The organism is Halobacterium sp. NMX12-1 (genome assembly GCF_040435975.1).
Taxonomy (GTDB): Archaea; Halobacteriota; Halobacteria; order Halobacteriales; family Halobacteriaceae; genus Halobacterium; species Halobacterium hubeiense.
The window spans coordinates 871,608-928,954 of record NZ_CP159204.1; the positions used below are offsets into that span (position 1 = coordinate 871,608).

Consider the following 57,347-nt stretch of genomic DNA (forward strand, 5'->3'; position numbering starts at 1 on the left):
GAAGAGACGACCCAGGAGCCGACCACTACCGAGGAGCCGACCACGCAGGAGCCGACGACCACCGAGGAGTCGACGACTGCAGCGCCGACGACCACCGAGGAGTCGGCCGGCACCACGGAAGACACTAGTGGCGAATCCGGTAGCGGCATTCCCGGCTTCGGCATGGGCATCGCGCTCGTTGCCGTGCTCGGCGCCGCGCTGCTGGCGCTCCGCCAGAACTAACGAATCACGACCTGACCGCCCGTAAGGCGGTCTCCCGACTCAACGCGGATTCTTTCTTTTGCGCGCTACGCCCCGTAGCGACGGCGCTATCGCCACGACTGTCGGAGAGGTATTTGCCACGCATACTGACCGACTGCTCCACAGCCCCGCTGTATCGCCACCAACACGCCCAGTGTCGATCAAGCTGTCTCACCTCTGGCGTCCACTGCTCCCCACGCCAGAACTCACGGCTATCCACGGCGAGTGAGCCGCTCGTGGATACATCAACCGAACTGGCGGCAGTCAACCGCCGGTAGCGGCCGCCACGTAGATCTCGGACTGCTCGACGACACCCTCCTTTCGGGTGGCAAAAAGCTAACCCGTTGCCACGCATATAGCCTGACACGACCGCCCAACCCTAACACATGGCCCACCACACCGCAACGCCGACGACCTGCAGCATCCACCCGGTCGCACGCCACCTAACCGGAGACAAATGAGCGCAGTCACTCGCTCTGCAGCGACGATTGTGGCCGCGCTCGTCGTGCTCTCGCTGGTGGCCGCAGCACCCGTCGCCGCTCAAACGGCGGATGAGACTGCCTCCGTCACCATCGGCGAAATCGACGTCGAGCCAGCCAACCCCACGACCGACTCGCGAACTATCCTCACGCCCACGATTACGAACTCCGAGACGGCGACCGGGAACGCGAAACTCACCGAGGTGAGCATTCGCAGCGGCTCGGTCCTCAACACCGCGGACAACCTCGGCCGGCTCGGCGCCGGGGATTCGACCGAAGTGCCGCTCGCTCACACCTTCGACACGCCCGGCGAGCGTCGCATCACCGTCTCCGCGCGTGGCACCAACCCCGACGGCAGCGTCTTCGTCGTCCAGAAAGCCGTCTATCTCACTGTCGACGACCGCTCGACGGACGTCGACATCTCCGCGCGCGCCCAATCCGTGAACGGCTCGACGGGCGTCGCCGCGACGCTCACGCAGTACGGCACCGTCCCCGTCGAATCCGGCGAGATCCAGCTCCGATCGCAGGGAGAGACCGTCGACCGCGCCCCTCTCTCGAACGTCTCCGGCAGCCAATCACAGACCGTCACGTTCGACGGCGACACCATCCCCGCGGGCGAACTCACCGTCCGCGCCCAGTACACGCTCATCGACGAATACCAGAGCCGAAGCACGGCGACGACGCTCCAATACAACCCACAGCGTGCCGCCGACATGGCGCTGACCGCCATCGAAACCACCGCCCGAGGAACGACGTACACGATCAGCGGTGATGCGTCGAACCTCGGCGGCGCCGACGCCAACGCCGTGCTCATCGACGTCGCCGCGGCTGAGGGGCTCTCCGCGAACGGCGGTTACTTCGTCGGCACCGTCGAAACCAGCGAGTTCGCTACCTTCGACCTCACCGTCACCGCCGACTCCCCAGTTGAGACGGTGCCCGTCCGCGTCAACTACTCGGCCGACGGCGAGCAGTTCTCCGAAACCGTCACCGTCGACGTGAGCGACACGAATGCGGGCCTAACTGTCGACAGCGATCCCCGCCCACAGTCCGGCAGCTCGCCACTCGGCGGCCTCCCGGTGACCGCACTCGCGGTCGGCGTCCTCGTCCTCGTCGGCATTGGAATCGTTGCCTACCGCTGGCGTCGCTCATGAGCATCATCGAACTCGACGACGTGGTGAAACGCTACGAGAGCGGTGCCGAGACCGTCGAAGCGCTAAAAGGCGTGGATTTCCACGCCGACCGTGGCGAGATGGTCACGATCGTCGGCCCCTCCGGCTCCGGCAAGAGCACCATGCTCAACATGATCGGGCTGCTCGACTCCCCAACCGAAGGGACCGTCTCCCTCGACGGCCGGAACGTAACCGACCTCACGGAAGACGAGCGCACCGAAGAGCGCCGCTCCAAGCTCGGCTTCGTCTTCCAGTCATTCCACCTGCTGCCGATGCTGACCGCCGTCGAGAACGTCGAACTTCCCTCGATGTGGGACACCACCGTCGACCGCCACGACCGCGCCATCGACCTCCTTGAGCGGGTCGGCCTTGGCGACCGCCTCCAACACACCCCCAAACAGCTCTCGGGCGGCCAGCAACAGCGCGTCGCCATCGCCCGCGCGCTCATCAACAAACCCGATATTTTGCTGGCAGACGAACCAACCGGGAATCTCGACCAGGCGACTGGCGGCACGATTCTCGAGGAGATGCAGCGACTCAAAGACGAGGAGAACATCGCTGTCGTCTCGATCACTCACGACGAACAGCTCGAACAGTTCTCCGACCGCGTCGTCCGCCTCGTCGACGGGGTGGTCCGCTCGTGAGCATCCTCGCCCGATTCCCCAGCGTGTTGATGGCGTGGCGGAATCTCGGCCGCAACCGCGTCCGCACTGCACTCGCGGCACTCGGCATCGTCATCGGCGTGATGTCGATCGCGTCGCTGGGCATGGCCGGCGTCGCCATCAACCAGCAGGCAACCGCCCAGCTCGGCACTATCGCCAACGAGGTGACAATCACGCCCGGCGAAGACAACCCCGACGACGGCGTCACACAGGAACAACTCGAGGAGATCGAGGCGCTCGTCACGGACGCAGCCGTTGTCGAGCAGAAAACCAACAATACGGACGTTTCCGCCCGTGGCCAAGACGCCCGCGTCAGCGTTACGGGCGTCACCGAAGCCAACGAGCTCTACACCGTCTCGGCTGGTGAGGCGCCACCGCGACTGCAGTCCGGAGCGTTACTCTCGAATACGACGGCCCAGGAACTCGGGCTTGAACTCGGTGACCCGGTCGAATACGACGGCCAACTCTACCGTATTCGGGGATTACTCGAGTCCGAGAACAGCTTCGGGGCGGGCGGCGGTGGCGAGCTGGTGTTGCCGCTGTCAGCGCTCTCGGAGCAAGACCACTATGATTCGGTGACCATTATCACCGCGGGGAGCGACGACACGGCGGCGATCGCTGACCGGATCGACGCCGCGTTCAACAGCTACGGCCGCACCGAGGACGTGCAGTTGAGCATCTTCACCAGCGCCGACATCCAGAGCGGCATCAGCGGGTTCATGAACACCCTCGAGTTGGCGCTGCTCGGAATTGGGTCGATCTCGCTCATTGTCGCTAGCGTCGCCATCCTGAACGTCATGCTGATGAGTACGGTCGAACGCCGCGGCGAAATCGGCGTGCTGCGCGCCGTCGGCATCCGGCGCGGTGAGGTACTGCGCATGATTCTCACGGAGGCGGCGTTCCTCGGGACGCTTGGCGGCCTGGTCGGCGCGCTCGCGTCGCTGGCGATCGGCTTTCTCATGTTCGGCGCGCTCACGGGCGACCCGATGGGCGTTCTGGCATGGGCCAGCGCTCGCTATCTCGTCTACGGGTTCGCGTTTGCGGTCGGCGCGAGCGTCCTGAGCGGGCTGTATCCCGCGTGGAAGGCCGCAAACGAATCACCCGTTGAGGCCCTCCGTGGTTGATTTGGGTCCGTCAGCCACGGCGTTTCCACGATGGGCTTGCACTTCGAGGGTGACCCATCGCCGGTAGTTCTTCCGCATCGGACTCGGGCCGTTTCGGTGACGAGAGCGGTTCTGCCTGCTACTCTTGGGCTGGCGTCTGCCTGGATGGCCGCTCGAATCCAAACACTTAGAACGCGAGCGCCGCTACACTCTGTTGCCCCGCCTGCCCGACGACCGGCCGTGTGTCCTGTGATTGACCTGTCGCGCCCACGCGGCCTCCGGGTGGGCGGTGGCTCCCATCACCAGGCTGATGGGTGTTCGCCTTCCATCCCCAGCAGGCGCCGCCTGGTGTGCCCCTACGCTGCGGGCGAACACCTATCGCTACGCTCCGGGACAGCCGTGCCGCTTCGATCCGGTGTCTGCCGACCGAGGCCACGGCTGTCGCTGGCCAGACTGACGGTGCGTCCGTGTGCGTCGTCGCAGACAACTCAACGTATCCTTTGCCGTCCGGCCGGCAACCACCGGCTTCGCTCACGCGGCAGCGATACGCTTCGCTACAGCTTCGACGAAGTCGATATTGTCGCTGGCCGCATCGATGCACACATAGCGAGCGGGAGGGGTGGGAGGATGTCAAATGTTGCGAGCAACACTCCACTGGCTAGCTCTGTAGTGGTTTCTGCGTGCCTGGTGTCTTCGCCAACAAAAACATAGTTTCAATGTGCAGTAGCCTCAACTAGGCCGCTAATGAACCGCTCCCGTCGCTTCGGCGCGCTCTTCGTCAGTCTTCTCTGCGTCGCTGCCATCGCAGTCCCAGCCGTCAGCGCGTCCATTTCGGAGCCGGAGACTGTCGCTGACCCGGCCGCCGACGACACACACAGCTACAGCCAGCAGGCAGCCGCTCCGAACATCTCAGTCACGGTCGGGGACACACTCCTCCCTGCCGGCGAGACGATCACTACGACGAACGACCCGGCGCTAACCCTGGCTATCGCCGCTGACGCAACGATCGAGATCATCTCCGTCCGTGTCGACGACGAAACCCGCCGTTCGTACGTCCCCAATTCGAGCACGTTCTCCGAGACGACGACGCTCGACCTTGACGCTGGAACCCACCACCTCTCGGTCGTTGTTCGGACAACCGAGGGAACGACCACGTATGACGCGACCGTCATCGAGGACTCGGGGGCCCCACTGATGACATTCGAATCACCGATCTCAGCTGGATTCGTCGGGCCGAATGGAACATACGAGCAACTTAACGACACGTACACACTGAACAAATCAAGCGTCGAGCTTCGGGGGCGCATCCACGACCAGTCGAACGTCGAGCAGGTCATCATCGAACACGAGTACCGCTATCAGTACGGCAACGAACCCCGGGACACGGACACCCAAATTGAGATCACGGAGCCCAATCAGACGATCTCACGCACCCTTCGCCTTGGGCCGACACAACCCAATGTCGGTAGCGGCGTGAACACTCTCAACATCGAGCTCCGCGACGAGTTCGGTCACATTCGCGACTACGAGACCACGCTTCGCGTCGAGGACTCGGACCCCCCGAACATCAGCGTCCTCGAACAGTATCCTGTCGCGACGCGTTCGGCCGTCCGCATTGACGCAGAGGCAACTGACCGCGTCGGGCTGGCATCCGTCGGCCTCCGCATCGGCCCGGCCAACGGATCGGGCCAGGAGTATCTCTACACCGAGCGCCAGCCGACCAACCAGGCAATCAGCAAAGTCATCTCCCCGACTGTCGACGTCTTCGATGGGACACGCAACATCACACTCCTTGCGACCGACCAGGCTGGCCAGACGACAACCCGCCAACTCTCGGTCAACTACACGGAGCTCGTCACGCCCAAAATCCAGTTCAACCGCTCGCTGTCCGGCTCAGTCGACGAGCGCACAGTCCAGGCCGCCGGCACGGTTTCTGACGGCCAGATTACTCGCGTCCGGGTTGAAACACTCACCCCGGACGGGGAGACGATCGATATTAACTCCGTCTACAGCGGCGGTGTCACTGAAAACCTCACCTTCAGAGAGCGCCTCGACGCCGAGAGCTACCCCGCTGCGGTCCGCGTCCGTGTTCTCGACGTGACGGGCACCGAACACACCCGGCGGCTCGAGCTGTCCCAGTCTGAACCCGCTGACCCTCTGACTCGCCCCACCGAACAGTCCACCGACCGTAGCACGGATTCGCCGAGCGGTACCACGCTGGGGGCAGTCGAATCTGGTGACCCGATCCAGCCGAGCAGCTCAAACCAGTCTTCGTTGCTTGGCGGCCTGCTCTCGTTCCTCGGTCAGCATGCGCTCGCTATCGGGGGGCTCACCGCAGTCGGCATCGGCGGCGCAGTCTATCAACAACGCCGCGGCTAACGAGGTCGTTGGTAGCGCGCTCGCTCTCATCCACGTGGAGCCACACCCGCCAGTTCCCGACGTGACATCGGCCACCACAGCAACAGCCACGGCACGTGGCCGCACGCTTCTCGGGCGAGACACTCTACTAGGTAGTCACGAGGCAACGCTCCGGATCGCCGCCTAGCCGCAAGTACAAGCCCTTTTCTCCCCGGCGCCTCGACTGCACGTATGCGTCGTCGTCCACTCCTTACTGTCGCAGTACTTGGTATGTTACTGCTCGCCGGTTGCGCCGGCCTGGGTAACTCACCCGCAACGACATCCGAGTATCCTGAAACCGTGTCTATCACGGATGACCGGATTGACCGCCACGCGGCTGCGTTGAACAACACGAGCTTCACTACTGTCGTTGCGACCACACAGGCTGGCGAGACTTCCTCTCGCATCGAATATCGGGTCGACCCCGGCGCCCAGCGGTATCTCCAGCATTCGATGAACTCGTTCGCCAACACGACCGTGTACACGGACGAAACCCGGACCCAACAGCGCTTCCAGTACGGCAATCAAACGCGTGTTTCACAGTCCGATCAGGCTGTCAACGTCACGTCCGCACGGCGCGGCGTGCAACCGATCGCCACGTACGTGTCGCCAAATGCTACGTTCGAACGCAACGGAACCCACACGTTTGACAGCGATGAGGTGATGGCGTATGAGACCGCGGGCACCGACGCACTTCGGCACTCGTTCCGTAACTCGACGGGTGCAAACACCACGGTTACGGCCTTTTCGGGTACCGTTGCCGTTGACGACCGTGGCCGGATTCGTCAGTTCACTGGCGAATTCGAGTACACGCAGGGCGAACAGACGATGCAAACGACGCTCACTGCGACCGTTCGCCAGCTCAACGACACCGATATCGAAGAACCCGACTGGATAGCAGACTAACCCCGTTGACATCCGCCCCGTCCGAAAGGGCGGGAGTTTCGCCTCGTATCTCCGTCATCGTGGGGAGTTGGCCTCGCCGTCGCCGGTGGGTTGTTTCACTGACCGGTGGTTCGCAGGGCTTCGATCCGTGGTGCGTCCCGGACCCCTGCGAACACCACGAGGACGCCCAGGCTATCGCTGTCCGGCAGCGGATTGTCGCCTGTGCGGAGCTGCACCGACCCGATCTCCTCGGCTAGCCAGCTTTGTCCGTCCGAGATCGCTGACTGGTGCAACCATGCCGGTGGGCCGGCGACGATTAGCAACGCGCTTGCTGCTCCATCCAGCGGACAGTCGAAGGTTAAGCGTCCCCGCGTCGCCCGTCGGAGCGTGGTTTCGACGCCCTTGATCGCTGTAATCTCGTCGACGGTCCCGTCAGCCGCCCCGACGAGTCCACGAATGCGGTCGAGCATCGACTCTAGGCCGGACTGTTGCTCGCTCTGCAGGCGCTGCTCGGCGTACCCGATCGTCGCTAATCCGCCTTCGTTCAGCGTGGCGATGATCTCGCTGGCATCGACGACGCGCTGACCCACAGTATCGGCGGCTGTAACTTCACCCGCGCTGAAGAGCGCGCCGAGTCGCTCCACAAGCACCTGATTTAGCTCTCCAGCGACAGCTGTGATGTCGTCGTCCGGATCGAGCCACACGTCGTTGTCAAAGACGATCTGTGCGTCGACCGCGCTGTCGACTGCTTGGAGCGCCCGCGCCGGGTTCTTATCGGGAATCGCCTCATGGGACGCAGGGAGGATGGTGACCGCATAGATGGGGTGGTCGTACAGCTCCTGAAGTGCACCTGCGAGTTTGGCGGTGACGCCAGCGCCGGTGCCACCGCCAAGCGATGCAATGAGCACGGTCGCGGCGGCCTCGGAACTGACGGCGTCTTCGGCGGCGCGTCGGCTTTCGAGACGGTCGGCTTCGAATGCCACTGTAGCGCGCTCTGGATCGCCGTCCGCCCCGCTCCCGCCGGTTTTGACTTGCCCGAACAGATGCCGTGCGCTCTCGGGGACGGTATTGAGGTTGGCGAGAGCCGCTTGATCGGTGTCTAAGGCACATACACCGTCGAGATACGACACGTCTCGCGAGTCGTCATCTTCGAGGAGGGCGTCGACGATGCGTCCGCCTGCACCGCCGACACCAATGGCTGCGACGCGCATAGATGGTGTTTCGCGCGAGCGCGTAAACAGTTGACTCCTGGTGTGGCTGCTCGCCGTCGCCGCGTGCTGTCAGCCACCACATGATTAGGCTGGCCTAAAACAAAGCGCTTATACCGTTTTAGGTTGGCCTAAATAGTGATGTTGGACATCAGCATTCCATCGTCACGAACGGGATCCGCGGTGATCGTGGTCGCACTTCTCTGCCTCTCGTTGGCCGTCGGTACGGGAGCTGCTACCGGGGGCTCGGACCTCTTCGTCACGATCTCGGATACGACCGTTTCCGATGACGACCCCGAGACCGGCGACACGATTACGATCACGCCGACGATCCGTCACTCGAGCGCGAGCGAGGGCGGCTTTCGAATCACGGAAGTAGTGGTAACCGCGTCGACTGGTGAGACGTTCTCGAGCGTCGACAACCTCGGCACGATCGGGGCTGGCGAGTCGATCGACGTACCGCTTCGGGCGACGTTCGATACGGCTGGCGAAAAACACCTGACGATCACCGTTCGTGGTGTGCAAACGAACTCCAGCGGTGCCGTCGAAGTGATCGACACCATCGACTACCCGGTTTACGTCAGCGTTTCCGAGCCGACGAGCGACGACCCAGAGCCGGCACCCCAACTCGACATCGACGCCGATACTGCCGTCGCTAACACAGCCGTCCCGGTCAACGTCACTGTTTCGAACGGTGGCGACTCTGACCTCTCGGATCTGTCTGTCCGGCTGAACGCTGTTAACGAATCTCTTGACACGGAGACGCGCTTGAAGCCGACCCTTGCAGCTGGGAACCTGACAACGTTCTCCTTCGAAATCCAGCCAGCTGCGGCCGGTAACCTCACACTCCGTGCAGTCCTCGACGCCGAGGCAGAGACTGTCGAGACTACGCGTTCGATCCCCGTCCGGGAACTCCGCTCCGAGCTCGCCGTGGATGCGACAGTTCTTACGGAAGTGAGAGGAGAAAGCCCCGCCCTTCAGGGCGGGGATGAATCCGACACTACCTTTCACTAACCACGTTCGAGAGCAGGGCCGGATATTCCACGCCAATCCACACTATTAACTAATCTTATCGACATAGGTTACGTATGGCGAAACAGGTCGTCACCCGAACCTACACTGCTTCCATACGGAACCAGCAACAGGTGTCCGACGACCTTGATTCGCTCGGGTTCGCAGCCTCGAAACTCTGGAACGTCGGACGGTGGGTCTGTGACAGAGTGTGGTCTGAGATAGGCCACATTCCCAGTCACACCGAACTCACCTCGTACCTCAAGTCGCACGAACGCTACGATGACCTGCATTCTCAGTCAAGTCAGCGAGTCCTTCAAGAACTCGCTGAGGCGTTCAACGGCTGGTACGGTAAACGACGCAACGGAGACACGAGAGCGAATCCGCCGAAGTACCGCAAGCACGGCGACGACCACCCACGAAGTACGGTCACGTTCAAACAGAAAGGCTTCAAGCTCGACACCCAGTACAACCGCGTCCGACTCAGTAAAGGGTCGAACCTGAAAGAATACTGGTCCGACTTCGTCCTCTGCGAGTACCAGATCCGTCCCGACGTTGACCTCTCCACCGTGGAGAACGTTCAACAAGTCAGATCCGTTTGGACTGGTGACGAGTGGGAACTGCACTTCGTCTGCAAGGTCGAAGTCGAAGTGAGCGAATCGCCCGGCGAGAAGACAGTGGGTGTTGACCTCGGCATCAACAACTTCGCCGCACTCGCCTACGAAGACGGTCACAGCGAACTGTATCCGCTGAACTGCCTGAAGCAGGATGACTACTACTTCAGCAAGCGACTCGCTCAGTGTGACGATTCGGATTCCGAGCAGGCTACGCGACTGAACGAGAAGAAGTCGGCTCGCCGTACCCACTACTTCCACACTCTTTCAAAACACATCGTCCAGCGGTGTGTTGACGAGGGTGTTGGAACGATTGCCGTGGGTGATCTCTCCGGTGTCCGTGAGGATGAGGAGAACGGCGAGTCGAAGAACTGGGGCAAGCACGGCAACCTTGACCTGCACTCGTGGGCATTCGACCGTTTCACCGACCTCCTCGAATACAAGGCCGAGATGGAAGGCATCTCGGTTGAAGAAGTATCTGAGCGGGATACGTCGAAGTCGTGTTCGTGCTGTGGTCGGAAGCGTGACGCAAACCGTGTTGAGCGTGGGCTGTACGTCTGCGATTCGTGTGATACGGTGGCGAACGCGGACGTGAACGGTGCTGAGAACATTCGACAGAACGTATCTCCGAGTCCCGTCACGGATGGCGGTGATAGGAGTAACGGCTGGTTGGCACAGCCATCGACGTTCCTGTTTGACAAAGAAACTGGTGCGTTCGCACCTCAAGAACAGGCTACGTCGTAAACCATAATATCCCAACGCGGTCGGGAATCCTCGCCCTTCAGGGCGGGGAGGATGTCAAGCAAAACGACTCCCGCTACCTGCAATACCGCGTCACTAATCTGGGGAATGCACCCGCACACGACGTCACGATCGTCGGCCAAGCAGGTGAGACACAGCTCCCAGCTGCCGGTCTCGGTACTGTCGGCGCTGCCACGTCCCAGACCGCCCTCGTTCCGGCTGACGTTCCGCCAAACACGCCGGTCACGCTTCAGAGTAGCTACACGACCGGCGGCGAAACGAACCAGCACAGCCGCACCATCGACGACGTATCGACTGTGAACGCGCCATCCGCAGCCGACGGCGGCGTTCAGGCAGCACAACAGATTCCGCTCGTCGGCGGTATCGCCGGCGGTTTCTCCGGTCCACTCGTCGGGTTCGCCCTCGTTAGTGCCTGCGCTGGCTGGATCGGCTATCGCCGCTTCCGAACCACGGACTGATTGCGAGCGTCTGTGAACCACGACTTTTAGCAGTGTGGTTCCTAGATGTCGTTATGGACGACACCGCCCTGACGGAGACGCTCAAGGAGTTGGGATTATCGACGTACGCCGCGGAGACCTTCGTCGGGTTACAGCGGGTTGGCCCTGCAACGGCCAGCGACATCGCCGCCGTTACTGACGTCCCACGTTCGCAGGTGTACGGGGCAACCGATGAGCTAGCACAGCTTGGCTTGGTGAACGTGCAATCCGCGAACCCCAAAGAGTTCCGGGCTGTTTCCCCGAGTACAGCCGGTGAACTGCTACGCTCTCGGATTGCTCGACAGACGACGGAGATGGTGAACCAACTGGAAGCGATCCGGGCGGCAGATGCTCGGCCTGAACAGGGGGAATCGGATTCAATCTGGCGGGTGCAAGGACTGCAGAACACCAATCAGAAGGCTATTGACTTCCTCGAATCCGCGGACAGCCGGGTTCAGTACTACGTCACTGCTGCTGCGTTTCTCCCGAGCGCCGCTGTTGACGCTCTTGAGGCGACCGCCACAGACGGCTGCACCGTCTCCGTATTTGCACCGGCTGATACTGCCGTTGCTGAGCGTCGACCGGGACTGGCCGCGGACACGATCGGTTTCGAGCACATCGATCCTCCGGCCGCGTTTGCGGACAACTGCACCCGGCTTCTGGTCGTCGATGACAGCGCAGTCCTGATCGGGGTTACAACGCCACAGGCCCCTCGCGAGGAGGTGTGCTTCTGGAGTGCCGGCGAACAGATCGCCCCGCCACTTGCAGCGGCTTTTCGCGCCGTGCTGCGTCAGTAGTGGGCCATCGCACACATGGGGGCGGCTGGCGCTAACCGCGGGATCGATCACACCCATCACGAGTTGAGTCTGTAGCGGGCCCTCTCCCGGTGCGTGAGCATACCGCGACCGGGGCTGGTCTCGGCCGGAGAAGTCCCCCGTCGGTGACGTCAATGTCTCATCGGCTGCCCGAACACGCGTACTGTCGGCCCCTTGGATGGGGGCGAGCAGCCGTCTAGGTGTCCGAACGGCGGCCTGAACTCCCTGTCTCCAGTCTGACCGGGCGAGCGGTTAGGTAAAGGACGCCGTGATCAGGGGAGCTGTCGCCACTTCGTTCCGCACTCCGGGCAGGCTCGGACTGTGCCAACCTCGTCGGGCTCGTTCTTCGTGACCAACTGTTCCTCGCAGTCCACACATTCCAAGCGCTCGTACATGTCTTTCGAAATTTCACCCTCGCGAAGGGCCCGTCGAACGGAATCCATACATCCGACTCCGCGCTCGCGGGGAAAAACTCTGCTGGTCATTTTTGCGGTAGCGAGGAAACCCCGCCGCTTGCGGTGGGGAGGAATCGCAGTGGTACCAGTGCGGAAGCTCCTCTCGTCATCGGTGGCGGATGTCAATCTGCCGGCGACTCAGTTCACCAGAACCGTCTCTAGATAGGCGTGGATCGCCTCGCGGACCGGTTCCACGTCTGCGTTCGTCGTAACTCGGCGTGAGAAAATACCGATCAAAAGCGTTGAGACAACCGCCGCCACGCGTTCCGCATCGACATCAGCGAACTGGCCACTGTCGATCCCCGCTTGAATGACGTCCGCAATGTGGTCCTGCTGGAGACGCGTAATCTCCGTAATCTTCTCTCGGTAGGCGTCATCGTGGGTTGCCCGTGCCCGAATCTGAATGAACACTCGGAGTGTCTCCTCCGATGGTGGCGAGAATCCTGCTAGCTCTCCCTCCATCTGTCGCCCAAATGCGACTTGATCGATGAAGCACTGTAGTTGCTGAAGAGAGTCACCATCTTCCTGTTGAACCATTCGGTATTTCATTTCCTCGATGACGTAATCAACGAGTGCGAGCAGGAGACTGTCTTTATCTGAATAGTGGTGGTAGACAGACGCTTTTTGGAGTCCCACTTCGTCGGCGATACGGCTCATTGACAGACCACTGTAGCCGTGTTCTTGGAGAACAAGAAAGGCTGCTCGGAGGATCTCCTCACGAGTGTCTTCGGGGGGTCCTTCGAAAGGGCTATCTATATCCATAGTTGAATTCTGCGCTACGTAATCTTTGAACTTGCGGGTCTTGGCAGGTAAACCGGAACAATAATTTGCGCTTCGAACTGTTCACTGTTTAGTAATGTCGGTGAGGGCTGGCTTGAGGTGTTGATTTCGATGTCTATACTATTTAATACAGTGAACAGGTCTGTGTCACCTCACTCAGGGCGTGCTTGACTAAACAGCTGAAAGATCATTTAGTTGCGGCCAAGAAAGGAAAGATTGAATACCTGCTGACCGTTCGGTAGGCACAAGTTGAGGAGCAAGAGAGGGCGTCCCGAGAAGTATGTACTGGGGATGAGCGTGCCCATACGTCATGGGTCATGCTATCGACAGATAGTGTGATATGTGACTTAAATTGAACGCTCATCAATCAAAAAATAACACACCGAAATACGCTAGTAACTAGATGATTGACAAACCGCACGCTCAGAAATACGTTTCCGGAATAACCGTTACCGCTCTCGCACTAATGGTCGTGCTTACGGCAGTCCCGATGCCAGTACAGGCCGCCGAAAGCACAGTTACTGGGAAACCAGATATTAGTGTCTCATCACCGAACGGGCCGGTTGAAGCTAGTTCTACACAAACGCTCACAGTTACGCTCTCAAATACGGGGACGATCCTTCAGGGTGGTCAAGCCAGCTATGAACAAGAAGTACAGACTGCTGAGGGGCTGCAAGTTCAGGTTTTAGAAGACCGGATTAGTGAACCAATCAATGTAAATACCGGTACACATACTGTTAGTAGTCTCCCAAGCGGGACCGCTGCCCGGTCACAGTTCCAACTTGAACTCGGCCAAGTGGAGCCTGGTACGTACCGGATTCCTATCGAAGTATCGTACGAACACACGCGCTCCGTTTCGTATGGTCCATATCAGGAGACGTTCCGAAAGACGAGCGAAGAAAACGACATCCGGTATATTGAGCTGACAGTCGAAGAGAAACCACAGTTCAAACTCGTCGCTGAAGGTGAGAACAACGTCTTCGGCGGTGATACTGGCCAGCTTGCATTCACCGTGAAAAACACGGGGACGCAAACCGCCACTGATGCGTCCGTACAGCTGCGCAGTCAATCGCCGGCACTCTATTTCGGGTCCCAATCCAGCCCGCAGTCCTCGACGAGCCTCTACATCCCGTCGATTGCACCCGGCGAAACCAGAAATCTCTCCGCTCAAGTTGGCGCCGAAGCGAACACTGAAGCTGGTCACTACCCCATTGAGACGACACTTGCGTACACCAACGAGAACGGCGTGACCGAGCAATCTGATACGTTAACAACCGGGGTCTTAGTTCAGCCTGAGCGCCGCTTTGCACTGACAAACATCCAAACGGAACGCTTCCGCGTGGATGAATCCGAGGCAACGATTCAAGCCGAGGTCGTTAACACCGGCACTGGCAACGCAAATAATGTTGCTGTTCGCCTTACCTCGCTGCCAGGTATCACTGCAACTAACGGGGAGGCCGCGGTGGGGGACCTCGCGCCGGGTGAATCAAAACCGGTGTCGTTCACCGTGTCAATTCCCGAGTCGGCAGAACCAGGCACGAACTCCTTCCCGTTCGCTGTCGAATACGAGAACCCTGATGGTGACCTCCGAACGACAACGTCTCCGATTCGGAAAGCACTCGAAATTGGTGCCGAACAGAATCCGTTCAAGGTCGTCAACGTCAGCACCGATGTGTCCCCCGGTGGGAGTGACACGGTTGCTGTTCGAGTGCAATATCAGGGAGATGAGCCGGTGACGGCGACGAATGCAAAACTGTTCGTCAGTGACCCACTATCGACCTCTGACGACGGCGCGTATCTCGGTTCCATGGAACCCGGTGAGACGAAGGTGGCAACGTTTACAGCGAGTGCTGGCTCCGATGCGCTCGTCAAAGACTACGACGCGTCAGTCGAGATTCGATACGACGAACAGGATGGGGATACGAAGTACACTGACGGTCTCCCGATCGGCGTCGCGATCTCTCCGGCTTCAGGCGGGCTACCGGTGCCGCTCCCGGTGATCGGCGCCATCGTTGTTGTGGTTCTCGGAGCCGGCTACCTCCTGTATCGGCGCCGTTAATCGCCCCACTAATCGACTAACTAATCTATGGCTAAGTTACGTGGCATATTCGCCTCGATCGGTGATCGAATCCAGGCCCGCCCAGTAGCGACACTTCTGATTGCGGCGTTGTTAATTCTCGTCGCAGTCGGTGGCGCCGCACAGATCACGAGTGTCACTGGGGATGCAGCCTTCGTTGGCAGTGACCCCACGTACGAGGCGTTCTCTGAATCGTTCGACCGTGGCACAATTGCGGTCCTAGTCCGGGGTGATATCACTGAGCCGTCGACAATCGAGGCGATCGACAGATATGACCGGCAAATGGCGAAGACCGACGATGTCTACATGGTCCAGAGTCCGGCCGATCAAATCCGTGCGGAATACGGCCGGATTCCGGAATCGCAGGCAAAAATCGAAGCCGTCATCGGTTCTCCCGACTACACGACAGTCCAGATCGTCACTGACACTGGCCTGTCACAACAAGCGGAACGCCCAATTTACTCGAAAGCAGTCAGTACCAGCGAATGGGCGCGGTTCCCCGCCAGTGCAACGGTGACAGTCACCGGGAGCGCAGCGTTCTCTGCGCAGCTCTCGACGCTCATCCAGCAGAGCACCCAGCAGTTACTCGGCCTGGCAGTCGGGCTGATGATTCTCGCCCTGTTCTTCCTCTTTCGTGGTGTACGATTACGCTTGTTGCCGATCGTCGCCGTCTTCACGGGTGTCATTTATACCTTCGGGGCGATCGGCTATGGTGGCATTCCGAACTCGACGATGACGAGTGCGGTGTTCCCGATTCTCATCGGTTTGGGAATCGACTATTCCGTGCAGTTCCACGAACGGTATGAGGAGGAACTGGAAACGTATCCGCCCAGAACCGCGCTTCCGAAGGCGCTCGGCGGGGTTGGGCCACCAGTCCTGATTGCGATGCTCGCCGCGGCACTTGGATTCGGCGCAACCTGGGTGTCCGCGACTTCCCCGGCGATTATTTGGTTTGCTCAGACTTCGATTCTAGGTGTCCTGCTAACGTTTCTCGCAGGAATTCTCGTCCTGCTGTCGGGACTTACCCTCTACGTTCGCTGGAAAGCTGACCCGGCCGAAACGCAGCCCGATGGTGGTGAGAGTGCAGAGCCGGCCCAAGATGGTGATGCAGACATCGGGTTTGTCGGACGGACGCTTGGCCGCGGCTCACGTGTACTTGCGACCCACCCCGTTGCCGTGCTACTGCTCGCGCTCGTCCTGACGGGCGTCGGCTTCCAGATCGGAGGGTCACTAGACACGATGGCTGACACTGAAGAGTTCATCCCGCAAGATCTCCCCGCATACGTTGACCTCCAGCAGTTCCGGGCTGAGACTGGTGGTGGCGGCTCCACCAGCTACGACGTGCTCGTTACGGGGTCGGAGTTGAAGCATCCGGAGACGTTGCGGTGGATGACTGACCTAGAACACGTTGCAACACAGGCGCCACTGATAGAGGGTGTCGATACTCCGGCAACGCTGGTGAAACAGTACAATGGTGGCGAGATCCCCCAGACGGAGGCTGGCGTCAGCCGCGTGCTCGAACAGATTCCCGAACAGCAGCGCCAGCAGTATTACAACGATGGCCGAGCACATATTACGATCGTGTCGCCACAGGATATGACCACCGCTGAAGTGTTGTCGTTCCTGGAGAACGCACGCGGCTCAATCTCGTACAGTTCTCCACCACCGGGAGTTACTGCAGAGCTTACCGGAACAGCCGCGATCTCTACGCCCGCGATCATGGAGCAGATCGAGTCACGAAACACCACCACAGGGTTGGGTGTGCTCTTTGTGTTCGCACTCCTCTTGCTGTACTACCGTGATCTCGTGAAAGCAGTTGCCCCACTCGTGCCAATGGTGTTCGTGATCGGGTGGCAGAACATCTATATGTTCGCGCTTGATCTACCGGTCTCTCCACTCGGAGCAAGCCTCGGAGCTATGACCGTCGGGATCGGCGCTGAGTACACGATCATCGTGATGGAGCGTTATTATGAGGAAAAACGGCGGGACGGCGTGAGCCGACTTGATGCTGTCCAAGTGGCCGCCGGCCGCGTCGGGAAAGCAATCAGTGTCTCCGGGATGACCACGGTTTTCGGCTTTTCCGCGCTCATTCTCTCTCCATTCCCGGTTCTCAGTAGCTTCGGCTTCCTCACTGTCGGCGTGATCTTCCTCACGCTGATCGCGTCGCTCGCAACGCTCCCGCCAACCCTGATCGTCTTAGATACAGTCGCTGAGCGAGTGACCACATATTGGGGGACTAGTGCAGAACACACCGGAACTTAATCTGTCTCGTTCGTCTCTTTTCCTGTTTCGAGCCGAGTTACTGTGTTGCCACTGTTGTACCCGACACCAGTAACTTGATAACCAAGCATACGGTTGTGACTAAATAGTCAGTCAGCTACGAGCGGGTTTGTGTACGCCCATAACTACCAAAACACAATCATCCACAAGTGACCACTAATGAACGCCAATCACAACAGCGGTGTTAGTCCATGAACTCGAACTATTCCACAACTATCCTTGTCGTTGCGCTCGTCCTGGCCTCGGTCGCCATTGCCGGCGTTCCTGGCGCGGTTAGCGCCCAAGAATCCGGGGAAGTGATCGGTCAACCGGATATTTCCTTCGCCACGGCAACCGGCGAAGTCTCAGCTGGGACGGCCGACGAGCTCAGCATCGCGATCACAAACCGCGGATCCATCGATAAGGGCGGCCCATCCCAATACGAAAACCGAGTAACGACTGCCCGCGGGATGACGATGAGCCTCGATGACAGCAACGTGCCGATTGACGTTCAAGCCGGTGAACTCTCCATCGGGAACGTCCCAACTGGCTCTAGCCAAACGACAGTCCCAATTGAGATCGCTGAAGATGCTGCATCGGGGACGTACAAGATTCCCGTCGAATACGAGTATCAGTTCTCGCGAGTCGTTGACTACGACGCGTACGGAACTGATTACAGTGACTTCACGCGCACGCGCACCGGATCTATCACGGTGGCGGTAACTGACGACGCCCGCTTCGAAGTAGTGGACATTACCGGCACGGCCCAGATCGGCGATGATAGTGATGTCTCGATGACGCTGCGCAATACGGGCGCGGAAATCGCTCGTGGAGCAACAGTCGGTGCGACTTCCCGCAGCAACGCATTGACCTTTGATTCCGGTGGCCCGAGCGCAACGTCGTACGTGGGTGACTGGGAGTCCGGTGAGACTCGGAACGTGTCGTATGGCATCTCCCTTGCGCCTGATGCGACACAGCGCGGATACACGCTCGATCTCACGGTCGAATACCAGGATGCGAACGGAATCAGCCAGTCATCTGAGCCAATGACAGCCGGCGTTGAGGCCATCGATGAACAAGCGTTCGCGTTCAGCGATGTGGACACCTCACTACGCGTGGGAGAGGACGGCGAAATTACGGGCACCGTCACGAATCAGGGCCCACAGTCCGCAAAGAGCGTCGTCGTTCGCTACGCCGATGAATCCGCGACAATGGTGCCGATCGAAGAATCCGTCGCCGTCGGCTCGCTCGACGCGGGCGAGTCCGCATCGTTCCGACTGCCGATTGAAGTCACGAGTAGCGCCGAGGCGAGTCCGAATCTGATCGACTTCGCGGTTAACTACCGGAACGCCGATGGTGACCGACGGGCGTACGATAAGCTCGACGTCCGCGCTGATGTCGCCCCCGAACGCGACCAGTTTACTGTTGAGCTCGCCGAACAGACGATCGAGACGGGCGGCTCACGCACGATCGCTGTCGACGTGACGAACAATCTGAATGAAACCGTCACGGACATCGAAGCGCGGCTGTTCGCTGACGACCCCCTCGATACTGGTGATGCAGACACCGGCTACGTCGAGTCTATGGAGCCAGGGGAAACCGTCACGGTGTCCTTCGAGCTGACGGCGGCGTCATCGGCAACGCCGGATAAGACCTACCCGATTTCGTTCGACTTCCGGTACGACGATCAGCGGGGGAACAGCCAGTTGACGGACACCATGCGCGTCCCGATCAACGTCGTGGAGAGTAGTGGTGGCGGCCTCCCGATGCCGCTAATCATCGGCGCAGTCGTCCTCATCGGGGGGGCTGCAGCAGTGCTCTGGTATCGGAGGCAGTAACTGATGGGAATCGGAGACCGGATTGAGGCGGCGACGAGACGACTCAACGACACGATCGTCTCTCGTCCGCGTGCGGTCGTGTTGGCGTTTCTTGTCGTCACAGCCATGTTTGTCGGTGGCTTCGGGCTGATCTCGACTGAAACCGATTCGACCGAATCATTCACCGATGGTCTTGAAGCTCAACAGGCTCTCGATTCGGTCAACGCGGAGTTCGAGGACCCATTCCGCCCGGAGATGGAGTCCACGCAGCTCATCCACACGGGGGATAACGTCCTCACGAAGGAGGCGCTCGTTCGAAACATCCGCCTCATCGAAGAGATCGAAAGCCGCGACGACCTTCGAATGGCGTCGGCTTCCGGCCCGGCGCCGGTTGTCGCGCAAGCGATCGACCCCTCAGCGACAACGGTCGCTGAACAGCGCCGCGTGCTCGAAGCTGCGTCGGCAACCGAAATCCGACAAACGATCCGCAGCCTATCGGACAACGCCCAGTTCACCGGCGTTATTTCGGAGGATTTCAACCCAACGTCCGTTTCTGCGACGGCGTCGATCACGTCCGTCTCTCACGATGTTCCTCAGGGATTCACGGATGATGACCTGACCGCGGTCCAGACGTCCATTCAGTCGCTTGCGAGTAGTGAACCCGGCGACATCCGTGCGTTCGGTGCTGGGATCACGAACGCGGAGATGAGCAACGTCATCGGCGACTCACTGATCATCGTGATGCCGGTCGTCGTCATTCTCCTGTTGATCTTCCTGGTGGTCGCATACCGGGATCCGATCGACCTGCTGTTGGGGTTGTTTGCCCTCTTGATGACGATCATCTGGACGTTTGGGTTCCTCGGCTACTCCGGGATCCCGTTCAATCAACAGATGATCTCCGTCCCCGTATTGCTGCTGGCAGTCGGGGTTGACTTCGGGATTCACATCATCAATCGCTATCGGGAGGAGACAGTCCAGGGCTTCGAACCGGTCAAGGCGATGCGGACAGCGAACAACCAGTTGATGATCGCGTTCGTGATCGTCACTGTGACGACCGTGTTCGGGTTCGGCGCGAACGTGATCTCGGACCTCACCCCGATTCGCAACATGGGGATCGCGTCGAGCGCAGGGATCATCTTCACGTTCCTCATCTTCGGCCTGTTCCTCCCCGCGGCAAAGCTCGAAGTGGATAAACTCCGGGCCCGATTTGGCGTTCCCGAGTTCAACTCGGAGCCAATTGCATCTGAAGACTCCGCCTTGGGTCGTGCACTATCGCTGCCCGCCGTTGTAAGTCGGTACGCACCGACTGTCTTTGTCCTTGTCTTACTGCTTACGGGCGGTGTCGCCGCCGCCTACGGTTCTGGAGTTGACACGTCCTTCGAGACGGAGGACTTCCTCCCACCCGAACAACAACCAGGGTACGTGACGGGACTGCCGGAGCCGTTTGCGCCCAGTGACTACACCGTCACGGAGACGACGAACTTACTCGAAGACAAATTCGCAACGAACCAAGACCAATCGGTGACAATATACTTTGAAGGATCGTTTGAGGAAGCTCATGCGCTCGAAGCGCTTGCCAGCCCGAATGATGACCCACCTGAGGAGCTCGCGGTCGGCGCTGGTGGTGGGGCGCAAGCTCAAAGCATTCTCACGGTCATACAGTCGCACGCCCAGCAGAACCCCGAATTCGCTGAACTTATCGCACGAAACGACCAGAATGACAACGGCATTCCGGACCGGAATCTCGACCGCATCTATGATGTGCTGTTCGCGTCCAGCGCAAGCGACCAAGCATCACAGTATCTGACTGAGGACCGGCAGGCCGCCCAAGTCGTCTATTCCATAGATTCAGACGCCTCACAGTCAGCAGCTGCCGACGCAACCCGGCAGTTCACTGAGGACTTCCGGTACACCGCGACGGCGACAGGCCAAGTCGTGGTGTTCGACGCCGTGACGGGGATTATCTTCACGTCCGCGATTGAGGGACTGGTGCTTGCCATTGGCTTGACCGCCATCTTCCTCGTGATTGCTTACGGGGTGTTGGAGCGGAAACCGATGCTCGGCGTTGTGAACGTGTTCCCCATCCTCATCTCGATTGCGTACCTGATCGGAACGATGCGATATCTCGGGATGGCATTAAACGCGTTGACAGCAACCATCCTCTCGATCTCGATCGGACTCGGGATCGCCTACTCCGTTCACACAACACATCGATTTATCGACGAGTTCAACGAGAGCGGCGATGCACACATGGCGATGGTGCGCACGCTTTCGGGAACTGGTGGGGCGCTGTTAGGCAGCATGCTAACCACCTCTCTCGGGACGGGTGCACTTGCACTCGCCATCACCCCCGTTCTTGGCGACTTCGGGCTTCTGATGGCGATTAGTGTGGTGTACTCGTTCATCTTCTCCATCGTCGCATTACCACCCGCAGTATTGCTGTGGTCGCGGTACCGTAACAGCGAACCACTCGCGATAGTGCGCTCCCGTTGACATCCACCTACGGCTGAAGCTGTGGGGCCCCCCACTGGGTTGAACCCACGGACACAGAGAGGTTCGCAGGTTCGTCGTCACGATGGACGACGAACCTGCGACTCGGGCCGTGCCAGTACAACTCCCGTCTCGGACAGCGGTCTCTCAAACTTGCCTAACAGTTGTTATAAATACGATTTCTTTATTCGTCGTGGACGGCATCATATGCCGTTCCACGCCTACTTACTCGGCAATCACTGAATAGAAGATCCCGTGTTTCAACTACTGCTAAGGCTCGTTTCCCAACATTCAGCGCCGCGCTCTTGTCTGCATCGTCGTCCAACCCACATTCAGGCTGTAGAACACCGCGCACCCGAGCGCACGCTCCCCTCTTAGTTCAACGCCGGTGAGACACGCGTCGGCTGCATTCCATTCGTTTATGGCTGTGCTCGAGAATCCAGGGTTTGCGGTAATGTCTCGCGGTGAAACTGTGACTAGCCCGCCCATAAGAATATCATTCCCAGCGTTCACTCTACTCATATATGCGTGTTCAGACGCTTCACGCTGCTCTCGCCGCGCTCGCTGTTATCGGAGCAGCAATCACCGGAACGGGTCTACTGACGGTACAGGCGACCGCAAGCACACCAACACCGCAGGTGATGGATGGCACGGCACAGTCAACGAACATCGCTGCTGAAGCGCCGCGTGGTCGGTGGGATCCCACCACAGGGACGGGAGAACTGATACTGGATAACCGGAGCTATCACACCGTATTTCAGGGTGAAGATGATATCGAGGCATGGCGGAATACGGATGGTGATGTGGTCTCCGGGACGCTGCTCGAGGGGGAGTCCGGAGCAAGCGAAGGCGACCTGCTTGACCTCACTAGCTCCATTCCAGCTGACCAGGCCACCGGGCGTTACTCCTCGGCGGAACTCACCGCTCGTGTTCTGGAACCCCGCATCTCGCAAGTTACACTCCGCAACCAGAATGGCGTCGAGATGGGTGCTGACGCTGCGATCCCGACGAATAATCCAGTGTTGGTGACGGCTGATTGGAATTACGTGCAGGCTGAAGATATCCAGATTGCCGTGGTCGACCAGAGTGAGGGGATTACGATCGAGAAGGAAGTGCTTGCGGCTTCGCCTTCAGACGCCCAAGCGGCGCAGTTGCCTGCGGACTTCTCGACGACGAATCTTAGTCGGGTGACCCAAGGTCTCGGAACGACGGGCCACAATACCGCCTACTGGCTCTTAGATTTCACCGAGGTTGACGAGGGAGCCTACACGCTTCGGATAGAGGGATCAGACAGTCTGACTGCTAACGATGCCGCGTGGACAACCGAACTGAGTGTTGGTGAGCCAGCGATGCCAACCGAAACTACGACCGCTCTGACGTCGACGACGCCACAGACGGAAACGACGGCTCCAGCCACTCCATCGACCGAGCGACCGTCCGAAACGCCGACCACAGAGGCGGTGTCTCCACGGACACCAACGAGGAGTCAGACATCGACGGTATCGCCCACGCAAACCACGACAGAAGTGGATGGGGCAGGGTTCGGACTAGCTACGGGACTGCTAGCTGGACTCGTAGTCGCTGCCGTCGTGACCCTACGTCGGCTGTAAGCCGACCGCGCCGACCGACACAAAATAAGATATCTCGAAGCCCCACGCGGGGTACGAGTCCCGGCTTCGTGGCGGAGCCAGTGCTGTCGGTCACAAAGCTTAGATTCCCAACGTCAGGGTTGCCATGCCCGGCTAACACCGGGTGGGAGCACGTCACTGTTCGGCCTCAACTTAACACGGTCCTGCAGTTGCCCAAAGTATTTATCCGGACAATCACTTCGTTTAGACAACCAAGTGTCTCCCGGGGAATGTTGGAGGACGTATGACGGCGAGTCGACCACTACTGCGCTCGGTCTCTCAGGGGGCCGTCTCGACACCCCGGTTGATACGCCACTAGCCGCTTAACTCATGATGTATACTCTTTCCCAAGGTAGGCTGATCCGTCAGTTGCTCGTCGTGGTGGTGGTTACAGCAGCGGTCTGCGCACCGGTTGTCGGAGCTGCCAGCCCTGGCCCGGCATCGGTCTCCCACGAGTCCACTACGACCACCCCGAACTCGGAGAATCTCACAGCCATGAACGGCACCATACTGCGGTCCACGCAGTCGACCGCTGGAGCTTCCTCTTCCGATGGCTGGAGCCAGACGAGCTACGAACAGCCAGCTGGCGACATCGTCACCGTCTCGCTGAATCTGTCCACGATGACAGCGACCGACGGTGTTACTGCTGAACGTGGCTCGGCCCGCGATCACGCCTATATTCAACTTGGGGGGGTTTCAAGCGGCTTTCTCGACGTGCTCCGTGTCGAGGACGCTGACAGCGATGGAGATGTTACGTTTTCGATCAATACGCGGACGCTTGGGACGAGCGACAGTATCAGCGCCACAGCTAGCGACCTCGTTTACCACAGTGACGGTGACGTCATTCGGAGCAGCGTTCACGGCCGGCTTTCAACCGCTGACGACAGCCCCACCTTTCTCGGGCCGGACGGCTCCGAACTGACCGGATTTGGCGAATACCTCGCTGCATTAGGGCTCATCGACTCGGCATCGGCCGATCGTGGCATTGACCAACTTCGGCGGCCGTTGCAGCCGGGGAACTACTCTCTCCTCGCCAGTACAGCCGGTGAGTTCCGCGCCAATGCCACATCCGATTCTCGTGGCTCCGCTGAGTACACATCCAAACCGACGTCGCCCACCATCGAGGCAACAACGATCGAACTGACGAAGCCAGGCCTCGGCGAAATGTCCATCCAAGCTGCGCCGGCAGGGCCGGCAAATGCCGCTCCCAACCACACGGCATTGGTAGACTCCGCGACGGAGAGCCGGACAGTCACGGCGACCGACCGGATCGTGATTACCGCCGAGGCGACCGGCATTTATGGCCATCTCGTCGCGATTGAGGGAGGGTTCGAAGCGCTCTCAACAGGGTTCGATCCCGGAACTCTCTCGCAGTTGGAAACTAGAACCGGGGAGGGAGTTGAGTTTGCGGTTGAGTCGACTGACGGGCCGGTGCTACGCGGTCCCGGTCCTTCGGACGGACTTGAATCTCCACTTGAGGTGTTGGACCTCTCCACGCTTGACGCAACCGCTGTCACTGTGTATGCGGACAATACGGCGGGGAAACTCTACATTGTCGTCGATCCGCGGGCAACAGACACCTTCGCGTTGACCGACGACGCTAGCCGAAATTTCTCCGCTGCCCTCGAGTACCGCACCGACGCAACGTCGCCATTCCTCTTTGACCGTGAGGACCAGCACATCCAGTCGTACTATCGCGGCTTGGTGGGCGGTGCTGGCGGCGATGTCGATACACCCGCCTTCCCGTACTTTGAACCTGGTGAGAACACCACCGCGACGACCCAGTTCTCGCTCGTCGAACCACGCGTCCGGTTCGAGGGCACGGATGGGTGGGTGGAGTCGGGTTCCCCGGTTGTCGTCGACCGACAGTCTCCGACCCATATCCGCGGGAAAACGAACATCGCGCCCGGGACGGACGCGGAACTTCAACTGACATCCCGAGCGGCAAACACGTCATTCACGTCGTTGCAGCGGTCACCTGTCTCGATCGCCCCAAATGGAACGTTCTCTGGCACGCTCGACCTCTCCGAGGCAGCGGTCCGTGGGACATCGACTCTCTCGCTTCTGATTGATGGTACGGAGGTTGCTCGCACGGAGTTGGTGGTCGTTTCGGAGGTTCAGCAGACGGCGAACCAGTCTGTGCAAACGACTGTCGTTTCCGCTGAATCCGAGACGGACGCAGAGGAATCAGGCGGGACTACACCTAGCCTCACCCCGCTCACCGCCCTCATTGTGGTAGCCGCCGCGTTCGCGTGGCTGTTTATATCCCGGCGGTAGCACGCACCCGTCACCCCCCGATCGGGCCCAGCTGTGCGGAAGCGCGAGAGCTCGGGTGCCCGGGAGTTCCACCCGTTATATCCCAATGTTCGGGAATCCTCGCGCTTTAGCGCGGGGAGGATGTCAAGATGGCTGTCACGCCAGCTAATTCCCCTCTTCAGCCCGAGAAGCGACTGTAATCTACCGACGCACTAACTCGGGACTGAGGTCTTACCAACACGCCTATACTCGGGACGCCCGTCGCGTCGTACAATGGTATCCGCGTTAACTGACGCGCTCGCGTGGATCGTCGTCGTGGCGTTCGCCACGAGCGCAGTTCTCCAGGTGGACTACCGCCAGTACAGCAGGTACACGGCGGTCGCCGCGTGGACGCTGTTCGCGGTGTTCTGGGGGCTACTCGCGCCGTACTACTTCTTCGAGCACTTGAGCATCATCGAGGGTGCGTTGAGCGCGGTCGCCGTCCCCGCGTGTCTCTACACCGCGTACCTCGTCGGCACCGGGAAACGCCAGCTGGAGACGCTGACGCGCTCGATCGCCATCATGGGGCTGTTGTTCCTGCCGTTCGAGACCATCGAGCCGGCGCGCCGGTTCGCCATCGAGACGGTCGCCCAGCAGGCCGAATGGCTGATGGCGCAGTTCGGCTACTACCCGCCGGTCGTGGAAGGCGAACACGGCTACATGGCGAAGTTCGTGTTCACCGGCGAGCACGTCGTCACGGGCGAGTCGTGGAAGTTCCCGACGACCGTCCTGATGGCGTGTACGGGCATCGGCAGTATGTCCATCGTCGGCGGGCTCGCGCTCGCGGTGAAAGCGCCGTGGAAGCGCCGCGCACAGGCACTCGCAATCGCGCTCCCGGTCATCTACGGGCTGAACGTGATTCGCGTGGCGTTCATCGCCGTCGCCCACGGCGAACAGTGGTTCCGCAACCCAACGATGCAGGACATCGTCTTCGCGGTGTTCCCGAGCGACGACCCGAACATGGTGTCGTACCTGTTCGCCGACCGTATGCTCGCGCAGTCCGCGTCGGTCGTCGCACTCGTCGTCCTGACGTTCGTGCTGCTGCGCATCGTCCCGGAGCTCGGCGGCGTCGTCGAAGACGTCGCGTACATCGCGACCGGCAACGAGTACGACATCACCGAGCAGTTCGCGGAGTAACGCCGCTCGAACTGATTCTCGGGGGCTGTGGCTGTCTCGTGACGAACTGCTCACGCTCGCCCCGTTACATCTATTACATCAGATTACGGAAGTTCGAGGAGAAAGCCCCGCCGTTCAGGGCGGGGATGAATCCGACAACTCCTGCGCGAACTAGCTTGACGTACGGGCGGATGTTTTAAGGAACCAGACATTGTACTAATAAGTAACCGAGGCGGTCTACCCGCCCGACTAATCGGACAGTATCGGGATTCCCTGATTCCGAGCGGAAGACACCTCTTCCGTGCCGGAACACAGGGTGTCAGCAGTAAGAAGTACCTCTGAATCCCATGTCGGGATAGGAGTAACGGCTGGTTGGCACAGCCAGTAGTCGTCATCATGGCGACTACAAACCTTGAACATCCCAAACCAGCGGCGCGGTACCGTGGGAATCTTCGCCCTTCAGGGCGGAGAGGATGTCAAATACTGTCGCGTATGCCGATCGACCTCCAGTCCTTCGAGGAGGGCGACGAAGCCGACCTCCGAGCGGGCGGCCGAACGAACGCCGAGGAGGTGCTGGCGTTCCTCGCCTCGTCGCCGGACAAGGCCTACACGCCGAGCGAAATCCACGACGGAACAACCGTCGCACGCGGCAGCGTTGGCGTCGTCCTCTCCCGACTGGAAGACCGCGGCCTCGTTCGTCACCGCGGCGACTACTGGGCTATCGGTGACGTCGAAGCCCTCGACGTGACGCTCAGTTCGATGGCGACGGCGCGAGCTGCGACCGAACGGCTCGGTGCCGAAGACCCCGACGAGTGGGGCCCGGGCGTCGACGACGGTGACGAGAACGAATAGCTGCCGGTCGAAGGCAAGGGTCACTTCGTAGCCGAGGATGACGGCAGTGTCACGGGTGTCGACGAAGAGACTGGACTCGCTCGCGCCAGCGACACGAAGTCCGACGCACGCTCTCAGTTCGCGGCGCCCCTCGCATTCCACGAGGACCGCTGCGCCCCATCGAAGCTTCCGACTCGCTTCTCCACAACGGGTTCGGCGTCGAACTCACCGAGAAAAGCGAGTCGCGTTGAGGCACGAGGCCGCGTCGCGGACGAAACAGTGAGCGGGGACGTGTGGATGCAGCGAGTGTCGCCTACGAATCAGGGCGAGACGATATCGACGGGATGGTACCGTCGAACTCGTAGTCGCTCGCCCAGTTGATTGCTGGGTGGTCGATTTCGGCCGAGAAGCGGAGCTCCATCTTCTGGTCGGTCGCTTCCGCGACGTCAACCCAGTAGAGGTCGTCCGTTTCGGGGTAGCGCACGACGAAGGCATCGACCGCATCGTGGTACGTACTCTCGTGGTACTCGCCGTCTCTGGTGGTCTGGGAATGCGTGTTGAATCGAATTGTCCCTGTCTTCGTTTCCCAGGCTGTTTTGCACTGGATGCGGAGGAGCCGTCCATCGTCGTCGACGATGAGGTCGTACTTGTCGTTGTCCCCGAAGGGGATGGAGACGCTATACCCGTTGGAGATGAGCGTGTGGAGGATCTTGGACTCGGTTGTGTCACCGATGGCCTTCGAGTTCGAACACATGGGCACGCAGCGCAAGTTTCGTCGCTTTGGCAGATGAATCTCCGGACGGCCATGAAGCGACAGCGAACACTCAGTCGTGCGGGAACGAGGAAACAGACTGGACGAACCAACTGCTGTTCGATTGGGAAACAGAGAAGCGCCCGGAGCGGGATTTGAACCCGCGTCACGGCCGTGACAGGGCCGTATGATGGGCCACTACACCATCCGGGCTGGCTGCACTCATTCGTAGCCGGCTTGTATTCTTAAGACTTTCCAAACGGTGGGCGGTGTGCGTCGTGGTGGCGCGGGCCGCGACCGGAATCGTAGTTGACAAGACCTAAGTGCGCTGCGGATGAATTGGCCTGTAGTATCTCGTGAGAGGTAGTTCTCCCCCCATCCAGGCACATCCATGGTAGACGTAAGCCAACACGAACTCGTCCCCGAGCACACCGTCCTCGACGAGGAGGAACTCGAGGACGTGCTCGTGGACTACGACATCGACCGGACGGACCTGCCGAAGATCAAACGGAAGGACCCTGCCCTGCCGGACGACGCGGAGGTCGGCGACGTCGTCAAAATCGTGCGGGACTCGCGGACTACGGACAAAGCTATCGTGTACCGACTGGTGATCGAATAAATGCAAATCGAAGACCGACGTGAACTGTCGCGGGCGTATTTCTCGAAAGAACGACTCGCAGAGCACCACTTCAGGTCGTTCAACTCGTTCCTGAAGCGCGGCATGCAGGACGTTGTCACCGAGAAGGAGCGCATCGAGACGGACATCGGTGACAAGGAAGACGAGGAGCCGGTGTGGGTCGAACTCGGCGACGTCCGCATCACCACCCCGCGCGTGCGGGAGGCGGACGGCTCCGAGGAGCTGCTGTACCCACAGGAAGCCCGGCTGCGCAACATCACGTACTCCGCGCCCGTGTTCATGGAGATGAGCATCGTGCGCGGCGGCGAAGAGGAAGAGGAGCGCGTGCTGGACACGACGGAGACGAAGGTCGGCCGGATGCCGATCATGGTCGGCTCCGACAAGTGCAACATCGCGGGCTTCTCCGAGGAGGAGCTCATCGAGATCGGCGAAGACCCCGCCGACCCCGGTGGCTACTTCATCGTGAACGGCAGCGAGCGCGTGCTGATGACCAGCGAGGACCTCGCGCCGAACAAGATTCTCGCGGAGTACGACTCCAAGTACGGCGACGAGATTCAGGTCGCGAAGACGTTCAGCCAGCGCCGGGGCTACCGCGCGCTCGTGCTCGTCGAACGCAACCGCGAGGGGCTGCTGGAAGTATCCTTCCCCTCGGTCTCGGGCTCGATCAACTTCGTGACGCTGGTGCGGGCGCTGGGCCTCGAATCCGACGAGGAGATCGTCCACCGCGTCAGCGAGGACCCCGAGATTGTGAAGTTTATGCTGGAGAACCTCGAGGAGGCCGACGTCCAGACCCAGGAGGAGGCCATCGAGGAGCTCGGGAAGCGCGTCGCCTCCGGGCAGGGGAAAAACTACCAGCTGAAGCGCGCGAACTACGTCATCGATCGCTACCTCCTCCCGCACCTCCACGAGGAGGGCATCGAGGACGAGGAGACCCGCATCAACAAGTCCTACTACCTCTGTCGGATGGCCGAGGCGTGCTTCGAGCTCGCGCTCGACCGCCGCGAATCCGACGACAAGGACCACTACGCGAACAAGCGCCTGAAGGTCTCGGGCGACCTGATGAAGGACCTGTTCCGGACGGCGCTGAACAAGCTGGCGCGGGACGTGAAGTACCAGCTCGAGCGCGCGAACATGCGGAACCGCGAACTCACCGTCAACACGGTGGTTCGCTCCGACGTCCTCACGGAACGGCTCGAACACCCGATCGCGACCGGGAACTGGGTGGGCGGCCGCTCTGGCGTCAGCCAGCTCGTGGACCGGACGGACTTCATGGGCGTGCTCAGCCACCTGCGCCGCCTGCGCAGCCCCCTGAGCCGCTCGCAGCCCCACTTCGAGGCGCGCGACCTGCACGCCACCCAGTGGGGGCGCATCTGTCCCTCCGAGACGCCGGAGGGGCCGAACTGTGGCCTCGTGAAGAACTTCGCGCAGGCGATGGAGCTCTCCCAGACCGTCGAGGACGAACGCGAACTCAAACGCGAACTCTCGTCGATGGGCGTCGAGGGCATCCCCGGAATCAGCACGGAAGCGACACCAGCGGACGACTAACATGAGCACGGAACGAGAAGCGAAAGTCTACGTCAACGGCAGTCTCGTCGGGACCCACGAGGACCCCGAGGAGCTGGCAGCACAGATCCGAGAGGCGCGCCGACGGGGAGAGGTCTCCGAGATGGTGAACGTCTCCGTGAGAGACCGCACGAACGAAGTCATCGTCAACGCGGACGCGGGCCGGGCGCGGCGCCCGCTGCTCGTCGTCGAGGACGGCGAGCCGCTGGTCACCGACGAGGAGATGGACGCCATCGAGAACGGCGACATCGACTTCGAGGACCTAGTTCACGCGGGGAAAGTCGAGTTCATCGACGCCGAGGAAGAGGAAGACATCCTCGTCGGCGTCGACCAGGACGAGCTCACCGAGAAGCACACCCACCTCGAGATCGACCCGCAGCTCATCTTCGGCATCGGCGCCGGGATGATTCCCTATCCCGAGCACAACGCCAGTCCCCGCATTACGATGGGCGCGGGGATGATGAAGCAGAGTCTGGGCCTGCCGGCGGCGAACTACCGCATCCGGCCGGACACCCGCCAGCACCTCCTGCACTACCCGCAGAAGGCGATGGTGAACACCCAGACCACCGAACAGATCGGCTACGACGACCGGCCGGCCGGGCAGAACTTCGTCGTCGCCGTCATGTCCTACGAGGGCTTCAACATCGAGGACGCCCTCGTCATGAATCAGGGCTCCGTGGACCGCGCGCTCTCGCGCTCGCACTTCTTCCGCACGTACGAGGGCGAGGAACGGCGCTACCCCGGCGGTCAGGAGGACCGCTTCGAGATTCCGAGCGACGACGTGCGTGGCGGCCGCGGTGAGGACGCGTACACGCATCTCGACGACGACGGCCTCGTCAACCCCGAGACGCAGGTCGACGACTCCTCTGTCCTGCTCGGGAAGACGAGCCCGCCGCGGTTCCTCGAAGAACCCGAGGACATGGGCGGGCTCAGCCCGCAGAAGCGCCGCGAGACGAGCGTCACGATGCGCTCCGGCGAGGACGGCGTCGTGGACACGGTCACCCTCATGGAAGGCGAGGACGGCTCGAAGCTCGCGAAAGTCTCCGTGCGTGACGAACGCATCCCCGAACTCGGGGACAAGTTCGCGTCCCGCCACGGTCAGAAGGGCGTCGTTGGCCACCTCGCGCCCCACGAGGACATGCCGTTCACGCAGGAGGGCGTCGTGCCCGACCTCGTGCTGAACCCGCACGCGCTGCCGTCCCGGATGACGGTCGGCCACGTGCTGGAGATGCTCGGCGGGAAAGCCGGCAGCCTCGACGGGCGCTCCGTCGACGGCACGGCGTTCACCGGCGAGAACGAGGAGGAACTGCGCTCGACGCTGGAGGAACGCGGCTTCAAGTCCTCCGGCAAGGAAGTGCTGTACTCCGGCGTTTCCGGGGAGAAAATCGAGGCCGAGATCTTCGTCGGCACGATTTTCTACCACAAGCTCTACCACATGGTGTCGAACAAGCTCCACGCCCGCTCGAAGGGGCCGGTCCAGGTCCTCACGCGGCAGCCGACAGAGGGGCGCGCCCGCGAGGGCGGCCTCCGCGTCGGGGAGATGGAGCGCGACACCGTCATCGGCCACGGCGCCGCGATGGTGCTCAAAGAGCGCCTGCTTGACTCCTCGGACCGCGAGGAGATTCACGTCTGCGGCAACTGTGGCATGACCGCCGTGGAGAACTACGAGCAGCGCCGCGTCTACTGTCCGAACTGCGAGGAGGAGACGGACGTGCACAGCCTCGAGATGAGTTACGCGTTCAAGCTCCTGCTCGACGAGATGAAAGCGCTCGGCATCGCGCCGCGACTCGAACTGGAGGACGCAGTATGAGCACAGGACAATCACCCATGGAAATCGGGGAAATCAGCTTCGGGCTGATGGACCCGGAGGAGTACCGGGACATGTCCGCGACGAAAGTCATCACCGCGGACACGTACGACGACGACGGCTTCCCCATCGACATGGGGCTGATGGACCCCCGGCTGGGGGTCATCGACCCCGGGCTGGAGTGCAAGACGTGCGGCCAGCGCTCCGGGAGCTGTAACGGCCACTTCGGCCACATCGAGCTCGCAGCGCCCGTCATCCACGTCGGGTTCGCGAAGCTCATCCGCCGGCTGCTGCGCGGGACGTGTCGGGACTGCGCGCGCCTCCTGCTCACCGAGGAGGAGAAAGAGGAGTACCGCGAGGACCTCGACCGCACGCGCAGCCTCCGCGAGGACGTCTCCGACGTCACGAAGGCCGCCATCCGGGAGGCCCGCAAGAAGGACCACTGCCCGCACTGCGGGGAAGTCCAGTACGACGTCAAACACGAGAAGCCGACGACGTACTACGAGGTCCAGCAGGTCCTCGCCAGCGACTACAGCGAGCGCATCGCCGCCGCGATGCAGCCCGACCCCGACGAGGACGACTCGGGCATCAGCCCGCAGGAGCTCGCCGAGCAGACGGACATCGAGATTAGCCGCATCAACGACATCCTCTCCGGGGAGTTCCGGCCGCGCCGCGAGGACCGCGAGGCCATCGAGGCCGCCATCGGCGCCGACCTCACCACCGAGGACATGAACAAGCTGATGCCCTCGGACATCCGCGACTGGTTCGAGGACATCCCCGGCGAGGACCTCGCCGTGCTCGGCATCGACCCCGAGAAGAGCCGGCCCGAGTGGATGATTCTCACGGTGCTGCCGGTGCCGCCGGTGACCGCCCGGCCGTCCATCACGCTGGACAACGGCCAGCGCAGCGAGGACGACCTCACGCACAAGCTCGTGGACATCATCCGCATCAACCAGCGGTTCATGGAGAACCGCGAGGCGGGCGCCCCCCAGCTCATCATCGAGGACCTCTGGGAGCTGCTGCAGTACCACGTCACGACGTTCATGGACAACGAGATTTCGGGGACACCGCCCGCCCGCCACCGTTCGGGCCGTCCGCTGAAGACGCTCAGCCAGCGCCTCAAAGGCAAGGAAGGGCGGTTCCGCGGCTCGCTGTCCGGGAAGCGCGTGAACTTCTCCGCGCGGACCGTCATCAGCCCGGACCCGACGCTGTCGCTGAACGAGGTCGGCGTGCCCGACCGCGTGGCGACCGAGATGACCCAGACGATGGTCGTCAACGAACAGAACGTCGAGCGCGCCCGCCGGTACGTCCGCAACGGCCCCGAAGGCCACCCGGGCGCGAACTACGTCACGCGACCCGACGGCCGACGCGTCCGCGTCACCGAGAAGGTCTGCGAGGAGCTCGCCGAGCGCGTCGAGCCCGGCTGGGAGGTCCAGCGCCACCTCATCGACGGCGACATCATCATCTTCAACCGCCAGCCGTCGCTGCACCGGATGTCCATCATGGCCCACGAGGTCGTGGTGATGCCGTACAAGACGTTCCGCCTGAACACCGTCGTCTGTCCGCCGTACAACGCCGACTTCGACGGCGACGAGATGAACATGCACGCCCTCCAGAACGAGGAGGCGCGTGCGGAGGCGCGCGTGCTGATGCGCGTCCAGGAGCAGATTCTCTCGCCGCGCTTCGGCGAGAACATCATCGGCGCGATTCAGGACCACATCAGCGGGACGTACCTGCTCACGCACGACAACCCCCGCTTCAACGAGACGCAGGCCTCCGACCTGCTGCGCCAGACCAGCATCGACGAGCTCCCCGAGCCCGCCGGCACCGAAGACGGCGAGCCGTACTGGGAGGGCCGACAGATCTTCTCGGAGCTGCTGCCCGACGACCTCAACCTCGACTTCACGGGCACGGTCGGCGAGCCGGTCGTCATCGAGAACGGCCAGCTGCTCGAAGGCACCATCGCCGAGGACGAGATCGGTGGGTTCGGCGGCGAGATCGTCGACACCATCGCGAAGGTCCACGGGAAGACCCGCGCGCGCATCTTCATCAACGAGGTCGCGTCGCTGGCGATGCGCTCGATCATGCACTTCGGGTTCTCCATCGGCATCGACGACGAGACCGTCTCCACGGAAGCCCGCGAGCGCATCGACGAGGCCATCCAGTCCGCGTACGACCGCGTGCAGGAACTCATCGAGACCTACGAGAACGGCGACCTCGAATCCCTGCCCGGCCGTACGGTCGACGAGACGCTCGAGATGAAAATCATGCAGACGCTCGGGAAGGCCCGCGACTCCGCCGGCGACGTCGCCGCGGAGAACTTCGACGCGGACAACCCCGCAGTCGTCATGGCCGACTCCGGCGCGCGTGGGTCGATGCTGAACCTCACGCAGATGGCCGGCTGCGTCGGCCAGCAGGCAGTGCGCGGCGAGCGCATCAACCGCGGTTACGAGGACCGCACGCTCAGCCACTTCGAGCCGAACGACCTCTCCAGTGAAGCCCACGGCTTCGTGGAGAACTCCTACACGAGCGGGCTCACGCCCAAGGAGTTCTTCTTCCACGCGATGGGCGGCCGCGAGGGGCTGGTGGACACGGCAGTCCGCACCTCGAAGTCCGGCTACCTCCAGCGCCGGCTCATCAACGCGCTCTCCGAGCTGGAGACCCAGTACGACGGCACGGTCCGCGACACCAGCGACACCATCGTCCAGTTCGAGTTCGGCGAGGACGGCACGTCGCCCGTCGAAGTGTCCTCCAACGAGGAGGTCGACATCGACATCGAACACATCGCCGACCGCATCGTCGAGTCCGAGTTCGACAGCACCGAGGAGAAAGAAGCGTTCCTCGGCGTCCAAGAGCCGCCGACGAACCTCTCCGAGCACGGCGCGTCCTGGGAGGTGGAATCCGATGATTGAACTCCGTTCAATCGGGCTCACAGCCGTTACCACGGAGGTGAACGATGACTAAGATCACGCCCGCGATTCGCGACCACGTCGAGGAGTCGGAACTCCCGCGCCGCCTCAAGGAACGCGTCTTCGACGCCATCGAGGCCCGCGAGGATGTCACCATCCCGGAAGCGAAAGACATCGCGACCGCCGTCGAGTCCCAGTACCTCGACACGCGCGTCGACCCCCTCGAACCCGTGGGGACCGTCTCCGCGCAGTCAATCGGGGAGCCGGGGACGCAGATGAGCGTTCCGCACGACGAACGCGTTGTCGTTCGGCGCGACGGCGAAACCGAAGTCGTCGAAATCGGGCCCCTCGTGGACGAAATCGTGGAGCGGCGAGAGAGCCGCACCATCGACGACCACGAGGTCGCGCTCGCCCCCGACAACCTCGAAGTTCCAAGCCTCCGCAGTGACGAAGGCGTTGAGTGGAAGCCAATCGAGGAAGTCAGCCGCCACGACGCACCCGATGAGCTGCTGGAGTTCACACTGGAATCCGGCCGCTCAATTCGTGCGACGAAGGCACACTCGTTCGTCACGCGACGCGACAACGAGGTCGTCCCGGTTGCTGGCGACGCCCTTGATGAGGGCGACTGGCTCCCGGTCGTCGACGATCTCAGCGTCGACGCCGGGACGACGACACTTGACCTGAAAGACGTCCTCTCCCACGAGGACTACTGGTTCACGTCCGCACTGACTGACGGTGGTGCGGCTTCGTTCCCCGCCAGCGACCAGCAAGTCCAAAACAAGCGTGACGCCCTGGAGAGCGGTGACATCGACGGTGAAACAGCATATCCTGTAGGTGGGACCGTCGGCCTACCCGAGCAGTTCCCGCTCGACGAAGAGACCGGATTCTTCGTCGGTGCGTGGCTTGCGGAAGGCTCGCTCACTGACGGATACGTTTCGGTTTCGAACGTCGATGAAGCGTTCCAGAACCGCATTCGAGAGTTCGCGGATCGGTTCGACCTCTCAGTCAACGAGTACGAGAACGAAAGCGGATTCGCCACCGGCTACGACATCCGCGTCAACGGAACCGTGCTCGCTGACGTGCTCCGTGAAACCTGCATCGAGAACGGGGCGAAGGTCGTTCCCGGGTTCGCGCTCGGCGCTGACGAGCAGTTCGTCACCGGGCTTCTCACTGGGTACTTCAGCGGCGACGGCAACGTCAGTGAGTCTGCAGTCCGCGCGAGCTCGACGTCGAGCCGACTAACTGTCGGGATCGCACTCCTGTTGTCTCGCGTCGGCGTCTACGCGACGTTCGGCGAACAGGACGACTCGAAGACACTACGCATCCCGAAGAAGCACGTCCCCCGGTTCGAGGCTCGCGTCGGGATGGTCGGCGAGCGCGGCGACAAACTGTCCTCGCTTGCGGCCAGCATCGATAGCGATGGACCCGACACTACCGACCAGATTCCGAACTTCGGAGATGCGCTCGCGGAAGCCGCAAGCGCAGCCGGGATTCCGTCCCGGCAGGTGAACTCTGCGACCGACCGTCAGCGCATCGGTCGGACGCGACTCGCGGCACTCGTCGACGAGATTGAGCAGAAGACGGACGAGCGTCCGCCCGAGCTCGACGCGCTCGAACGGGCAGTTGCAGGTGACGTCGTCTGGGAACGCATCCAGTCTATCGACGCCGTCGAGACGGAGTACGATTCCGTGTACGACTTCTCTGTCGCCGGACTGGAGACGTTCACGACAGCGGAGGGCGTCGTGACGCACAACACGATGAACACGTTCCACTACGCGGGCGTCGCGGAGATGGACGTGACACAGGGCCTGCCGCGGCTCATCGAGCTCGTGGACGCCCGGAAGACGCCGGACACGCCCATCATGACGGTGTACCTCGAAGACGAGTACGCCGAGGAGCGCGAGCGCGCCCACGAGGTTGTGTGGAACATCGAGGCGACGAAGATTCTCGCGCTCGGTGACATCTCCACGAACGTCGCCGACATGGTCGTCCAGATCGACCTCAACGACGACACCCTGCAGGAGCGGTGGCCACTGATGAACAACACCACCGAGATTGCGGGCGAGATCGCCGAAACCATCGAGGGCAGCCTCGGCGTCCAGGTCACCCAGCAGGGGACCGTCCTCGAGTTCGGCCCGAGCGAGCCGTCGTACCGCGAGCTCCTGCAGCTCGTCGAGCAGCTCCGCGACATCGTGTTCAAGGGCATCGAGGACGTCTCCCGCGTCGTCATCCGCCGCGAGGAGACCGACCGCGGCGAGGAGTTCGTCCTCTACACCGAGGGGTCGGCGTTCAAGAAGGCGCTCAGCATCGAGGGCGTCGACGCCTCCCGCACGTCGTGTAACAACATCCACGAGGTCCACAAGACCCTCGGCATCGAGGCCGCCCGCGAGGCCATCATCGAGGAGACGATGACCACGCTCGAAGAGCAGGGCCTCGACGACGTGAACATCCGCCACCTGATGCTGGTCGCGGACATCATGACCAACGACGGCACCATCCAGTCCATCGGCCGGCACGGCATCTCCGGGAACAAGGACTCCGTGCTCGCCCGCGCCGCGTTCGAGGTCACCGTCAGCCACCTGCTGGACGCCGCCATCTACGGCGAAGCCGACGACCTCGACGGCGTCATCGAGAACGTCATCGTCGGGAAGCCGGTCCAGCTCGGCACCGGCGACGTCGACCTCCGGATGGGCGCCAGCAAGTCCGACTGATGACAGTCACGCTCTCCGACGAGGCGCGCCGCCTCATCGCCGCGTTCGAGGACGAGACCGACGCCAGCGCCGTCGACTGCGTCGTCGACGACGAACAGGACCGCGTCATCTTCGTCGTCGCCGCCGGCGAGATGGGGTCGGCCATCGGCCCCGGCGGCAGCCGCGTCGAAGAGCTCGAGGAGAAACTCGGCCGCGACGTGATGCTCGTTGAGGACGCGCCCACGCCGGAGGGCTTCGTCGCGAACGCGCTCTCCCCCGCGGCCGTCTACAACGTCACCATCAGCGAGAACGACACCACGGTCGCGTACGCCGAAGTCGCCCACGAGGACAAGGGCGTCGCCATCGGCACCGGCGGGAAGAACATCGAAGCCGCCAAACAGCTCGCGAAACGGCACTTCGACGTCGACGACATTCAGCTCACGTAACGCACTTTTTGCGCTGCGGGGGTCGCCTGCGGCGACCCCCTCGGCAAAAACTTGCGGAAAAAGCACTCCTCTTTCACTTCGCGCCTACGGCGCTCCGTTCAGTCGTCGGCCCGCTCGTTCGCTACGCTCACTCGCGGTGAACCGCGTCGCTCGGGCTTTTCAAGCTGCTCGCTCGCGGATGCTCGCGAGCCGTTAGTCGATTAGTTGCCGAGCATCCGGCGACCGAGTGGTCCGTCAGGACCCGGAAGGTCGCCGGTTCACCGCGCGAGCGAACGAAGTGAGTGAGCGCGGGCGCCGAGGACCCCCGGTAGGGGGTCCGACGGCGCTTTTGGCCGAGCTTTTACCGAGCGAGGCGGCGCTGCCGCCGAGCGCAGCGCAAACGGTCGAAGCGAAAGGCCGAGTTTAAGTGCCTCCGCTGGGTAAACGACTGTATGTCGAACGGCAAGTACGCCGCTCGGAAACTGAAGAAGGACCGCCAGAAGCACCGGTGGTCCGACTCGGAGTACGCGCGGCGAGAGCGGGGGCTCGGCAAAGAGTCCGACCCCCTCGAGGGTGCCCCGCAGGGTCGCGGGATCGTCCTCGAGAAGGTAGGTATCGAAGCGAAACAGCCCAACTCCGCGATTCGGAAGTGCGTGCGGGTGCAGCTCATCAAGAACGGGAAGCAGGTCACTGCGTTCTGTCCCGGTGACGGCGCCATCTCGTTCATCGACGAGCACGACGAGGTCACCATCGCCGGCATCGGCGGTGCGAAGGGTCGTGCGATGGGCGACCTCTCGGGCGTGAACTACAAGGTCGAGAAGGTCAACGGCGTGAGCCTCATCGAACTGGTCCGCGGGAACGCTGAGAAGCCGGTGCGATAATCATGAGCGAGGAAGAAGCCCCCGAACCCGAGGCGCCCGCTGGCACCGACGAGGAGGACGTCAACGCGAAGCTCTTCGGCAAGTGGGAGGTCGCGGACATCCAGTACCGCGACCCGAGCACGCGGCGCTACCTCTCCGTGACGCCCATCGCGCACACGATGGGTCGCCACGCTCAGAAGCAGTTCAAGAAGAGCGAGATCAGCATCGTCGAGCGGCTCGCGAACCGCCTGATGAAGACCGGCGCGAACGCGGGCAAGAAGCAGCAGGCGCTCGGCATCGTCCGCGACGCCTTCGACATCGTCCACGAGCGCACCGAGGAGAACCCGATTCAGGTGCTCGTGCGCGCCGTCGAGAACTCCGCGCCCCGCGAGGAGACCGTCCGCCTGAAGTACGGCGGCATCTCCGTCCCGAAGGCCGTCGACGTCGCGCCCCAGCGCCGCGTCGACCAGGCGCTGAAGTTCATCGCCGACGGCGCTCACTCGTCGTCGTTCAAGACGCCCGTCGACGCCGCCGAGGCGCTGGCGAACCAGCTCATCGGCGCCGCCGACTACGACGTGCAGACGTACGCGGTCGGCCAGAAAGAAGAGAAGGAACGCGTCGCAGCTGCAGCCCGCTAACGCGGTCCCGTTCGGTTCTGCGAATCTTTCTCCAGTTTCCAGCGGCGGCGTTTCGCCGGCGCGGATGCGATACCTGAAGACAGTTAACCCTGGGTTCCGCAAGCGTCAGGTATGCGATGTAACCGCCGTTCGTTCCTCGCTGCCGCGGGCTTGGCCGGCGTCGCCGGTCTGGCCGGCTGCACGTCGCCCGACGAACCGAGCGACACGCCGACCTCCACCGAATCGCCGCCGGTCACGACCGTCAGCGACCCGGCCTACGACCTCGGCGTGACCCACGACGTCCAGAACTGGAGCGAGTACGACCCCGACTGGTCGCATCCCACCGAAGCGCCGACCCTCGACGTGACGACCGAAACCGTCATCGAGGGGCTGGAGATTCCGTGGGACCTCTCCTTTGCGCCGAACGGCGACCTGTTCATCACGGAGCGGCCGGGCCGGCTGCTGCGCTACGAGTCCGGCACCGTCGAGAGCGTGGCGTCCCCGGACGACATCGTGGACGCGACCGCCATCGACGTCGACGACGAGGGCGGCTGGTGGGCCGCCGGCGGCGAGGGCGGCCTGATGGGGAACGCCGTCCACCCGAACTACCCCGAGGTGCCGCTCGTGTACGTCTTCTACACGTACGTCGAGGCGGGGGAGACGCTGAACAAGCTCGTCTACTACGATGTGAGCACCGACGAGCCGGAGATGACGACGGTCATCGAGGGCATCCCCGGGGAGTCGTACCACAACGGCTCGCGCATCACGTTCGGCCCGGAGAACTACCTCTGGGTGACGATGGGGGACGCCGGCCAGCCGGCGCTCGCGCAGGACCCGTCGTCGCTTGCGGGGAAGGTGTTGCGCATGAACCCGGACGGGAGCGCGCCCGACGGCAACCCGGACCTCGGCGGCGACCCGCGCGTGTTCACGTACGGCCACCGGAACCCGCAGGGAATCACCTTCATGCCGGACGCGACGCCCGTGGAGAACGAGCACGGGCCGGCCGCCCACGACGAGGTGAACGTCCTCAGCGCGGGCGGGAACTACGGCTGGGACGTCGAGGGCGAGCGCGCGCGCACGGCGGAGACGTACCGCGGCACCGACTACGCGCGCCCGCTCGTCAACACGGGCAACGAGACGTGGGCGCCGCCGGGGTCGGTGTTCTACACGGGCGACGCCGTGCCGTCGTGGCAGAACCGCCTCGTCATCGGCGGGCTCATCTCCCAGCGCATCAACCTCGTCACCGTCTACCCGACGGACGGCGAGCCGGCGTCCGCGGCCAACGGCGGCGAACGCTTCGACGCGGACTGGATGGACGCCGACTACAGCGCGGTCCACCACACGGCGTTAGAAGACGAACTCGGGCGCATCCGCCACGTCGAACAGGGGCCCGACGGCACGCTGTACGCGGTGACGTCGAACCGGGACGGGCGCGCGCAGGGCGACCAGTTCCCCCGCGAGGGCGACGACCGCCTCGTGCGCATCACGCCCGCTTAGTCCGCTGCAGGCCCCGTCGTCGTCTCCTGGGCGTCGACGTACGTGCGGATGGCGTCGACGAGGCCGCGGCGGCAGTCGCTCTCGTCGGGGTCGGCCGCGAGGTCGGCGAACCGCTCGCGGAACGCCTCGACGTCGATTTCGGGGGCGTCCTCGGCGGCCGCGTGCGCGAGGTCGTAGATGCGGTGGTCGGCGTCGACGGCGTCGTGGCGTTCGAGGAGCGCGAGCGCGAACGCGGCGTTGACGGCGGTCATCGAGGGGTCCGCGCCCGCGGTGAGTCGCTGGCCGACCGACGGGCCGGCGGCCGGCTGGTCGGCGACGGCGGCCGCGAGCTCGGATTCGAGGAAGGCGACGAGCTTGTCCGTGGGGCCGACCGAGAGCGTGATGTCGTCGGCGTAGATGTCCTTGACGTGGTTGGCGATCTGGTAGCAGTGCGTGAGCACGCGGCGTTCGACGCTGCGGCCCGTGAGCGCGAGGAACAGCACTTCGTCCATCGAGAGGACGTGGCTGGGGTGGTCGCGTTCGTGCCGGAGCATGTGGGAGAACTCGTGGAGCGCGAGCTCGCGCGCCATCACGGACGTGGCGGCCTGCTGGGAGATGTTGAGGACGTGGTGGTCGTCGTAGTGACCGGCCCACGTTCGCTCGTCGGGGTTCTCGCGGATGCGTACCTCGACCGGTTGTTCGAGGTCGTGTTCGGTCTCGAAGACGTCGCGGGCGCCGAGAAACGGTTCGGCGGGGCCCCCGCTCGTCACGCGCAACTCCATGGTAGCTGTTCACAGGGTATTCCCGGCAAAGACTCTTTCGCCCCCAGAAGTAGTCGCGGGCGACGAGACGAACCGGACGCGCTAGCCGCTACGCGTCGTGTTCCGGCGTGCCGTGCTCCCGGCAAAACACTACCCTTTTGAACCCGCTGGCAGTATGAATGCCCAATGGGCCGACGAAAGAAGATTGTCGAGAAGTGCGAACGGCTGATGGACGAGCCGGAGCAGATCCGGAACATCGCCATCGCCGCGCACGTCGACCACGGGAAGACCACGCTGACGGACAACCTGCTGGCCGGCGCCGGCATGATCTCCGAGGACACCGCGGGCGAACAGCTCGCGATGGACACCGAGGAGGACGAACAGGAACGCGGCATCACCATCGACGCCGCGAACGTCTCCATGACCCACGAGTACGAGGGCGAAGACCACCTCATCAACCTCATCGACACGCCCGGCCACGTCGACTTCGGCGGCGACGTGACCCGTGCGATGCGCGCCGTCGACGGCGCGCTCGTCGTGGTGGACGCCGTCGAGGGCGCGATGCCCCAGACGGAGACGGTGCTCCGGCAGGCGCTGCGCGAGGGCGTCAAGCCGACGCTGTTCATCAACAAGGTCGACCGCCTCATCTCCGAGCTCCAGGAGGGGCCCGAGGAGATGCAGGAGCGGCTCCTGAGCGTCATCCGCGAGGTCAACGAGCTCATCCGCGGGATGACCGAGGAGATGGACGACATCACCGAGGACTGGACGGTCTCCGTCGAAGGCGGCACCGTCGGCTTCGGCTCTGCGCTCTACAAGTGGGGCGTCTCGATGCCGTCGATGCAGCGCACGGGCATGGACTTCGGCGACATCATGGAGCTGGAGCGCGCCGACAAGCGCCAGGAGCTCCACGAGCGCACGCCGCTGTCGGACGTCGTCCTCGACATGGTCTGTGAGCACTTCCCGGACCCCATCGAGGCCCAGCCCCACCGCATCCCGCGCATCTGGCGGGGCGACCCCGAGTCCGAGATCGCGGACACGATGCGGATGGTCAACGAGGACGGCGAAGTCGTCCTGATGGTCACCGACATCGGCATCGACCCCCACGCCGGCGAAATCGCCGCGGGCCGCGTCTTCTCCGGCACGCTGGAGAAGGGCCAGGAGCTGTACGTCTCCGGCACCGCGGGCAAGAACCGCATCCAGAGCGTCGGCATCTACATGGGCGGCGAGCGCGAGGAAGTCGACGAGGTTCCCGCTGGGAACATCGCCGCCGTCACCGGTCTCAAGGACGCCATCGCGGGTTCGACCGTCTCCAGCGTCGAGATGACGCCGTTCGAGTCCATCGAACACATCTCGGAGCCGGTCATCACGAAGTCCGTCGAGGCGCAGAACATGGACGACCTGCCGAAGCTCATCGAGACGCTCCAGCAGGTCGCCAAGGAAGACCCCACCATCCAGATCGAGATCAACGAGGACACCGGCGAACACCTCATCTCCGGGCAGGGTGAACTCCACCTCGAAGTCATCACCCAGCGCATCGAGCGCAACCAGGGCATCCCCGTGAATACGGGCGAACCCATCGTCGTCTTCCGCGAGTCCCCGACCAGCGACTCCCGCGAGGTCGAGGGCGTCTCCCCGAACCGCCACAACAAGTTCTACATCACCATCGAGCAGCTCGACGACGACGTCCTCGAGCAGCTCCGCCTCGGCAACGTCACGATGGACATGCCCGAGCAGGAGCGCCGCGAGACGCTCCAGGACGCCGGCATGGAGAAGGATACCTCCCAGAACGTCGAGAACATCATCGGGAAGAACATCTTCATCGACGACACGAAGGGTATCCAGCACCTCAACGAGACGATGGAACTCGTCGTCGAAGGCCTCGAAGAAGCCCTCGGTGACGGTCCGCTCGCCGCCGAGCCCGTCGAGGGCGCGCTCATCCGCCTCCACGACGCTCGCCTCCACGAGGACGCCATCCACCGCGGCCCCGCGCAGGTCATCCCGGCAGTCCGCGACGCCGTCCACCGCGGCCTCATGGACGCCGAGATCCGCCTGCTCGAACCGATTCAGGACGTCCGCATCGACGTCCCCTCCGAGCACATGGGCGCCGCATCCGGCGAGATTCAGGGTCGCCGCGGCCGCGTCGACGACATGTACCAGGAAGGCGGCATGATGGTCGTCGAGGGCATCGCGCCCGTCGAGGAGATGATCGGCTTCTCCAGCGACATCCGCTCGGCCACCGAGGGTCGCGCGTCCTGGAACACGGAGAACGCCGGCTTCCGCGTCATGGCCGACAACCTCCAGCCCGAAATCATCAAGCAGATTCGAGAGCGCAAGGGCATGAAGACCGAGCTGCCCGAGCAGATCGACTACTTCTAAGTACCTTTTTACGCGGTTCGCGCGGCGAATCGCGTAAAAATCTACGCTAAAAACCGCAACCGGCTGCGGAATCTCGCGGTTCTCTCTGCGCGTTCACTCGACGACCAGCGTGGCCGCTATCCATCGGTAGGATTTGTGCGGGCCGAAGGCTTATAGCGCGAACGACCCCGAGTGAGAGTGTATGCACGCAGGCAGACGCGCCCGGCGTGGTATCGGCACGGAGCGACAGCACTCGCGCTCGCAGCCGACAACAACAGCCGGGGCGTCGCCAGCGGGGGGAGACGATGAGTGAGGCCGACGACCGCGCGCACACGCTCCGCCTGGAGCTCGTCGACGAGCCCGGCGAGCTGTTGAGCGCGCTCTCCCCCATCGCGGAGAACGGCGGCAACCTCCTCTCGATCTTCCACGAGCGCGGGTCCCTGACGCCCCGCGGCCACATCCCCGTGGAGGTCGACCTGGAGTGTTCGCCCGAGCGCTTCGAGCACATCGTGGACGCGCTCCGGGACGCCGGCGTCACCATCATCCAGGCGGACTCCGAGCGGTACGGCGAGGCCGTCAGCGTCCTGCTGGTGGGGGACCTCGTGGACACCGACCTCTCCGATACGCTCGCGGAACTCGAGGAGTGTGGGAGCGCGACGGTCGCGGACTTCTCGCTGACCACCGAGAAGGGCACCGAGGGCGTCTCCAGCGCGCGCGTCCGGCTGGCCATCGAGTCCGGGAGCACGGAGCGCGCGCTCGAACAGGTCCGGGACGTCGCGGCGCAGAAAGACTTCTCCGTCGTGGAGCCGCTCGTGGGGGAACTATGAGACTGGCCGTGATGGGCGCGGGCGACGTCGGTCGGTCGGTCGCGGAGCTCGCCGGCGAGTACGGCCACACGGTGACGGCGTTCGCGGACTCCGCGAGCGCCGTCGTCGAGCCGGACGGTATCGACGTCGACGCGGCGCTCGCCCACAAGGACGACGTCGGGCGCGTCGGTGAGGGCGACCCGGCGGACGCGCTCGGTGCGGAGTACGACGCGCTCGTGGAGGCGACGCCGACGACGCTTGGCGACGCCCACCCGGGCTTCGAGCACGTGCGCGCGGCGCTGGAGGCCGACCGCCACGCCGTCCTCGCGAACAAGGGCCCGGTCGCCGAGCGCTACGACGACCTCCGCGAACTGGAGGCCGACAGCGACGGGTCGATTCGCTTCGAGGCGACCGTCGCGGGCGCCATCCCCGCGCTGTCGACCATCGACGGCGTCGGCGCCGAGCGCGTCACCGCCGCGCGGGGCGTGCTCAACGGCACGGCGAACTTCATCCTGACGCGGATGGCCACGGACGGCCTCGACTACGAGCACGTGCTCGCGGAGGCCCAGGACCTCGGCGTCGCGGAAGCCGACCCGACGTTCGACGTGGAGGGGACCGACGCCGCGCTGAAGTGCGCGATTCTCGCGAACGTCATCCACGGCGGCGGCTACTCTCTGGAGGACGTGGACGTCGAGGGCATCACGGACGTGCCGCCGTCGGCGCTGGAGCTCGCCGCCGAGGACGGCCGGACGGTCCGGCTCATCGGGGAAGTCACCGAGGACGGCGCCCGCGTGGGCCCGCGGCTCGTCCCCGAGAATCACACGCTGGCGGTGTCCGGGACGATGAACATCGTCCAGCTGGAGACCGAGCACGCCGGCCGCCTGAACCTCTCCGGGCGGGGGGCGGGCGGCCCCGAGACGGCGACCGCGGTGTTGAGCGACGTCGACCGGCTCTCGTAGCGCGAACCCGCCGGGGTCGTGTGGCGTGTTGCCACAAACCCCGAGACGGCGGGCGGGTGGTGCTGAGTGCGTACCGAAATGGTTTTAGTGCGAACTGCCGAATGATTCCCACAGAGCGCGCCTTTCGCGCGATACTAGACAATGAGCGACGAACGACACCAGAACCTGGCCGTCATTGGCCACGTCGACCACGGCAAGAGCACGATGGTCGGGCGCCTCCTCTACGAAACGGGGAGCGTTCCCGAGCACGTCATCGAACAGCACAAAGAAGAAGCCGAGGAGAAGGGCAAGGGCGGATTCGAGTTCGCCTACGTCATGGACAACCTCGCCGAAGAGCGTGAGCGCGGGGTCACCATCGACATCGCCCACCAGGAATTCAGCACCGACGAGTACGAGTTCACTATCGTCGACTGTCCTGGTCACCGCGACTTCGTGAAGAACATGATTACGGGTGCGTCCCAGGCGGACAACGCCGTCCTCGTCGTCGCCGCCGACGACGGTGTCGCGCCCCAGACCCGCGAGCACGTGTTCCTCTCGCGGACGCTCGGCATCGACGAACTCATCGTCGCTGTCAACAAGATGGACATCGTCGACTACGACGAGTCCAAATACAACCAGGTCGTCTCCGACGTCAAGGACCTGTTCGGTCAGGTCGGCTTCGCGACCGAGGACGCCTCGTTCATCGCGACGTCCGCCTTCGAGGGCGACAACGTCGCCGACCACTCCGACAACACCCCCTGGTACGACGGCCCGACGCTGCTGGAGGCCCTCAACGACCTCCCCGAGCCGTCCCCGCCGACGGACACCGACCTCCGTCTGCCCATCCAGGACGTCTACACCATCTCCGGCATCGGTACCGTCCCCGTCGGACGTATCGAGACCGGTGTGATGAACACGGGCGACAACGTCAGCTTCCAGCCGTCTGACGTCGGTGGCGAGGTCAAGACCATCGAGATGCACCACGAAGAGGTGCCCAAGGCCGAGCCCGGTGACAACGTCGGGTTCAACGTCCGCGGCATCGGCAAGGACGACATCCGTCGCGGTGACGTCTGTGGTCCCGCCGACGACCCGCCGAGCGTCGCCGAGACGTTCACGGCGCAGATCGTCGTGATGCAGCACCCCTCGGTCATCACGGCGGGCTACACGCCGGTCTTCCACGCCCACACGGCGCAGGTCGCGTGTACCATCGAGTCCATCGACAAGAAGATGGACCCCTCCTCGGGCGAGACCCAGGAGGAGAACCCGGACTTCATCCAGTCCGGCGACGCTGCGGTCGTCACCGTGCGCCCGCAGAAGCCCCTCAGCATCGAGCCGTCCTCCGAGATTCCGGAGCTGGGCTCGTTCGCCGTCCGCGACATGGGTCAGACCATCGCCGCCGGCAAGGTCCTGGACGTCAACGAAGCCTAATCCATGCAGCAGGCACGCGTTCGTCTCGCCGGCGTCAATCCCGACGACCTCGACGACATCTGCGACGACGTCCGGGAAATCGCGGACAAGACCGGCGTGAAGCTCAGTGGGCCGGTCCCGCTCCCGACGAAGACCCTCGAAGTCCCCTCGCGGAAGTCCCCCGACGGCGAAGGGACGGCCACGTGGGAGCACTGGGAGATGCGCGTCCACAAGCGTCTCATCGACATCGATGCGGACGAACGCGCGCTCCGCCAGCTGATGCGGATTCAGGTGCCCAACGAAGTCAGCATCGAGATCGTTCTCGAAGACTGACGCGGGCGACACGCGTCCTTCTCACTTATTCACGGCGCGTAGCGCCCGCTGAACGAGCCGCGCGCCGTGCGTGAGTCGTTCACTGGTGGGCCGCGAAACAGAAGTCTGAAATACGTCCGTCGACTTCAATCGGGTGCGGGCTCGTAGATCAGGGGTAGATCGCTTCCTTCGCAAGGAAGAGGCCCTGGGTTCAAATCCCAGCGAGTCCACTTCTCCGAACTTCGACCGCGAAGCGACAGCCCTGTCGCTTCCGTCGAAACCAGCGACCGTTCGTCGTCAGTCGTCGACCGTGGCCGCTTGGTACGTCGTCAGTTCGCCGGTCTGGAGAATAGACATCGCTTCTGTGACGAAGCCGGTGAGCCGGTGGGCGACGTCACGGTCCAGCGAGATGATGGTGCCCTCGTCTGGCCCTTCCGGGAAGTGGAGGATAGCGCCGTCCTCGTGGACTTCTGTCGTCGCGCCGAGCTCCCCGAGCGGCGGGTAGTCGTCTTCGCGGAGCAACGGCTGGTTGGATCGCGCGCGCTCGACGAGGTCGGGGAGTTCGTGTCGGAGGCGGTTGGTCGCCACGTCGTCGCGAACGTACAACGTCTCCCAGTCGTCGCCCTCGTAGTAGAACGCCGACCGGTACGAGTCGCTCGCGCGCTCTTCGACGAACCGGTGGAGCGCTCGGTGGCGTCGCTCGCTCATGGATGGAGACTGGCCTCCGCACGGTTCCTCTTTTTGGCTAGCTGACTAGTTTGCGTGGGGCGGGTGACGATGCCGGTCAGCCCGCTCCCGAGACGGCTGCAGGCCGAGAGTGCGCCGACGAGCTCACGACGAAGCGGTCACTCGCCCGTTTTCCGGCTGTACAGTGTGCACACGAACGGTACGTTAATGCGGGGAACGCGACAGTTTGGGGACGATGGCGCGCGTCCTGTCGGTGGTCGCGGTGCTCGCGCTCGTCGTCACAGCGGGCTGTCTGACCGGCGAGCCGACGGCCGTCGGACCGACGAGCACGGTGGAGTCGGCGCCGGACGCGCCGTTCACGGTGCCCGACCGGATCGCTGACCGGGAGTCGAGCCCGTGGGGGTCGGGGCCGATTACGGTCGTCGTGGACGACCACACGGGCGTCGTGTCGGACGTTCGCCCGGCCGTCGAGGAGGCGCTGGCGTTCTGGGAGCACGCCGTCTATCCGGGCGACCACTATCGGCCGGCGTTCGAACTCGCGGCGGGGAACGCGTCGGCGGACGTTCGCGTGGAGGTCGTTCCGGCCGTCGAGCGGTGCCGCGTTCACGAGGACGACGTCGCGCTCGGGTGCGCGCCGGTCGTGCCGGCGAACGCGACGGTGACCGGCGAGGTGACCGTGCAGGTGCGGGCGGGACACGCGCCGGCGACGACGCGCGCGGTCCTGAAACACGAGCTCGGCCACGTGCTCGGCTTCCGCCACGGCGAGGGGCCGGGGGACGTGATGGCGCCGAACCTCTCCGCGCGCGTGGACAGCGACGTCGCGGACGCGGCCGCGCGGACGTACTCGTGGGGGTCGGAGACGCTGCAGGCTGCGGTCGTCTCGGAGACGACGGCGACGGCTGCGGCTCGCGAGCGCGTCCGGGCCGCGCTCGGGTACTACGAGCGCGGGGCCGACGGCACTGTCGCGTCCCCGCCGGCGTTCGAACTGGTCGACGACCCCGGGGACGCGGACGTCGTCGTGGCGTTACGGGAATCCGTGGACTGTCAGCGACCCACCGCTGAAGCGGTGGGCTTGTCGGTGGACTCCCGTTCAAACTCCAAGCTGGAGTGGACGTTGGACACGTCGCTCACGTTCAACGTCCCCGACTTCAGGGCAAGCTGACCGTTGCCCAACCCATCGGGACGTTTGCCCGGTGGTAAAGCTAACAGACGGAGGCCGACGTTTTTCGCCGCGTTGTAGTCGCCGTCCACCTCGTACCCACACTCGTTGCACGCGAACCAGCCCGTCTCGCTGTCGCGGTTCGTGCTGGACTGGTGGCCGCACTTCGAGCACGTCTGCGAGGAAAACGCCGGGTTGACCGACTCGACGCGAATCCCGTACTCTGCGGCCTTGTACGCGATTTGTTCTTGCAGTTCGCGGAACGCCCAGTTGTGCATCTGCCGTTTCAGCTGGTCGTCGCGGGCATCCATTCGCTCGCGGATGTGGGTTAGGTCTTCGACGGCGATGTACGAACAGCCGTGTCGCAGGGCTTCCTCCACGATTCCACGCGAAATGTTGTGCAGGCGGTTCAGGACGAAGCGGTTTTCCCGTCCCGACAGTCGCCGTAACGCCTGCCGAGCGGAACGGGTGCCTTTGTCCTGAAGGCTCCGTCTCACGCGGAAATAGTGATTCTGGCCCCACAGCAGTTCACCGCCGTCGAAGAACCGTCCCGTACTCGTCACAGCGACGTTCTTCAGGTTCAAATCCACGCCAAGCACGCGGTCGCCGTCACGCTGGTCTACCTGCTTTTGGATGACGACGTGGAGGTAGAATGAATCTTCGCCGGGACGGTAGTGGAGCGTTCCCATCCGTTTCTCGTAGTCGTCGTCTTCAAGGTACGACCGCTGGTACTCACCAAGCACGAAGTCGGCTTCGACGCGCCCGTTGACCGTCGAGAGTGTGGCGTACTCGTCCTTGATGGTCAGGGTGCGTTTATCGTAGACGGCAGACGGTTCATCGAACGCAGGGAGTGGGCGGCTGTTGCCTTTCTCCCACTCCGCGACAGTGCTTTTCATCGCTTCGACGGCTTTCGAGTAGGCGCGTACCACGAGGTTTGCGGGCAGGTCGGTTCTGTCCCGCAAGTCGTGGTACACTTCGTCGTGGATGGTGGACTTGTTGAGAATCAGGTCGCCGTCGTCGTCTCTGCCGTGGTCGATGGTGTAGTTGGCGGCAGTGTTGAACTGCTGGATGGTCTGATGGAGGTCGTCGCGCCGCTCCTCGGGTACGTCAAGTTTGACGGGAACGGTACGTTTGACCTCCATCATACCCTCACATGCAGACGCCTTGTTTATAAGTTCTGTGCCAGCATTGGGGAGTCAGCCCTGCCACCGTCGGCGGTTTGCTGCACGGAGTGTACGCGCTTCCTCCCACTCCTAAAGGGGTGGGCTTCCGCGCTGTACCGCTGTGAGGCGGTCGGCGTCGATTCGTCCTGTGCGCACTGGGACGGTCCGGACGTCGACGACGACGGCGTGCCGGAGTACTACACAGACGTCCGCATCGCCGTCGCGCCCGACGGCCACGACCGCGCCGGCTGGCACGCGGGCTACTGGCTGGGGAAGTCGCTGTGGACGAACGGTGTCCCCAGTCCGTTCCGGTCGAGCGAGCACCCGCCCGCGGACTCGTGGTGAAAACGCGAGTTATTCGGCTGTTTCTTCTTCGTCAACAACCTCGACGCCGCGGTTGTTCACGGCGTCGGGGTCGAGGCCGACCTCTTCGAGGAAGTCGCGGTACTCGCGCTCGGCGGACTCGCCGGCTTGCTGCTGGTCGCTGGCGTGGTCACAGAGCTCCACGAGGTTCTCGGGGACGTCGTTCTGGTAGACGATCCAGTGGTTGACGAGGTCGCTCATCCGGCGGATAGGGCTGGTGAAGTGCCCGTAAATCTCGAAGTTCAGGGCGTGGTGGCCGCCGAACGGGTCGTTCATGTAGCGGGCGCGGGGCATCACCTTCATCACCGCCCACTGAATCTTCCCGAGCTGGCGCTCCGGGGCCTGCTCTAAGGTGGCGTTGACGGCCTTCCGGGGGTCGTCCCAGGAGTCGCCGGGGATGGAGACGCCGTCCAGCTCCTGAATCTCGCGGAGCGCGTCGTCCCACTCGTCCGGGGACGGCTGGGGGTGGACGCGGTACATCGCCTCGACGCCGCGGTCCCACATGAGCTCGTGGGTGACCGCCTTGTTCGCCTTCAGCATGCACTCCTCGATGATGGTGTGCGCGCGGTCGCGGCGCGGATTCAACACGAGGCTGCCCTCCTCCTTGCGCTGTTCGTGCATCTGGTCGGCGAGCTCGAACACGAGCGAGATTTCGTCGTGCAGCGGCGCGTCCTCGTCGTCGAGGCGTTCCTCGGTCTCCTTGTACGTCAGGCGCTCGTCGCTGTGGATGACGGACTTGTAAATCTCGATGTTGCGGTAGGAGAGGTCGTCCTTGTCGAGGTGCATCTCGACGGTGTGCGCGAGGCGGTCCTCGTTGGGGACCAGCGAGCAGACCGTTTCGGCGAGCACCGGCGGGAGCATGTGGATGGTGTAGCCGGGGAGGTAGATGGTGTTCCCGCGCTCCATCGCGGCGTCCCACATCTCCGAGCCGGGATGGACGTAGTGGGTGACGTCGGCGATGTGCACCCAGACGACGTACTCCTCGTCGCGTTCGAGGACGCTGATGGCGTCGTCGAAGTCTTGGGCGTCCACGGGGTCGGTCGTCCACGTCGGGAGCGGGCGCATGTCCGCGCGCTCGTCGACCTCGTCCTGAATCTCGGCCTGCACGTCCTCGACGCGCTCCTCCGCTTCCTCGATGACCTCGGGCGCGAAGCCGTCGTAGAGTTCGAACTTCTCCAGGAGGTCGTCGCGCTTGTTCTCTATCTGTCGGGCGAGCTCCGGGGAGATCTCCACGGGGCCCTGGTCCTCGATAGAGCCCGGAGCCGCCTCTGCGTCGTTTGACATACTACAGTGTAGCCGGCACCCGCAGTTAGGCGTGTCGCCACGGCTACTCTCGGCCCGGCTGTTCCTCGCTGGCGGCGTCGAGGAACCGGGCGACGAACTCGGCGTCGTCGACGCGGCCCGCGCCGGCGGCTTCGAGGCGGGCTTCGAGGCCGCGGCGGGGCTGCTTGGCGAGGCCGCGGAAGCACGGCTTGCAGAGGTACTCGAAGCGCTTGCCGTCGCGGTCCCAGCGGTCGCCGTGCTTGTCGTACTCGCGGGCGTCCTCGCGGGGCACCGACGCCCCGCAGGCGATACAGGAGACGGACTCGTCCCCGGAGCCCAGCATACGCGGTGGTTGCTCGGCCGCGCACTTAGCGGTTTGGCCGCGCGAGCCGCGACGGAGCGGCGGTTTTAAGCGTGGAGCCGCCCGAACCCACGGTATGGAAGTGTCCTCTCGTCACCACCTGCGGAGCGACGCCGTGCGCGAAATCGCCGACGCGCTCCGGGAGGGACTGAGCGTCGAACTGGACGCCGAGTCGTTCGAACTCGTGGAGATCGCCGACGAGGACTTCGACGTCGTCCTTGTTGACGGCGACCCGCTCGTCTGGTACCCGGAGGGCGAGCCGTTCGTCACCGTGCAGGGCGCCAACGAGTTCGACCCGTCCACCGGCGTCGTCACGGTGGACTCGGGCGCCATCTCGTTCGTCAGCGACGGCGCCGACATCATGCGCCCCGGCATCACCGAGGCCGAGGCGGGCATCGAGGAGGGCGACCTCGTCGTCGTCGAGGAGGAGAACCACGGGAAGGCGCTGGCGGTCGGCCGCGCGCTCACGAGCGGCGACGACATGGTCGGCGACTCCGGGAAGGTCGTCCAGAACCTCCACCACGTCGGCGACGAACTCTACGAGTTCACTGTCTAGCGACGCGTCGCCCGCTTCGCTGCCGTCTATTCCTCGTCGTCCGCTCCGTCTTCGTCCTCGCTTTCCTCGTAGCGTTCGAGCGCGTCCTCGTAGCCCTGCTTGGCGAGCCGATAGGTCTCGCGGAGGTCCACGATGGGGTCCTCGCTGGCGTCCACGCGCAGGTTGTCGTAGTACGCGCGCTCGTCCTCGCCGGTGTCGACGACGTTGACGGCCGCGCTCTGAATCGTGAGGTCCTCGCGCTTGTCGCCGCCGGCGGCCTGCCCCGCGCCGAGCGCGTCGATGAGGCGTTTCGCGAGCGGTTCGTCGCCGAACGCGAGGTCCTCGTACTTGTCGGCGGTGCGCTCGACGACCGCCTCCCCGCTGAGGAGGTTGCCCGCGACGGTGTAGTTGTCGCCGCTGGTGTGACCGTACCAGCCGTTGCACTCGTCGCCGGAGAACGTGAACTCGCCGTCCCGGGAGACGCCGTGGAGTTGGCGGCTCGCGCTGCCGTCGTCGGCGTTCAGCAGGCCTTGCAGGGCGTCCTCGATGCCGAGGCCGTCCGCGAGGTACTCGATACCCTTCGACCCGAGGCGCTCGTTCGTGAGGCTCTGCGTGGCGACCGCGCCGTGCTCGTTGACGTGCGGGCACGGCACGCCGACCGCGGGCAGCCGCGTGGTGATGGCGACGCCGAACCGGTACTGCTGGTCGCCGTCGTCGTCCTCGTAGGGTTCGCGAACGCAGATGCTGAAGGTCACGCTCGAACCGTGTCTGCCCGGCGAAATAAGCCCCGGTACTCCGGCAGCCCGCCCGACGGCGGCCCGAAAGCCGTGGTACTTGCCGGCGTCTCGGTCGCTCCCGTTCGAGTGGACCTCCAGTATCCGGGGGAACGGGGAGCTACAGCCGCTCTTTCGTCGTTTTCGGTGTGTCCCGCGCCCGGGCAGCGCTTCCCGATTCGGCGCCCGTTAACTTCGCCGAGGGCGTGGACGTGAGACACTGTGAACAATCTGGTCGTGGCAGCGGTCGTCGGACTCGGCCTCGGCGCGTTCCTCCAGAAGGGCCGGTTCTGCTTCGTGAACGCCTTCCGGGACTTCTTCGCGTACAAGGACTCCCGGGTGACGAAGGGCGTGCTCGCGGCGACCCTCCTCACGATGGTGTTCTGGGGCATCGCCTACCAGCTAGGGTACTATCAGGGGTTCTGGACGCCGGCGTGGGGGCTCACCGGCCTCGTCGGCGGCTTCATCTTCGGTATCGGGATGACTTACGCCGGCGGCTGCGCCAGCGGCACGCTGTACCGCGCCGGCGAGGGGTACCTCCAGTTCTGGCTCACGCTCGCGTTCATGGGCGTCGGCTACGCGGTGTTCACCGTCGCGTTCCCGACGCTCCAGAGCACGTACTTCGGCCCGCTGCAGTTCGGCGAGGGCGTCAGCCTCTTCACTATCTCGCCGATTCCCGCGGGGCTGCTCGCGCTGCTGGTCGCCGCCGGCGTCACCGTCGTGTACGCGACGCTGGTCGGCCGCGGCGCGACGAAGGGCGACCCCGAGGAGCGCGCGACCGTCGCGTCCGCACAGCCGTCGGTGCTGCTCGCGCCCGCCGTCGGCGCTCGCCAGTTCGTCCGCGGCACCCGCCAGTACTTCGCCGGGCTGTTCGAAGCGTGGCGGACGCCGCTGGCGTCCAGCAAGCGCCCGTGGGACCCGCGGACCGCCGCGCTCGGCATCACCGCGGTCGCCGTCCTCTGGTTCACGCAGGTCTCCATCGTCGGCGTCACCGGGCCGGAAGCCCGCTGGACGGGCTACCTGCTCTCGCAGGTCGGCGTCGACGCCGGGAGCTTCGAGTACTGGGGTGCCGTCCTCTTCCGCGGCGCGGGCGTCGGCGTCACCACCGACATGGTGATGATCGGGTTCGTCATCCTCGGCGCCGGCCTCGCGGCCGCGTGGAGCGGCGACTTCTCGATTCGCGTGCCGAAGCGCCGCCGCCTCCCGAACGCGGTCGTCGGCGGCTTCCTGATGGGCGCCGGCTCCCGGCTCGCCCCCGGCTGTAACATCGGGAACATCTACTCTGGCATCGCGGAGCTGTCGGTCCACTCCTTTATCGCGGCGGCGGGCATCGTGCTCGGCGTCTACGTGATGACCCACTGGATCTACCGCGAAGTCGGCTGCGCAATCTGAACCGCCCGCCAACTGACCACCACACTACACACCAATGCCATCCATCGACGACGTCACCGACGCACCCGATGAACTGTCCGACGAAGAAGCCGAATCGCTGTTCGAGCAGGCCGACGAAGTGCAGGACATGATGGGCGAAGTCTGTCCGTACCCGCAGGTCGAGGCGAAGAAAGGCCTCCAAAACCTCGACGAGGGCGACCTGCTCGTGCAGGAGACCGACCACGTGCCCTGCACGGAGAACGTCCCGCGCGCCGTCGGCGACGACGCCGACGCCCGCGTGTGGCGCAGCGGCGACGGCGTCTACCGCATCTACCTGGAGAAGCAATGAGCGAGGACGTCGACACGATCGACCCCGAGACGGTCCGCGAGCGCCTCGCTACCGGCGACGACGACTTCGACCTCGTGGACATCCGCGAGACCGACGCCTACGAGGACGGCCACCTCCCGGGCGCCGAACACCTCACCGTCGAAGAGCTCGAGGACGTGGTCGCCGAGCGCGACTGGAGCGACGAGGTCGTTGTCTACTGCTACGTCGGCCAGACCTCGGTGCAGGCCGCGCGCCTCGTCGAGGAGTACGGGAACGCCGACGAGGTCGCGAGCATGGACGGCGGCTACGAGGCGTGGGAGGAGGCCGTCGAACCGCTGGCGAACGCCGACTAGCCGGCGCGTCTGACGCAAGAACTATGCCCGCGGCGAACCCCTCTTTCCGCCATGGGCTTCATGGACAAGATTCTCGGCGGGAGCGGGAGTTCCACCGAGGATTACGTCGAACTAGACGTCGACGACTTCGACACCGACGGCGGCGAAGCGAGCGTCACCGTCCACATCGCGGAAATCGACGGGCAGGAAGACGTCATCGCCATCAAGGATGCCGTCTACGACGGCGACGTCGTCATCGCGGACATCACGCGGCTCCGCACGGAGGACCGCACGGTCGAACACGTCGTCGACGAACTCCGGCAGGTCGCCCAGGAGGTCGGCGGCGACATCGTCCAGAAGGGCGACGACCAAATCATCGTCGTGCCGAACGGGCTCGCCATCAGCCGCACGAAACTCAATCGGCGCTGAGACGGCGCTGGCGGCGAGAAAACGGAGGAGTGTCGCGAACGAACGACGCTGACTGACTTACGCGACGTCGTCGGGCGCGTCGGCGTCGTCCTCGACGGCGCGCTTCATCGAGTCGCGGCGGGACTTGGCGTCCCGGCCGGTCGCTTCCAGCAGGAAGTCGTTTTTCGCGTCCACGGCGTCGGCGGCGGCCTCGGCGTCGCCGTCCGCGATGACTTCCTCGGCGGGGCGCTCCTCGAAGTCGACGGCGAGCTTGTCCTTCTTCCCGGAGTATTCGACGGCGCCGGCTGTGACGCGCTCGAAGACCGGGTTGTCGGGGTCCTCGACGACGTAGAGGTCGCTGCCCTTGAACTCCTCGGTGTCCGTGACCTCGCCGAAGTAGTCCTCGACCTCCGAGAGGAGGTCGGGCATCCGCTCTTCGAGGTACTCGCCGCGTCGCATCTTGTACTCCTTCATGAACGCGAGAAGGACAGCGAGGGGTTTAACGGCTTCGTCACCGGTCTTCGGCCAGGTAGCCGCGCTGGCACTCCGGGCAGATGTCGCCGGCGCGCAGGCTGGAGCCGGCGGCGTAGCGCTCGAAGCCACACTCCGGACAGTACAGCGCGAAGTCCAGCTCGTCGGCGGCCTCGTTGGTCTCCACCGGTCCCGCGCTCGTGAACCCGGTGTCGGCCTCGACGGCGCCGTCCTCGGCGCCGAACTCGAA

50 protein-coding genes and 2 tRNA genes (2 of these 52 cut by a window edge) are annotated in these 57,347 nt (G+C 63.4%); 39 read left to right on the forward strand and 13 right to left on the reverse strand.

Annotated features, from left to right (window positions below):
• The 6 genes from csg to ABSL23_RS06065 form a co-directional block, all read left to right on the forward strand.
• Positions 1-222 carry the 3' end of an HVO_2072 family ArtA-dependent S-layer glycoprotein gene (csg, locus tag ABSL23_RS06040; protein WP_353635069.1) on the forward strand. It extends 2,190 nt beyond the left edge of the window, so only the last 222 of its 2,412 coding nucleotides appear in the window; its start codon lies off the left edge, out of view; its stop codon occupies positions 220-222.
• A 475-nt stretch (positions 223-697) separates the two neighbouring features.
• Positions 698-1,870, forward strand: a complete 1,173-nt coding sequence (locus ABSL23_RS06045; RefSeq protein ID WP_353635070.1) for a hypothetical protein — start codon at positions 698-700, stop codon at positions 1,868-1,870.
• Entirely contained in the window at positions 1,867-2,532 is a 666-nt protein-coding gene (locus tag ABSL23_RS06050) for an ABC transporter ATP-binding protein (RefSeq protein WP_089649789.1), read from the forward strand. The genes ABSL23_RS06045 and ABSL23_RS06050 overlap by 4 nt, the downstream gene beginning before the upstream one ends.
• A gap of 29 nt (positions 2,533-2,561) precedes the next feature.
• Complete coding sequence (locus ABSL23_RS06055; protein ID WP_353635359.1) at positions 2,562-3,674, forward strand: ABC transporter permease; 1,113 nt, start codon at positions 2,562-2,564, stop codon at positions 3,672-3,674.
• A gap of 723 nt (positions 3,675-4,397) precedes the next feature.
• Complete coding sequence (locus tag ABSL23_RS06060) at positions 4,398-6,032, forward strand: hypothetical protein (protein ID WP_353635071.1); 1,635 nt, start codon at positions 4,398-4,400, stop codon at positions 6,030-6,032.
• 249 nt (positions 6,033-6,281) lie between these two features.
• Entirely contained in the window at positions 6,282-6,956 is a 675-nt protein-coding gene (locus tag ABSL23_RS06065) for a hypothetical protein (RefSeq protein WP_353635072.1), read from the forward strand.
• Between the two features lie 95 nt (positions 6,957-7,051).
• Here the strand turns inward: ABSL23_RS06065 and ABSL23_RS06070 are convergent, their stop codons facing one another.
• The gene (locus ABSL23_RS06070) at positions 7,052-8,146 is read right to left on the reverse strand and encodes a tubulin/FtsZ family protein (RefSeq protein ID WP_353635073.1); all 1,095 of its coding nucleotides are present in this window, start codon (positions 8,144-8,146) and stop codon (positions 7,052-7,054) included.
• Between the two features lie 138 nt (positions 8,147-8,284).
• On the opposite strand from ABSL23_RS06070, the gene ABSL23_RS06075 reads away from it, so the two are divergent.
• The 3 genes from ABSL23_RS06075 (at position 8,285) to ABSL23_RS06085 (ending at position 11,803) form a co-directional block, all read left to right on the forward strand.
• Complete coding sequence (locus ABSL23_RS06075; RefSeq protein WP_353635074.1) at positions 8,285-9,157, forward strand: CARDB domain-containing protein; 873 nt, start codon at positions 8,285-8,287, stop codon at positions 9,155-9,157.
• Positions 9,158-9,231: 74 nt separating this feature from the next.
• Positions 9,232-10,512 carry a transposase gene (locus tag ABSL23_RS06080; protein WP_353635075.1) on the forward strand — a complete coding sequence of 427 codons (1,281 nt, stop codon included), beginning with the start codon at positions 9,232-9,234 and terminating at the stop codon, positions 10,510-10,512.
• A gap of 529 nt (positions 10,513-11,041) precedes the next feature.
• Positions 11,042-11,803: a helix-turn-helix domain-containing protein gene (locus ABSL23_RS06085; RefSeq protein ID WP_353635076.1), complete on the forward strand. Its 762-nt coding sequence runs from the start codon at positions 11,042-11,044 to the stop codon at positions 11,801-11,803.
• A gap of 290 nt (positions 11,804-12,093) precedes the next feature.
• On the opposite strand, the gene ABSL23_RS06090 is transcribed toward ABSL23_RS06085, so the two are convergent.
• A complete protein-coding gene (locus tag ABSL23_RS06090) occupies positions 12,094-12,264 on the reverse strand; it encodes an HVO_0758 family zinc finger protein (protein WP_306298089.1) in 171 nt (56 codons plus the stop codon).
• A 150-nt stretch (positions 12,265-12,414) separates the two neighbouring features.
• A complete protein-coding gene (locus tag ABSL23_RS06095; protein ID WP_353635077.1) occupies positions 12,415-13,038 on the reverse strand; it encodes a TetR/AcrR family transcriptional regulator in 624 nt (207 codons plus the stop codon).
• A 421-nt stretch (positions 13,039-13,459) separates the two neighbouring features.
• On the opposite strand from ABSL23_RS06095, the gene ABSL23_RS06100 reads away from it, so the two are divergent.
• The 8 genes from ABSL23_RS06100 to ABSL23_RS06135 all read left to right on the forward strand — a co-directional run bounded on the left by ABSL23_RS06100 (position 13,460) and on the right by ABSL23_RS06135 (position 27,590).
• Positions 13,460-15,115: a COG1361 S-layer family protein gene (locus ABSL23_RS06100; RefSeq protein WP_353635078.1), complete on the forward strand. Its 1,656-nt coding sequence runs from the start codon at positions 13,460-13,462 to the stop codon at positions 15,113-15,115.
• Positions 15,116-15,142: 27 nt separating this feature from the next.
• The gene (locus ABSL23_RS06105) at positions 15,143-17,395 is read left to right on the forward strand and encodes an RND family transporter (RefSeq protein WP_059055403.1); all 2,253 of its coding nucleotides are present in this window, start codon (positions 15,143-15,145) and stop codon (positions 17,393-17,395) included.
• 209 nt (positions 17,396-17,604) lie between these two features.
• Positions 17,605-19,230, forward strand: coding sequence for a COG1361 S-layer family protein (locus tag ABSL23_RS06110; protein ID WP_059055405.1), 1,626 nt, complete (start codon positions 17,605-17,607; stop codon positions 19,228-19,230).
• A 3-nt stretch (positions 19,231-19,233) separates the two neighbouring features.
• The gene (locus tag ABSL23_RS06115; RefSeq protein ID WP_353635079.1) at positions 19,234-21,702 is read left to right on the forward strand and encodes an MMPL family transporter; all 2,469 of its coding nucleotides are present in this window, start codon (positions 19,234-19,236) and stop codon (positions 21,700-21,702) included.
• Positions 21,703-22,223: 521 nt separating this feature from the next.
• Positions 22,224-23,309 carry a hypothetical protein gene (locus tag ABSL23_RS06120; RefSeq protein ID WP_353635080.1) on the forward strand — a complete coding sequence of 362 codons (1,086 nt, stop codon included), beginning with the start codon at positions 22,224-22,226 and terminating at the stop codon, positions 23,307-23,309.
• A gap of 513 nt (positions 23,310-23,822) precedes the next feature.
• Positions 23,823-25,604 (forward strand): BGTF surface domain-containing protein, encoded by a 1,782-nt coding sequence (locus ABSL23_RS06125; protein ID WP_157533972.1) that lies wholly within the window; start codon positions 23,823-23,825, stop codon positions 25,602-25,604.
• Between the two features lie 252 nt (positions 25,605-25,856).
• Positions 25,857-26,759, forward strand: coding sequence for an archaeosortase A (gene artA / locus ABSL23_RS06130; protein WP_353635081.1), 903 nt, complete (start codon positions 25,857-25,859; stop codon positions 26,757-26,759).
• A 471-nt stretch (positions 26,760-27,230) separates the two neighbouring features.
• Positions 27,231-27,590, forward strand: coding sequence for a helix-turn-helix domain-containing protein (locus ABSL23_RS06135; protein ID WP_353635082.1), 360 nt, complete (start codon positions 27,231-27,233; stop codon positions 27,588-27,590).
• Positions 27,591-27,882: 292 nt separating this feature from the next.
• On the opposite strand, the gene ABSL23_RS06140 is transcribed toward ABSL23_RS06135, so the two are convergent.
• On the reverse strand, positions 27,883-28,323 hold the full coding sequence (locus tag ABSL23_RS06140; protein WP_353635360.1) for a group I intron-associated PD-(D/E)XK endonuclease: 441 nt from the start codon (positions 28,321-28,323) through the stop codon (positions 27,883-27,885).
• A gap of 137 nt (positions 28,324-28,460) precedes the next feature.
• A tRNA-Asp gene (locus ABSL23_RS06145) sits at positions 28,461-28,533 on the reverse strand.
• Between the two features lie 178 nt (positions 28,534-28,711).
• Between ABSL23_RS06145 and ABSL23_RS06150 the strand changes: the two genes are divergently transcribed.
• From ABSL23_RS06150 to ABSL23_RS06190, 9 genes are all read left to right on the forward strand, one after another.
• Positions 28,712-28,939, forward strand: coding sequence for a DNA-directed RNA polymerase subunit H (locus ABSL23_RS06150; protein ID WP_059055416.1), 228 nt, complete (start codon positions 28,712-28,714; stop codon positions 28,937-28,939).
• Positions 28,940-30,502 (forward strand): DNA-directed RNA polymerase subunit B'', encoded by a 1,563-nt coding sequence (locus ABSL23_RS06155; protein WP_353635083.1) that lies wholly within the window; start codon positions 28,940-28,942, stop codon positions 30,500-30,502.
• Between the two features lies 1 nt (position 30,503).
• Positions 30,504-32,330 carry a DNA-directed RNA polymerase subunit B gene (gene rpoB, locus ABSL23_RS06160; RefSeq protein WP_353635084.1) on the forward strand — a complete coding sequence of 609 codons (1,827 nt, stop codon included), beginning with the start codon at positions 30,504-30,506 and terminating at the stop codon, positions 32,328-32,330.
• Complete coding sequence (locus ABSL23_RS06165; RefSeq protein ID WP_353635085.1) at positions 32,327-35,239, forward strand: DNA-directed RNA polymerase subunit A'; 2,913 nt, start codon at positions 32,327-32,329, stop codon at positions 35,237-35,239. Before rpoB ends, ABSL23_RS06165 begins: the two co-directional genes overlap by 4 nt.
• 44 nt (positions 35,240-35,283) lie before the next feature.
• The gene (locus ABSL23_RS06170; protein ID WP_353635086.1) at positions 35,284-37,947 is read left to right on the forward strand and encodes a DNA-directed RNA polymerase subunit A''; all 2,664 of its coding nucleotides are present in this window, start codon (positions 35,284-35,286) and stop codon (positions 37,945-37,947) included.
• Positions 37,947-38,372, forward strand: coding sequence for a NusA-like transcription termination signal-binding factor (locus ABSL23_RS06175; protein ID WP_353635087.1), 426 nt, complete (start codon positions 37,947-37,949; stop codon positions 38,370-38,372). Before ABSL23_RS06170 ends, ABSL23_RS06175 begins: the two co-directional genes overlap by 1 nt.
• 431 nt (positions 38,373-38,803) lie before the next feature.
• Positions 38,804-39,232, forward strand: coding sequence for a 30S ribosomal protein S12 (locus ABSL23_RS06180; protein ID WP_157500124.1), 429 nt, complete (start codon positions 38,804-38,806; stop codon positions 39,230-39,232).
• Between the two features lie 2 nt (positions 39,233-39,234).
• On the forward strand, positions 39,235-39,849 hold the full coding sequence (locus ABSL23_RS06185; RefSeq protein ID WP_353635088.1) for a 30S ribosomal protein S7: 615 nt from the start codon (positions 39,235-39,237) through the stop codon (positions 39,847-39,849).
• A 111-nt stretch (positions 39,850-39,960) separates the two neighbouring features.
• A complete protein-coding gene (locus ABSL23_RS06190) occupies positions 39,961-41,325 on the forward strand; it encodes a PQQ-dependent sugar dehydrogenase (protein ID WP_353635089.1) in 1,365 nt (454 codons plus the stop codon).
• Here ABSL23_RS06190 and ABSL23_RS06195 read toward each other — a convergent pair.
• The gene (locus tag ABSL23_RS06195; RefSeq protein ID WP_353635090.1) at positions 41,322-42,086 is read right to left on the reverse strand and encodes a DUF5781 family protein; all 765 of its coding nucleotides are present in this window, start codon (positions 42,084-42,086) and stop codon (positions 41,322-41,324) included. The genes ABSL23_RS06190 and ABSL23_RS06195 overlap by 4 nt on opposite strands.
• A 165-nt stretch (positions 42,087-42,251) precedes the next feature.
• Here ABSL23_RS06195 and ABSL23_RS06200 point away from each other — a divergent pair, with 165 nt between their 5' ends.
• The 6 genes from ABSL23_RS06200 to ABSL23_RS06225 all read left to right on the forward strand — a co-directional run bounded on the left by ABSL23_RS06200 (position 42,252) and on the right by ABSL23_RS06225 (position 48,113).
• The gene (locus ABSL23_RS06200; RefSeq protein WP_353635091.1) at positions 42,252-44,441 is read left to right on the forward strand and encodes an elongation factor EF-2; all 2,190 of its coding nucleotides are present in this window, start codon (positions 42,252-42,254) and stop codon (positions 44,439-44,441) included.
• 284 nt (positions 44,442-44,725) lie between these two features.
• On the forward strand, positions 44,726-45,247 hold the full coding sequence (locus tag ABSL23_RS06205) for an amino acid-binding protein (RefSeq protein WP_353635092.1): 522 nt from the start codon (positions 44,726-44,728) through the stop codon (positions 45,245-45,247).
• Positions 45,244-46,185: a homoserine dehydrogenase gene (locus tag ABSL23_RS06210; protein ID WP_353635093.1), complete on the forward strand. Its 942-nt coding sequence runs from the start codon at positions 45,244-45,246 to the stop codon at positions 46,183-46,185. Before ABSL23_RS06205 ends, ABSL23_RS06210 begins: the two co-directional genes overlap by 4 nt.
• A 141-nt stretch (positions 46,186-46,326) precedes the next feature.
• Entirely contained in the window at positions 46,327-47,592 is a 1,266-nt protein-coding gene (gene tuf, locus ABSL23_RS06215) for a translation elongation factor EF-1 subunit alpha (RefSeq protein ID WP_059055441.1), read from the forward strand.
• 3 nt (positions 47,593-47,595) lie between these two features.
• Positions 47,596-47,904 carry a 30S ribosomal protein S10 gene (rpsJ, locus tag ABSL23_RS06220; RefSeq protein ID WP_059055443.1) on the forward strand — a complete coding sequence of 103 codons (309 nt, stop codon included), beginning with the start codon at positions 47,596-47,598 and terminating at the stop codon, positions 47,902-47,904.
• Positions 47,905-48,041: 137 nt separating this feature from the next.
• A tRNA-Ala gene (locus ABSL23_RS06225) sits at positions 48,042-48,113 on the forward strand.
• A 67-nt stretch (positions 48,114-48,180) separates the two neighbouring features.
• Here the strand turns inward: ABSL23_RS06225 and ABSL23_RS06230 are convergent.
• Positions 48,181-48,591, reverse strand: a complete 411-nt coding sequence (locus ABSL23_RS06230) for a hypothetical protein (protein WP_353635094.1) — start codon at positions 48,589-48,591, stop codon at positions 48,181-48,183.
• A 214-nt stretch (positions 48,592-48,805) separates the two neighbouring features.
• Between ABSL23_RS06230 and ABSL23_RS06235 the strand changes: the two genes are divergently transcribed.
• Positions 48,806-49,732 (forward strand): hypothetical protein, encoded by a 927-nt coding sequence (locus ABSL23_RS06235; protein ID WP_353635095.1) that lies wholly within the window; start codon positions 48,806-48,808, stop codon positions 49,730-49,732.
• Here the strand turns inward: ABSL23_RS06235 and ABSL23_RS06240 are convergent.
• Entirely contained in the window at positions 49,615-50,874 is a 1,260-nt protein-coding gene (locus ABSL23_RS06240) for a transposase (RefSeq protein ID WP_353635096.1), read from the reverse strand. The two genes, ABSL23_RS06235 and ABSL23_RS06240, sit on opposite strands and share 118 nt — an antisense overlap.
• Before the next feature lie 204 nt (positions 50,875-51,078).
• Between ABSL23_RS06240 and ABSL23_RS06245 the strand changes: the two genes are divergently transcribed.
• Positions 51,079-51,237 carry a hypothetical protein gene (locus tag ABSL23_RS06245; protein WP_353635097.1) on the forward strand — a complete coding sequence of 53 codons (159 nt, stop codon included), beginning with the start codon at positions 51,079-51,081 and terminating at the stop codon, positions 51,235-51,237.
• Positions 51,238-51,246: 9 nt separating this feature from the next.
• On the opposite strand, the gene ABSL23_RS06250 is transcribed toward ABSL23_RS06245, so the two are convergent.
• Together ABSL23_RS06250 and ABSL23_RS06255 are read right to left on the reverse strand one after the other, a co-directional pair.
• Positions 51,247-52,539 (reverse strand): ribonuclease R family protein, encoded by a 1,293-nt coding sequence (locus ABSL23_RS06250; RefSeq protein WP_059055448.1) that lies wholly within the window; start codon positions 52,537-52,539, stop codon positions 51,247-51,249.
• 43 nt (positions 52,540-52,582) lie between these two features.
• Positions 52,583-52,861 (reverse strand): hypothetical protein, encoded by a 279-nt coding sequence (locus ABSL23_RS06255; RefSeq protein WP_059055450.1) that lies wholly within the window; start codon positions 52,859-52,861, stop codon positions 52,583-52,585.
• A gap of 94 nt (positions 52,862-52,955) precedes the next feature.
• On the opposite strand from ABSL23_RS06255, the gene ABSL23_RS06260 reads away from it, so the two are divergent.
• Entirely contained in the window at positions 52,956-53,435 is a 480-nt protein-coding gene (locus ABSL23_RS06260; RefSeq protein ID WP_059055453.1) for an RNA-binding protein, read from the forward strand.
• A gap of 26 nt (positions 53,436-53,461) precedes the next feature.
• On the opposite strand, the gene ABSL23_RS06265 is transcribed toward ABSL23_RS06260, so the two are convergent.
• Positions 53,462-54,169, reverse strand: coding sequence for a DUF1028 domain-containing protein (locus ABSL23_RS06265; protein WP_353635098.1), 708 nt, complete (start codon positions 54,167-54,169; stop codon positions 53,462-53,464).
• A gap of 240 nt (positions 54,170-54,409) precedes the next feature.
• Here ABSL23_RS06265 and ABSL23_RS06270 point away from each other — a divergent pair, with 240 nt between their 5' ends.
• The 4 genes from ABSL23_RS06270 to sepF are packed head-to-tail and all read left to right on the forward strand — an operon-like array spanning position 54,410 to position 56,647.
• Entirely contained in the window at positions 54,410-55,579 is a 1,170-nt protein-coding gene (locus ABSL23_RS06270) for a YeeE/YedE family protein (RefSeq protein WP_059055457.1), read from the forward strand.
• Positions 55,580-55,613: 34 nt separating this feature from the next.
• On the forward strand, positions 55,614-55,907 hold the full coding sequence (locus ABSL23_RS06275; protein ID WP_059055459.1) for a sulfurtransferase TusA family protein: 294 nt from the start codon (positions 55,614-55,616) through the stop codon (positions 55,905-55,907).
• Positions 55,904-56,239, forward strand: coding sequence for a rhodanese-like domain-containing protein (locus tag ABSL23_RS06280; protein ID WP_059055460.1), 336 nt, complete (start codon positions 55,904-55,906; stop codon positions 56,237-56,239). Before ABSL23_RS06275 ends, ABSL23_RS06280 begins: the two co-directional genes overlap by 4 nt.
• 51 nt (positions 56,240-56,290) lie before the next feature.
• On the forward strand, positions 56,291-56,647 hold the full coding sequence (gene sepF, locus ABSL23_RS06285) for a cell division protein SepF (protein ID WP_059055462.1): 357 nt from the start codon (positions 56,291-56,293) through the stop codon (positions 56,645-56,647).
• Between the two features lie 57 nt (positions 56,648-56,704).
• Here sepF and ABSL23_RS06290 read toward each other — a convergent pair whose 3' ends face one another.
• Both ABSL23_RS06290 and ABSL23_RS06295 read right to left on the reverse strand, forming a co-directional pair.
• Positions 56,705-57,100 (reverse strand): DUF5611 family protein, encoded by a 396-nt coding sequence (locus ABSL23_RS06290; RefSeq protein WP_059055464.1) that lies wholly within the window; start codon positions 57,098-57,100, stop codon positions 56,705-56,707.
• A 37-nt stretch (positions 57,101-57,137) separates the two neighbouring features.
• Positions 57,138-57,347 carry the 3' end of a hypothetical protein gene (locus ABSL23_RS06295; protein ID WP_059055466.1) on the reverse strand. The gene runs 696 nt beyond the window's last position, so 210 of the gene's 906 nt are visible here — the last part of the coding sequence; its start codon lies off the right edge, out of view; the stop codon is at positions 57,138-57,140.

What these genes read in the sequence shown, in the direction of transcription:
- ABSL23_RS06195 (WP_353635090.1), bottom strand. Translation starts at nt 42,086, where the DNA reads ATGGAGTTGCGCGTGACGAGCGGGGGCCCCGCCGAACCGTTTCTCGGC.
- ABSL23_RS06205 (WP_353635092.1), top strand. Translation starts at nt 44,726, where the DNA reads ATGAGTGAGGCCGACGACCGCGCGCACACGCTCCGCCTGGAGCTCGTC.
- ABSL23_RS06250 (WP_059055448.1), bottom strand. Translation starts at nt 52,539, where the DNA reads ATGTCAAACGACGCAGAGGCGGCTCCGGGCTCTATCGAGGACCAGGGC.
- ABSL23_RS06050 (WP_089649789.1), top strand. Translation starts at nt 1,867, where the DNA reads ATGAGCATCATCGAACTCGACGACGTGGTGAAACGCTACGAGAGCGGT.
- ABSL23_RS06110 (WP_059055405.1), top strand. Translation starts at nt 17,605, where the DNA reads ATGAACTCGAACTATTCCACAACTATCCTTGTCGTTGCGCTCGTCCTG.
- ABSL23_RS06280 (WP_059055460.1), top strand. Translation starts at nt 55,904, where the DNA reads ATGAGCGAGGACGTCGACACGATCGACCCCGAGACGGTCCGCGAGCGC.
- ABSL23_RS06290 (WP_059055464.1), bottom strand. Translation starts at nt 57,100, where the DNA reads ATGAAGGAGTACAAGATGCGACGCGGCGAGTACCTCGAAGAGCGGATG.
- ABSL23_RS06080 (WP_353635075.1), top strand. Translation starts at nt 9,232, where the DNA reads ATGGCGAAACAGGTCGTCACCCGAACCTACACTGCTTCCATACGGAAC.
- rpoB (WP_353635084.1), top strand. Translation starts at nt 30,504, where the DNA reads ATGAGCACGGAACGAGAAGCGAAAGTCTACGTCAACGGCAGTCTCGTC.
- ABSL23_RS06150 (WP_059055416.1), top strand. Translation starts at nt 28,712, where the DNA reads ATGGTAGACGTAAGCCAACACGAACTCGTCCCCGAGCACACCGTCCTC.
- ABSL23_RS06260 (WP_059055453.1), top strand. Translation starts at nt 52,956, where the DNA reads ATGGAAGTGTCCTCTCGTCACCACCTGCGGAGCGACGCCGTGCGCGAA.
- ABSL23_RS06115 (WP_353635079.1), top strand. Translation starts at nt 19,234, where the DNA reads ATGGGAATCGGAGACCGGATTGAGGCGGCGACGAGACGACTCAACGAC.
- ABSL23_RS06075 (WP_353635074.1), top strand. Translation starts at nt 8,285, where the DNA reads ATGTTGGACATCAGCATTCCATCGTCACGAACGGGATCCGCGGTGATC.
- ABSL23_RS06095 (WP_353635077.1), bottom strand. Translation starts at nt 13,038, where the DNA reads ATGGATATAGATAGCCCTTTCGAAGGACCCCCCGAAGACACTCGTGAG.
- ABSL23_RS06255 (WP_059055450.1), bottom strand. Translation starts at nt 52,861, where the DNA reads ATGCTGGGCTCCGGGGACGAGTCCGTCTCCTGTATCGCCTGCGGGGCG.
- ABSL23_RS06210 (WP_353635093.1), top strand. Translation starts at nt 45,244, where the DNA reads ATGAGACTGGCCGTGATGGGCGCGGGCGACGTCGGTCGGTCGGTCGCG.
- ABSL23_RS06275 (WP_059055459.1), top strand. Translation starts at nt 55,614, where the DNA reads ATGCCATCCATCGACGACGTCACCGACGCACCCGATGAACTGTCCGAC.
- ABSL23_RS06045 (WP_353635070.1), top strand. Translation starts at nt 698, where the DNA reads ATGAGCGCAGTCACTCGCTCTGCAGCGACGATTGTGGCCGCGCTCGTC.
- ABSL23_RS06165 (WP_353635085.1), top strand. Translation starts at nt 32,327, where the DNA reads ATGAGCACAGGACAATCACCCATGGAAATCGGGGAAATCAGCTTCGGG.
- ABSL23_RS06070 (WP_353635073.1), bottom strand. Translation starts at nt 8,146, where the DNA reads ATGCGCGTCGCAGCCATTGGTGTCGGCGGTGCAGGCGGACGCATCGTC.
- ABSL23_RS06100 (WP_353635078.1), top strand. Translation starts at nt 13,460, where the DNA reads ATGATTGACAAACCGCACGCTCAGAAATACGTTTCCGGAATAACCGTT.
- rpsJ (WP_059055443.1), top strand. Translation starts at nt 47,596, where the DNA reads ATGCAGCAGGCACGCGTTCGTCTCGCCGGCGTCAATCCCGACGACCTC.
- ABSL23_RS06090 (WP_306298089.1), bottom strand. Translation starts at nt 12,264, where the DNA reads ATGGATTCCGTTCGACGGGCCCTTCGCGAGGGTGAAATTTCGAAAGAC.
- ABSL23_RS06105 (WP_059055403.1), top strand. Translation starts at nt 15,143, where the DNA reads ATGGCTAAGTTACGTGGCATATTCGCCTCGATCGGTGATCGAATCCAG.
- ABSL23_RS06135 (WP_353635082.1), top strand. Translation starts at nt 27,231, where the DNA reads ATGCCGATCGACCTCCAGTCCTTCGAGGAGGGCGACGAAGCCGACCTC.
- sepF (WP_059055462.1), top strand. Translation starts at nt 56,291, where the DNA reads ATGGGCTTCATGGACAAGATTCTCGGCGGGAGCGGGAGTTCCACCGAG.
- ABSL23_RS06235 (WP_353635095.1), top strand. Translation starts at nt 48,806, where the DNA reads ATGGCGCGCGTCCTGTCGGTGGTCGCGGTGCTCGCGCTCGTCGTCACA.
- ABSL23_RS06125 (WP_157533972.1), top strand. Translation starts at nt 23,823, where the DNA reads ATGAACGGCACCATACTGCGGTCCACGCAGTCGACCGCTGGAGCTTCC.
- ABSL23_RS06055 (WP_353635359.1), top strand. Translation starts at nt 2,562, where the DNA reads ATGGCGTGGCGGAATCTCGGCCGCAACCGCGTCCGCACTGCACTCGCG.
- ABSL23_RS06185 (WP_353635088.1), top strand. Translation starts at nt 39,235, where the DNA reads ATGAGCGAGGAAGAAGCCCCCGAACCCGAGGCGCCCGCTGGCACCGAC.
- artA (WP_353635081.1), top strand. Translation starts at nt 25,857, where the DNA reads ATGGTATCCGCGTTAACTGACGCGCTCGCGTGGATCGTCGTCGTGGCG.
- ABSL23_RS06120 (WP_353635080.1), top strand. Translation starts at nt 22,224, where the DNA reads ATGCGTGTTCAGACGCTTCACGCTGCTCTCGCCGCGCTCGCTGTTATC.
- ABSL23_RS06155 (WP_353635083.1), top strand. Translation starts at nt 28,940, where the DNA reads ATGCAAATCGAAGACCGACGTGAACTGTCGCGGGCGTATTTCTCGAAA.
- ABSL23_RS06170 (WP_353635086.1), top strand. Translation starts at nt 35,284, where the DNA reads ATGACTAAGATCACGCCCGCGATTCGCGACCACGTCGAGGAGTCGGAA.
- ABSL23_RS06190 (WP_353635089.1), top strand. Translation starts at nt 39,961, where the DNA reads ATGCGATGTAACCGCCGTTCGTTCCTCGCTGCCGCGGGCTTGGCCGGC.
- tuf (WP_059055441.1), top strand. Translation starts at nt 46,327, where the DNA reads ATGAGCGACGAACGACACCAGAACCTGGCCGTCATTGGCCACGTCGAC.
- ABSL23_RS06065 (WP_353635072.1), top strand. Translation starts at nt 6,282, where the DNA reads ATGTTACTGCTCGCCGGTTGCGCCGGCCTGGGTAACTCACCCGCAACG.
- ABSL23_RS06140 (WP_353635360.1), bottom strand. Translation starts at nt 28,323, where the DNA reads ATGTGTTCGAACTCGAAGGCCATCGGTGACACAACCGAGTCCAAGATC.
- ABSL23_RS06230 (WP_353635094.1), bottom strand. Translation starts at nt 48,591, where the DNA reads ATGAGCGAGCGACGCCACCGAGCGCTCCACCGGTTCGTCGAAGAGCGC.
- ABSL23_RS06180 (WP_157500124.1), top strand. Translation starts at nt 38,804, where the DNA reads ATGTCGAACGGCAAGTACGCCGCTCGGAAACTGAAGAAGGACCGCCAG.
- ABSL23_RS06085 (WP_353635076.1), top strand. Translation starts at nt 11,042, where the DNA reads ATGGACGACACCGCCCTGACGGAGACGCTCAAGGAGTTGGGATTATCG.
- ABSL23_RS06175 (WP_353635087.1), top strand. Translation starts at nt 37,947, where the DNA reads ATGACAGTCACGCTCTCCGACGAGGCGCGCCGCCTCATCGCCGCGTTC.
- ABSL23_RS06200 (WP_353635091.1), top strand. Translation starts at nt 42,252, where the DNA reads ATGGGCCGACGAAAGAAGATTGTCGAGAAGTGCGAACGGCTGATGGAC.
- ABSL23_RS06060 (WP_353635071.1), top strand. Translation starts at nt 4,398, where the DNA reads ATGAACCGCTCCCGTCGCTTCGGCGCGCTCTTCGTCAGTCTTCTCTGC.
- ABSL23_RS06240 (WP_353635096.1), bottom strand. Translation starts at nt 50,874, where the DNA reads ATGATGGAGGTCAAACGTACCGTTCCCGTCAAACTTGACGTACCCGAG.